This window comes from Streptomyces bobili (assembly GCF_002154575.1).
In the GTDB taxonomy this organism is placed as follows: domain Bacteria; phylum Actinomycetota; class Actinomycetes; order Streptomycetales; family Streptomycetaceae; genus Streptomyces; species Streptomyces bobili.
Map to the genome: position 1 here is coordinate 1 of NZ_MUBA01000062.1, position 51758 is coordinate 51758.

General features: G+C 67.9%; 52 protein-coding genes, 12 pseudogenes and 1 riboswitch. Of the genes and pseudogenes, 29 read left to right on the forward strand and 35 right to left on the reverse strand.

Features of this window, described 5'->3' with window-relative positions; translation table 11 throughout:
* The 3 genes and pseudogenes from BZL64_RS05655 to BZL64_RS05665 form a co-directional block, all read right to left on the reverse strand.
* The coding region (locus BZL64_RS05655) for a serine hydrolase domain-containing protein (protein ID WP_244205221.1) at positions 1–1087 on the reverse strand (1087 nt) is incomplete at its 3' end.
* 122 nt (positions 1088–1209) lie between these two features.
* Positions 1210–1341 (reverse strand): annotated as a pseudogene (gene nhaA / locus BZL64_RS38945) (Na+/H+ antiporter NhaA); the annotation flags it as partial.
* Between the two features lie 228 nt (positions 1342–1569).
* Positions 1570–1989 carry a hypothetical protein gene (locus BZL64_RS05665; protein WP_086766801.1) on the reverse strand — a complete coding sequence of 140 codons (420 nt, stop codon included), beginning with the start codon at positions 1987–1989 and terminating at the stop codon, positions 1570–1572.
* 322 nt (positions 1990–2311) lie between these two features.
* On the opposite strand from BZL64_RS05665, the gene BZL64_RS39755 reads away from it, so the two are divergent.
* From BZL64_RS39755 to BZL64_RS05675, 3 genes are all read left to right on the forward strand, one after another.
* Positions 2312–2458, forward strand: coding sequence for a hypothetical protein (locus BZL64_RS39755; protein ID WP_158101508.1), 147 nt, complete (start codon positions 2312–2314; stop codon positions 2456–2458).
* A 249-nt stretch (positions 2459–2707) separates the two neighbouring features.
* Positions 2708–3658, forward strand: a complete 951-nt coding sequence (locus BZL64_RS05670) for an ArsR/SmtB family transcription factor (RefSeq protein WP_244205203.1) — start codon at positions 2708–2710, stop codon at positions 3656–3658.
* A gap of 129 nt (positions 3659–3787) precedes the next feature.
* Entirely contained in the window at positions 3788–4162 is a 375-nt protein-coding gene (locus BZL64_RS05675; RefSeq protein ID WP_086766805.1) for a hypothetical protein, read from the forward strand.
* Positions 4163–4347: 185 nt separating this feature from the next.
* Here the strand turns inward: BZL64_RS05675 and BZL64_RS05680 are convergent, their stop codons facing one another.
* Positions 4348–4971 carry a dihydrofolate reductase family protein gene (locus BZL64_RS05680; RefSeq protein WP_086766848.1) on the reverse strand — a complete coding sequence of 208 codons (624 nt, stop codon included), beginning with the start codon at positions 4969–4971 and terminating at the stop codon, positions 4348–4350.
* A gap of 278 nt (positions 4972–5249) precedes the next feature.
* Here BZL64_RS05680 and BZL64_RS40880 point away from each other — a divergent pair.
* Positions 5250–5568 (forward strand): annotated as a pseudogene (locus tag BZL64_RS40880) (hypothetical protein); the annotation flags it as partial.
* On the opposite strand, the pseudogene BZL64_RS05690 reads toward BZL64_RS40880, so the two are convergent.
* From BZL64_RS05690 to BZL64_RS05715, 5 genes and pseudogenes are all read right to left on the reverse strand, one after another.
* A pseudogene (locus tag BZL64_RS05690) lies at positions 5567–5995 on the reverse strand (serine hydrolase domain-containing protein); the annotation flags it as partial. The pseudogenes BZL64_RS40880 and BZL64_RS05690 sit on opposite strands and share 2 nt — an antisense overlap.
* Before the next feature lie 173 nt (positions 5996–6168).
* Complete coding sequence (locus BZL64_RS05695; protein WP_086766807.1) at positions 6169–7119, reverse strand: hypothetical protein; 951 nt, start codon at positions 7117–7119, stop codon at positions 6169–6171.
* Positions 7120–7667: 548 nt separating this feature from the next.
* Positions 7668–8336: an IS6 family transposase gene (locus tag BZL64_RS05700; protein ID WP_086766851.1), complete on the reverse strand. Its 669-nt coding sequence runs from the start codon at positions 8334–8336 to the stop codon at positions 7668–7670.
* 381 nt (positions 8337–8717) lie between these two features.
* Complete coding sequence (locus BZL64_RS05710) at positions 8718–9830, reverse strand: alkene reductase (protein ID WP_086766811.1); 1113 nt, start codon at positions 9828–9830, stop codon at positions 8718–8720.
* 112 nt (positions 9831–9942) lie between these two features.
* Positions 9943–11289 carry an aldehyde dehydrogenase family protein gene (locus BZL64_RS05715; RefSeq protein WP_086766813.1) on the reverse strand — a complete coding sequence of 449 codons (1347 nt, stop codon included), beginning with the start codon at positions 11287–11289 and terminating at the stop codon, positions 9943–9945.
* A 174-nt stretch (positions 11290–11463) separates the two neighbouring features.
* Between BZL64_RS05715 and BZL64_RS05720 the strand changes: the two genes are divergently transcribed.
* Complete coding sequence (locus BZL64_RS05720) at positions 11464–12384, forward strand: helix-turn-helix transcriptional regulator (RefSeq protein ID WP_086766815.1); 921 nt, start codon at positions 11464–11466, stop codon at positions 12382–12384.
* Here BZL64_RS05720 and BZL64_RS42130 read toward each other — a convergent pair.
* Positions 12310–13026 (reverse strand): TetR family transcriptional regulator C-terminal domain-containing protein, encoded by a 717-nt coding sequence (locus tag BZL64_RS42130; RefSeq protein WP_425276015.1) that lies wholly within the window; start codon positions 13024–13026, stop codon positions 12310–12312. The genes BZL64_RS05720 and BZL64_RS42130 overlap by 75 nt on opposite strands.
* A 120-nt stretch (positions 13027–13146) precedes the next feature.
* Here BZL64_RS42130 and BZL64_RS05730 point away from each other — a divergent pair, with 120 nt between their 5' ends.
* The 3 genes and pseudogenes from BZL64_RS05730 to BZL64_RS05740 all read left to right on the forward strand — a co-directional run bounded on the left by BZL64_RS05730 (position 13147) and on the right by BZL64_RS05740 (position 16301).
* On the forward strand, positions 13147–14085 hold the full coding sequence (locus BZL64_RS05730; RefSeq protein WP_086766853.1) for a helix-turn-helix domain-containing protein: 939 nt from the start codon (positions 13147–13149) through the stop codon (positions 14083–14085).
* Positions 14086–14387: 302 nt separating this feature from the next.
* Positions 14388–15588: pseudogene (locus BZL64_RS05735) on the forward strand (IS701 family transposase).
* A gap of 341 nt (positions 15589–15929) precedes the next feature.
* The gene (locus tag BZL64_RS05740; protein ID WP_086766855.1) at positions 15930–16301 is read left to right on the forward strand and encodes a hypothetical protein; all 372 of its coding nucleotides are present in this window, start codon (positions 15930–15932) and stop codon (positions 16299–16301) included.
* Between the two features lie 37 nt (positions 16302–16338).
* Here BZL64_RS05740 and BZL64_RS05745 read toward each other — a convergent pair.
* Positions 16339–17341 (reverse strand): annotated as a pseudogene (locus BZL64_RS05745) (IS5 family transposase).
* 181 nt (positions 17342–17522) lie between these two features.
* On the opposite strand from BZL64_RS05745, the gene BZL64_RS05750 reads away from it, so the two are divergent.
* Together BZL64_RS05750 and BZL64_RS05760 are read left to right on the forward strand one after the other, a co-directional pair.
* Positions 17523–19154 carry a M48 family metallopeptidase gene (locus BZL64_RS05750; RefSeq protein ID WP_086766817.1) on the forward strand — a complete coding sequence of 544 codons (1632 nt, stop codon included), beginning with the start codon at positions 17523–17525 and terminating at the stop codon, positions 19152–19154.
* Between the two features lie 341 nt (positions 19155–19495).
* Complete coding sequence (locus BZL64_RS05760) at positions 19496–20323, forward strand: class I SAM-dependent methyltransferase (protein WP_244205205.1); 828 nt, start codon at positions 19496–19498, stop codon at positions 20321–20323.
* Between the two features lie 471 nt (positions 20324–20794).
* On the opposite strand, the gene BZL64_RS05770 is transcribed toward BZL64_RS05760, so the two are convergent.
* A complete protein-coding gene (locus BZL64_RS05770) occupies positions 20795–21139 on the reverse strand; it encodes a hypothetical protein (protein WP_086766821.1) in 345 nt (114 codons plus the stop codon).
* Between the two features lie 103 nt (positions 21140–21242).
* Between BZL64_RS05770 and BZL64_RS05775 the strand changes: the two genes are divergently transcribed.
* Positions 21243–21683: a hypothetical protein gene (locus tag BZL64_RS05775; RefSeq protein ID WP_244205206.1), complete on the forward strand. Its 441-nt coding sequence runs from the start codon at positions 21243–21245 to the stop codon at positions 21681–21683.
* Between the two features lie 104 nt (positions 21684–21787).
* On the opposite strand, the gene BZL64_RS40155 is transcribed toward BZL64_RS05775, so the two are convergent.
* Positions 21788–22009 (reverse strand): hypothetical protein, encoded by a 222-nt coding sequence (locus BZL64_RS40155; protein ID WP_167396093.1) that lies wholly within the window; start codon positions 22007–22009, stop codon positions 21788–21790.
* A gap of 183 nt (positions 22010–22192) precedes the next feature.
* On the opposite strand from BZL64_RS40155, the gene BZL64_RS05780 reads away from it, so the two are divergent.
* Complete coding sequence (locus BZL64_RS05780) at positions 22193–23089, forward strand: phosphotransferase (protein WP_086766824.1); 897 nt, start codon at positions 22193–22195, stop codon at positions 23087–23089.
* 10 nt (positions 23090–23099) lie between these two features.
* Here the strand turns inward: BZL64_RS05780 and BZL64_RS05785 are convergent, their stop codons facing one another.
* Entirely contained in the window at positions 23100–24809 is a 1710-nt protein-coding gene (locus tag BZL64_RS05785; protein WP_244205207.1) for a site-specific integrase, read from the reverse strand.
* 124 nt (positions 24810–24933) lie between these two features.
* On the opposite strand from BZL64_RS05785, the gene BZL64_RS39470 reads away from it, so the two are divergent.
* Positions 24934–25248, forward strand: coding sequence for a hypothetical protein (locus BZL64_RS39470; RefSeq protein ID WP_143663000.1), 315 nt, complete (start codon positions 24934–24936; stop codon positions 25246–25248).
* Positions 25249–25610: 362 nt separating this feature from the next.
* Here the strand turns inward: BZL64_RS39470 and BZL64_RS05790 are convergent, their stop codons facing one another.
* The 7 genes from BZL64_RS05790 to BZL64_RS05825 all read right to left on the reverse strand — a co-directional run bounded on the left by BZL64_RS05790 (position 25611) and on the right by BZL64_RS05825 (position 33334).
* Positions 25611–26852: a tyrosine-type recombinase/integrase gene (locus BZL64_RS05790; protein WP_086766826.1), complete on the reverse strand. Its 1242-nt coding sequence runs from the start codon at positions 26850–26852 to the stop codon at positions 25611–25613.
* A gap of 86 nt (positions 26853–26938) precedes the next feature.
* A complete protein-coding gene (locus BZL64_RS05795; protein WP_244205208.1) occupies positions 26939–27106 on the reverse strand; it encodes a hypothetical protein in 168 nt (55 codons plus the stop codon).
* Between the two features lie 74 nt (positions 27107–27180).
* Complete coding sequence (locus BZL64_RS05800) at positions 27181–27660, reverse strand: hypothetical protein (RefSeq protein ID WP_086766828.1); 480 nt, start codon at positions 27658–27660, stop codon at positions 27181–27183.
* A gap of 598 nt (positions 27661–28258) precedes the next feature.
* Positions 28259–28984, reverse strand: a complete 726-nt coding sequence (locus tag BZL64_RS05810; RefSeq protein ID WP_086766830.1) for an SMI1/KNR4 family protein — start codon at positions 28982–28984, stop codon at positions 28259–28261.
* A gap of 779 nt (positions 28985–29763) precedes the next feature.
* Complete coding sequence (locus BZL64_RS40885; RefSeq protein ID WP_244205209.1) at positions 29764–29901, reverse strand: hypothetical protein; 138 nt, start codon at positions 29899–29901, stop codon at positions 29764–29766.
* Positions 29902–29933: 32 nt separating this feature from the next.
* The gene (locus tag BZL64_RS05820; protein ID WP_244205210.1) at positions 29934–32267 is read right to left on the reverse strand and encodes a tyrosine-type recombinase/integrase; all 2334 of its coding nucleotides are present in this window, start codon (positions 32265–32267) and stop codon (positions 29934–29936) included.
* On the reverse strand, positions 32264–33334 hold the full coding sequence (locus BZL64_RS05825) for a tyrosine-type recombinase/integrase (RefSeq protein WP_244205211.1): 1071 nt from the start codon (positions 33332–33334) through the stop codon (positions 32264–32266). Before BZL64_RS05825 ends, BZL64_RS05820 begins: the two co-directional genes overlap by 4 nt.
* Before the next feature lie 184 nt (positions 33335–33518).
* On the opposite strand from BZL64_RS05825, the gene BZL64_RS05830 reads away from it, so the two are divergent.
* Positions 33519–34106, forward strand: coding sequence for an SMI1/KNR4 family protein (locus tag BZL64_RS05830; RefSeq protein ID WP_086766865.1), 588 nt, complete (start codon positions 33519–33521; stop codon positions 34104–34106).
* Here BZL64_RS05830 and BZL64_RS40890 read toward each other — a convergent pair.
* From BZL64_RS40890 to BZL64_RS40905, 4 genes are all read right to left on the reverse strand, one after another.
* Entirely contained in the window at positions 34053–34361 is a 309-nt protein-coding gene (locus BZL64_RS40890; RefSeq protein ID WP_244205212.1) for a hypothetical protein, read from the reverse strand. The two genes, BZL64_RS05830 and BZL64_RS40890, sit on opposite strands and share 54 nt — an antisense overlap.
* 219 nt (positions 34362–34580) lie before the next feature.
* The gene (locus BZL64_RS40895; protein WP_244205213.1) at positions 34581–34796 is read right to left on the reverse strand and encodes a hypothetical protein; all 216 of its coding nucleotides are present in this window, start codon (positions 34794–34796) and stop codon (positions 34581–34583) included.
* Positions 34797–34858: 62 nt separating this feature from the next.
* The gene (locus tag BZL64_RS40900; protein ID WP_244205214.1) at positions 34859–35287 is read right to left on the reverse strand and encodes a hypothetical protein; all 429 of its coding nucleotides are present in this window, start codon (positions 35285–35287) and stop codon (positions 34859–34861) included.
* Between the two features lie 90 nt (positions 35288–35377).
* On the reverse strand, positions 35378–35632 hold the full coding sequence (locus BZL64_RS40905) for a hypothetical protein (RefSeq protein ID WP_244205215.1): 255 nt from the start codon (positions 35630–35632) through the stop codon (positions 35378–35380).
* Between the two features lie 263 nt (positions 35633–35895).
* On the opposite strand from BZL64_RS40905, the gene BZL64_RS42135 reads away from it, so the two are divergent.
* The 4 genes and pseudogenes from BZL64_RS42135 to BZL64_RS05860 all read left to right on the forward strand — a co-directional run.
* Positions 35896–36093 carry a LexA family protein gene (locus BZL64_RS42135; RefSeq protein ID WP_425276016.1) on the forward strand — a complete coding sequence of 66 codons (198 nt, stop codon included), beginning with the start codon at positions 35896–35898 and terminating at the stop codon, positions 36091–36093.
* A gap of 470 nt (positions 36094–36563) precedes the next feature.
* Positions 36564–36770: a hypothetical protein gene (locus BZL64_RS40915; RefSeq protein ID WP_244205216.1), complete on the forward strand. Its 207-nt coding sequence runs from the start codon at positions 36564–36566 to the stop codon at positions 36768–36770.
* 139 nt (positions 36771–36909) lie between these two features.
* The gene (locus BZL64_RS05855) at positions 36910–37311 is read left to right on the forward strand and encodes a hypothetical protein (protein ID WP_086766833.1); all 402 of its coding nucleotides are present in this window, start codon (positions 36910–36912) and stop codon (positions 37309–37311) included.
* 121 nt (positions 37312–37432) lie between these two features.
* Positions 37433–37872: pseudogene (locus tag BZL64_RS05860) on the forward strand (transposase); the annotation flags it as partial.
* A gap of 232 nt (positions 37873–38104) precedes the next feature.
* Here BZL64_RS05860 and BZL64_RS42320 read toward each other — a convergent pair.
* Positions 38105–38417 (reverse strand): annotated as a pseudogene (locus BZL64_RS42320) (ATP-binding protein); the annotation flags it as partial.
* Positions 38418–38642: 225 nt separating this feature from the next.
* On the opposite strand from BZL64_RS42320, the gene BZL64_RS42325 reads away from it, so the two are divergent.
* Entirely contained in the window at positions 38643–39050 is a 408-nt protein-coding gene (locus BZL64_RS42325; protein WP_483025092.1) for an NUDIX domain-containing protein, read from the forward strand.
* Here the strand turns inward: BZL64_RS42325 and BZL64_RS05875 are convergent.
* Entirely contained in the window at positions 39044–39397 is a 354-nt protein-coding gene (locus BZL64_RS05875; RefSeq protein WP_208639371.1) for a DUF6262 family protein, read from the reverse strand. The two genes, BZL64_RS42325 and BZL64_RS05875, sit on opposite strands and share 7 nt — an antisense overlap.
* A 381-nt stretch (positions 39398–39778) precedes the next feature.
* On the opposite strand from BZL64_RS05875, the gene BZL64_RS42330 reads away from it, so the two are divergent.
* The 7 genes and pseudogenes from BZL64_RS42330 to BZL64_RS05900 all read left to right on the forward strand — a co-directional run.
* Positions 39779–40084 (forward strand): hypothetical protein, encoded by a 306-nt coding sequence (locus BZL64_RS42330; protein ID WP_483025093.1) that lies wholly within the window; start codon positions 39779–39781, stop codon positions 40082–40084.
* On the forward strand, positions 40051–40899 hold the full coding sequence (locus BZL64_RS42335; protein WP_483025094.1) for a tyrosine-type recombinase/integrase: 849 nt from the start codon (positions 40051–40053) through the stop codon (positions 40897–40899). The genes BZL64_RS42330 and BZL64_RS42335 overlap by 34 nt, the downstream gene beginning before the upstream one ends.
* Positions 40899–41276, forward strand: a complete 378-nt coding sequence (locus BZL64_RS40920; RefSeq protein WP_244205222.1) for a tyrosine-type recombinase/integrase — start codon at positions 40899–40901, stop codon at positions 41274–41276. The genes BZL64_RS42335 and BZL64_RS40920 overlap by 1 nt, the downstream gene beginning before the upstream one ends.
* Positions 41276–42493 carry a hypothetical protein gene (locus BZL64_RS05890; protein WP_208639372.1) on the forward strand — a complete coding sequence of 406 codons (1218 nt, stop codon included), beginning with the start codon at positions 41276–41278 and terminating at the stop codon, positions 42491–42493. Before BZL64_RS40920 ends, BZL64_RS05890 begins: the two co-directional genes overlap by 1 nt.
* The gene (locus tag BZL64_RS40510; RefSeq protein ID WP_208639373.1) at positions 42382–43143 is read left to right on the forward strand and encodes a tyrosine-type recombinase/integrase; all 762 of its coding nucleotides are present in this window, start codon (positions 42382–42384) and stop codon (positions 43141–43143) included. Before BZL64_RS05890 ends, BZL64_RS40510 begins: the two co-directional genes overlap by 112 nt.
* Positions 43144–43262: 119 nt before the next feature.
* Entirely contained in the window at positions 43263–43853 is a 591-nt protein-coding gene (locus BZL64_RS05895; protein WP_425276017.1) for a Mu transposase domain-containing protein, read from the forward strand.
* A 221-nt stretch (positions 43854–44074) separates the two neighbouring features.
* Positions 44075–44473, forward strand: a pseudogene (locus BZL64_RS05900) (ATP-binding protein); the annotation flags it as partial.
* Here BZL64_RS05900 and BZL64_RS40925 read toward each other — a convergent pair.
* The 3 genes and pseudogenes from BZL64_RS40925 to BZL64_RS40935 all read right to left on the reverse strand — a co-directional run.
* Positions 44472–44774, reverse strand: a pseudogene (locus tag BZL64_RS40925) (SAM-dependent methyltransferase); the annotation flags it as partial. The pseudogenes BZL64_RS05900 and BZL64_RS40925 overlap by 2 nt on opposite strands.
* Before the next feature lie 181 nt (positions 44775–44955).
* Positions 44956–45585 (reverse strand): annotated as a pseudogene (locus BZL64_RS42140) (Mu transposase domain-containing protein); the annotation flags it as partial.
* A gap of 9 nt (positions 45586–45594) precedes the next feature.
* A complete protein-coding gene (locus BZL64_RS40935) occupies positions 45595–46116 on the reverse strand; it encodes a hypothetical protein (RefSeq protein WP_244205224.1) in 522 nt (173 codons plus the stop codon).
* A gap of 172 nt (positions 46117–46288) precedes the next feature.
* Between BZL64_RS40935 and BZL64_RS38950 the strand changes: the two are divergent.
* Positions 46289–46456: pseudogene (locus BZL64_RS38950) on the forward strand (ATP-binding protein); the annotation flags it as partial.
* A gap of 43 nt (positions 46457–46499) precedes the next feature.
* On the opposite strand, the gene BZL64_RS05920 reads toward BZL64_RS38950, so the two are convergent.
* The 4 genes from BZL64_RS05920 to BZL64_RS05935 form a co-directional block, all read right to left on the reverse strand.
* Positions 46500–46889 (reverse strand): hypothetical protein, encoded by a 390-nt coding sequence (locus tag BZL64_RS05920; protein WP_158101509.1) that lies wholly within the window; start codon positions 46887–46889, stop codon positions 46500–46502.
* A 1-nt stretch (position 46890) separates the two neighbouring features.
* Positions 46891–48138 carry a site-specific integrase gene (locus tag BZL64_RS40940; protein ID WP_244205218.1) on the reverse strand — a complete coding sequence of 416 codons (1248 nt, stop codon included), beginning with the start codon at positions 48136–48138 and terminating at the stop codon, positions 46891–46893.
* 412 nt (positions 48139–48550) lie between these two features.
* On the reverse strand, positions 48551–48865 hold the full coding sequence (locus BZL64_RS05930) for a helix-turn-helix domain-containing protein (RefSeq protein WP_086766842.1): 315 nt from the start codon (positions 48863–48865) through the stop codon (positions 48551–48553).
* Complete coding sequence (locus BZL64_RS05935; RefSeq protein ID WP_244205219.1) at positions 48862–49998, reverse strand: tyrosine-type recombinase/integrase; 1137 nt, start codon at positions 49996–49998, stop codon at positions 48862–48864. The genes BZL64_RS05930 and BZL64_RS05935 overlap by 4 nt, the downstream gene beginning before the upstream one ends.
* Positions 49999–50072: 74 nt before the next feature.
* Between BZL64_RS05935 and BZL64_RS05940 the strand changes: the two are divergent.
* Positions 50073–50222: pseudogene (locus BZL64_RS05940) on the forward strand (ATP-binding protein); the annotation flags it as partial.
* 147 nt (positions 50223–50369) lie between these two features.
* Here the strand turns inward: BZL64_RS05940 and BZL64_RS05945 are convergent.
* Positions 50370–51236 carry a bifunctional 5,10-methylenetetrahydrofolate dehydrogenase/5,10-methenyltetrahydrofolate cyclohydrolase gene (locus BZL64_RS05945; protein WP_086766846.1) on the reverse strand — a complete coding sequence of 289 codons (867 nt, stop codon included), beginning with the start codon at positions 51234–51236 and terminating at the stop codon, positions 50370–50372.
* Positions 51237–51258: 22 nt separating this feature from the next.
* Positions 51259–51344, reverse strand: a riboswitch (ZMP/ZTP riboswitch).
* Between the two features lie 148 nt (positions 51345–51492).
* Between BZL64_RS05945 and BZL64_RS40945 the strand changes: the two genes are divergently transcribed.
* A partial coding sequence (locus BZL64_RS40945) for a DUF6308 family protein (RefSeq protein WP_244205223.1) occupies positions 51493–51758 on the forward strand: 266 nt, incomplete at its 3' end.

A 51758-nucleotide genomic window follows, 5' to 3' on the forward strand; every position in this document is an offset into this window, starting at 1 on the left:
CCCGTGGCGCGCTCCCCACCCCCCGCCGCCGAGGATGCACCGTGTTGCCCAGCAGCACGAGAAACGTGTCGGTCGACGGGTCGATCACCAGCGACGTGCCCGTGAACCCCGTGTGCCCGGCCGCGCCCCGCCCCGCCAGTTCCCCCATGAACCAGGCCTGGTCGATCGAGAAGCCCAGCCCCGGCGGGGTCAGCAGCAGTTCCACGAAGTCGGGTCCGAGGATCCGCGCGGGGCCGTAGGAGCCGCCCGCCAGCAGGGCCCGGCAGAACACCGCGAGGTCACGCCCGGTCGAGAACAGCCCCGCGTGACCGGCCACCCCACCCAGCGCCCAGGCGTTCTCGTCGTGCACCTCGCCCCGCAGCGGCCCCCGGTCCGCCTTCGCCCACGGCCGCCGCTGGTCCTCCGTGGCGGCCGCGCCGGGGCAGGGGCCGAAGCCGGTGGAGGTCATCCCCAGCGGGCGGGTGATCCCGTCGTGGATCAGGACGTCGAGCGTGCGGCCGGTGAGCCGTTCCAGGAGGTGCTGGAGGAGCAGCATGTTCAGGTCCGAGTAGACGTACGTCCCTGGCTCGCTCACCGGCGCCTCGGCCCGCAACAGCTCCAGCCGCCCGGCGTCGTCGGCGCAGTCGTACAGCGCAAGCTCGGGACGCAGCCCCGAGGTGTGGGTGAGCAGGCCGCGCACGGTGATGTCATGGGCGGACGCGGCCCGGAAGTCGGGCAGATAGGCGCCCACGCGCGCGTCGATGCCCAGCGTGCCGCGCTCGATCTGCTGCACCGCGGCCACCGCCGTGAACAGTTTGGTGAGGGACGCCAGGTCGAAGGGCGTGTCGACGGTCATCGGGACGCGGGACGCGGCCGGCAGCTCCACGCCGGCGCCGGCCTGCGGGTCGTAGCCCGCGTACCGCACCGCCCAGCCCGCCGCCTCCTGCACGGCGATGACGGGCCCGCGCCCCGCGACCACGACGACGCCGGCCGCCCAGGGGTGTGCCCCGGTGGTCAGTTCGTGGACCTCGCGCGCGAGGTGACGCAGCTCCTCGGGGTCGAGCCCGGCCCGTTCCGGGGTGTCGACCCGCAGCCTCGGTGCGCTCAGCTGTCCTCTCCCACTTCCGGCGTCGCACGAGCGGAAAGCTCGGAAAGCCCCTTCGCGGGAGCCTCGTCCTTCGCCGCCGCCCCCGTGTCCTTCCAGGGACGGCACATTCCCACGAAGAAGCCCAGCGCCACCACCGCGGCCACCAGCAGCATCAGCCCGCCGACGGTCTCGGTGCGCAGCGCACGGGCGACGGCCTGGCGCTCGGGAAGCGGCAGCAGGCCCAGGAAATAGGAACGCGAGCGAACATCGGACACGGCGGGGAGTCCTCCGGGGCGTCAGCGAAAAAAGGGCACACGGCCCCACGGACGCCGACCAGACTTCCCGGCACACCCCGCGCCGGCTCTTGACGCGTTCTTTACACCGTATCGAGCAAAAGTCCCGCTGTCTCCCCCCAGGGCGGTCAAGATCACATGATGCGGTGCTGCAACAACCCACCCGGGCCGACTCGCCCCCGACGGCCCGACTCATCGGCCATACGACTGTTACGGCAGGTCGTTGCGGCCCAGCCACGCCGGCCGTACAGGCACCCCATCCGCATACCGCTCCACGGGCGGTGGGGAGGACGGAGGCGGCGCGGCAGTCACCGGAGCCGGTTCTCCCTTCGGGAGCCGCGCGGGCTTGGCCGGTGCGGCACTGTCTTCCAGCAGCTCCGCGACCGTGAACCGAGTGCTGAACGACTGCCAGACGCCGTCGATGACCAGAAGGAACCCGTCACCGTCCCGGAAGAGCCGACGCCGTTGGGGACTCCTTGGATGCTCCGGTGAATGGCGCCGGGCACGCTGCTCCAGCTCCACGAGCGCTTCTTCGCGCGTCCCCTGCAGCTGCGTCAGCACGTACGCCTCAGCGTGTTTACGCTCCCCGATGCCGACCGTCGTCTCGATGACCAGACCCCACGTCGCCACGTACCCCCCTCATGTCTGCGGATCAACGAACAGCCTACGAGGCTCGCCAAGGACCTCGATCGTGCGGTGCCGACCTATCCGAAAGGTGGATCTTTGCGGAGACTGCGGCCTGGAGGGCGTACATGGGCTGACCTGCGACGGCTCGGGGCGGGTGGACCGGGCGTCCTGACGTGGGCCGGCCCACTATGAGGTCTTGCTCTGCACCCGCCGGCGCCGGCCTGGTGGCGGTCCAGGCCGGCGGCCGGGCGCCCGGAGCAGCAGGCATCGCCGTCCAGGACAGGACTCTTGCCCAGCTGGTTGAGGGTGAGGGTGAGGGTCAGCGGTGCACCATCTCGCGCCAGCGTCCGCGATACTGCGACTGGCGCAGCCAGCCTCGCCGGTAGGCATGGTCCTCGGCTACTGGACCGTCGGACTGCCCGCGGCCTGGCTCCTGTCCCATCCCCTGGGCCTGGAGACGGTCGGCATCTAGGCTCGGCCTCCTCACAGGCCTCGCCACGACGGCGGTGCAGCTGCGCCGGTATGGTTCCTCGCTCGCGGCGAGGGCCGCGTAACTCCGCCGACCCGCTGAAGCACTCCCCGTGCGATGGTCGGAATACACCGCGTGGGGAGCGCCTGGCCGGGGCAGCCTGGGGATGCGCAGACATGCTCCACCGCTGTGAAAGGGGGCCGACCGGTGCTACGTATCCACTTCACGACGGAAGATCTCACGCGGACACACGTGGCCGCGACCGTCGGAGTCGCGGCGGAAACGTACTACAGCCTCGAACTGCTGCGAGAGAACAGGGATCTTCCCCACTTCCGTCAGTGGCGGTCGGCGCTCGTGGGCCGGATGGGGGCGGACACGCGACCGCTGACGTCCTTGATCCCGATGCGCGGGCCGGGGCTCGACCTGCTGGCCCTGATGGGTGACGCGCCCTCCCTGGAACACGCCGTGGACAACTTGCTCCGCGCACCCGTCTCCCGGATCCAGCGGGAGTTCGAAGGTCTCGACTTCCATCCCCGACACCTGGCATGGGCGAGGCAGGTCGCCGAAGGGGGCCGCGACGCGCGGCGGGAGTTCGCCGATGCCGTGCGCGCCTGCCACCGGCTCACCGTGGAGCCCTACTGGGACAAGGCGCGGTCCGAACTCGTCGCGCTGGCCTCCCGCTACGCGAACCTGATGCTGGAAGGCGGCATCGATCTGCTGCTGCGGTCGCTCGGTCCACCACTGGTCCGCTGGTGTCCGCCCGTGCTCGAAGTGCCCTATCCGCGCCGGACCGAGGTGCGGCTGCAGGGCAGAGGGCTGATCATCACGCCCACAGTCTTCTCGCCGCTCCCGATGAGCCTTCTGCACGATCCGCTCGACTCCTCGCAGCCGCCCCGGCTGACCGTGCCGTGCCTGCGCGCGCCGCTGACCGGCACCGGACCCGCCGGGCCCGACGGCTCCCCCGGCCCGAACCTGGAGTCCCTGCTCGGCCGCACGCGGGCCGCCGCGCTGCACGTGACGGCGGAAGGCTGCACGACGACCGAGATGGCCCGGCGCCTCAACGTCTCGGCCGCGGCCGCCAGTCAGCACGCGACGGTACTCCGTAAGACGGGCCTCATCACCACCAGCCGCCGAGGCGGATCCGTGCTGCACCTGGTGACCCCCCTTGGGCTCGCCCTGCTCACCGCGCCTTTTAAGCCGTGACTTAAGAGCTGTGCCCCGGGCATCCCGGTCCTGGAGCATGTGAAGCCGCAACCGGCTCACATCCTGGAGTTCACATTGCGTACGCAACTCTCCGCCGCCCTCGGTGCCGTGGCACTGACAGGGGGCGCTATGCTCGGCGCTCCCGCCGCCAACGCCCAGGCAGTCGACTACCCCGATTCCTCGTTCCGCGTCGAGGTCGGGAACACGTGGACCACCGGCAAGCTGACCTGGTACAACCGTTCGGTCCTCGTGGAGGGGACACACAAGTCGGTGAGTTCGGCCGGCCGCGCGTACTGCCGCCTCACCTGGGGGCGCACCTACGACGCCGACCGGGCGCTGGTGGGCTCGAAGGGCTCCGATCCCAGTGACATGGCCTGCGGTACGACCCGCACCTTCAGCTTCGTCGTTCCGGCGGACATCGTCGGTGGAGCCCGGCTCGTGCGTATCTGTCTGGACGACGGTAATTACGAAGACCTGCTGTGCGCGCCCTACTGGCGGCCCTGACCGCTGCCGCTGGATTCCCTCGGCTCGATGCGTGCCGACGACCGGTCGTGCACACCGCGGGCGGCGTCAGCGGTTCGCGGATGAGATGGTCCACGCGCGCGGCCATCGCCGGGCGGGGCAGTGCGCGCCGCGTTCAGTGCATGGCGCGAGTCCCGATCGAGAAATCGTTCTCGGTGGGTACGGGGTCAGCCGTCCAGGCCCTGGTCCGGCGCTGCGCCGGCCGACGTGTTCTGGTCATGAGCGACGTGGAAACGCAGATGTGTGACGTGCGGCGAGGCGAGCATCCTGGTCCGTTCCAGCTCGATGCGTTCCGTCCCCAGATGCTCGAACAGTCGGCGTCCGTCGCCCATGAGCACCGGTGCGATCTGGAGGTTGATCTCATCGAGGAGTCCCGCGCTGAGCGCCTGCTGAGCGATGTCCGCACCCATCAGCAAGACATCCTTACCGTCCGCCATTGCCTTCGCTTGCCGCAGCGCCCCTTTCACGCCGCTGGCAACGAAGGTGAAGGTCCCGCTCTTCATGACGCGCCGGCTTCGAGCGTTGTGCGTGAGCACGAAGCACGGCACAGGGAAGGGCGTGTCCTGCCAGACGTCGACGCCCACATCGAATGTTCTTCTGCCCAGCACGACGGCACCTGTCGAGGCCGAAACCTCTTGCGTCACTGTGGCGTCGACATCGCTGGTCGGTGTCTTCAGAATCCATTCATGCAGGCGCAGACCACCCCGGCCCATGGGGTGTTCGACGCTGATGTCCGGGCCGGCCATGAAGCCGTCGAGTGACATGGTGGCGTTCAAGACCACTTTGCTCATGGGACGTACCTTTCCGCGCGGTCGTGGGGGGGCATCCAGGGAGGCAGACCGTGGGGCGAGGCCAAACTCATCGGTCCCGGCCAAAGCGGTGAGCGGCGTCACCAGCTGACTCCTGCTTCGAGCGGGCTCGCGGACACGACTGCGCGGAAAGGACTGTGGACGAGGCTTGACCTGGATCATCAAGCCACGTTCACAGCTCCAGGAACACGTACCTGACCCCTGGCCCATATCAACTCCCTTGGGCGTACCCGCCGAAGGACGGATCTCACGGCCGCACGATGAAGTGGACGAAGAAGGAAACTCTGGTCGAGCAGCCAGACTGTGAGCTGGAACTCTCCGCGGACCGACAAGCGATGCGGAAACGGCTCCTTGTGGCGCCCGTAGTGCCAGCGCCGGAGCCCTGGCAGCGCATCGCCTACGTCCCTGTCGGCGGACTGCTCGGGATCGGTTTCGCGTCGCATCCGGACACGACTTGGTGATGGTCGTCTCGCACGACGGTCACGGCCTCTCTTCGACGCCGTGACCGGGGAGAAGATCGCACGGGACCGCGACCCCGACCCGGAGGACTGCACTCCTGACGCAGACGCCGATCTGTCGTGATGGCGTCGCCGCGCTCCCGGTCGGCGCCGCTCCCCTCGAACAGGTCGGGGACGTAGTCCGCGACCGGGGCGTCGAGACCGATCCGGCCCCGCTCCACCTGCTGCATGAGCGCCACCGAAGTGAACGTCTTGCTGAGGCTGCCGACGCGGTGCCGCATGCGGGGGTGACCTCGCGGCCCGTGTCCACGTCGGCCAGACCCGACGCGCCGGTCCAGCGCGCCCGGCCGTCACGCACCGACGAGTAGGTGCCGTACATCCCGGCCGTGTGGATCGCGTCGAGCGTGGCGCGCAGCTCGGCCTGGTCCAGCCCTGGTGGGCACCGGTGCCGTTCCCGCCGCTCCGGGGGCGGCTGCCACAGCCGGCGTCGCCGTGACGAGCAGGAGTGTGGTGCCCAGTGCGGTCCCGACGAGACGTTTGATACGCACGGCTGTTCCCTCGTTTCTGACGTTCCCGATGGGCCTGGACGGTCAACTCCCGGCCCCTGTCAGGCGGTTGTCGCGAGGTGCCGGTGCTCCTTACATCCGTCGCAGGGACGATGACCTTCACAGCGGGGCCATGACATCTGTCATGGCCCCGCGAAGGTCGGTGGAGGGAGGTGTCAGAGACCGTACCGGGACTTCATGTGGCGCCAAAAGTCCCGGAACATCCACTTGTCGAACTCGGATATCTGGGTGGCGCTGCCGGCCTTCATCAGGAAGCAGCACTGGCCGGTCGGGGACCAGTCGTAGAAGTCGTCGAGGCCGAAGGTGTGGCCGACCTCGTGCAGGTAGATGTGGATGTTCTCCTGGTTGAGCGCGCCGGTGAAGTAGGAGCGGCCCATGCGCTGCCCCCAGTCGCCGCCGGCGCCGCCGCCGAAGCCCTCGGTGAGCCAGAGGGACTGGTCGTAGTGGCGGGCGGCGCCGCCGGGACAGCGGGAGTAGTTGCCGTCCTGGTGGAAGAAGCGGCCGCAGTCGGGGGCGCACTGCGGGGCTCCGCCGCCGTCCAGCATGTTGGTGTAGATGTCGACGGAGTTGTCGCTCCACTGGAGGGTGGAGCGGTTCTTCACCGCCCAGCCGACGATGTTGACGGGGACGTTGGTGTACGGCCAGGCGTTGTGGCCGGTGCCGTTGTCGACCATCGCCGCCGTCCACTTGCCGAACTGCTTCTTCAGCGCGGCGTGGATCTGGTCGCGCAGGGCGGCGCTGACCGGCTGGTCCGACTCCCAGCGGACGCAGTAGTTGACGCTGCCGCGGTTGGCCATGATCTGGTCCCAGCCGTAGTTGCGGAAGCCGTACAGGTTGCCGTAGGTGGACTCGACGTGGTTCCAGACCTCGTTGAGGGGCTGGACCAGATTCGCGGGTGGGTTCCAGACGTCTGCCGAGGCGACCGCGGCCTCGGCTTGGCCCCGAGCCTTCGCCAGAACCTGGGCTGCAACCTGGTCCTGGGTCCGTTCCCGGGCCGATCGGTCGTTCGCCGCCTGTGCCACGGACGGGGTCGTCAGGCCGGGCGCGAGCAGCACGGCCAGGACGGCGGCGAACACGGTGAGCAGTCTTGCGATGCGGGTGCGCATGGTGATCTCCCTTTTGGGGGCGGGATTTCACGTGCCTTCACTTCCCCCTCTGGTTGCCGCCGACCGCTCGGAGGTTGCCGCGCGCCGGGACGCCTCCCTGCGCACGCTGCCACCTCAGCGTTTGTCCTGGACCGGCAGTGCTGGGTGTGTATTGGCGGGCGTGCAGGTCGAGGTTGACGGTGGTGGTCTCGTAGCGGGCGCCTGTGTAGGACGCGGTGTCGGCGGGGGCGCTGCTGGATTCGTGTTCAGCGTGCGTGTGCCGTACGGGTCGTAGGCCCAGCGCTGGTGCTGCCGGCGACGTCGGCGGGGAGCCGTGATCCGGATCCGACTGGGCATCGGCCCCCGGCCGGGGAAGCCCAGGGAGGCGTCGCAGGACAGCCTGCGCGGCCGGTAGTCTCCGCTGGCGGCGAAGACCGATTCGACCGCGCGAGGCCGCACGCCTTAGCGCGGCTGCCGCGCAACAGATCAAAGGGCGCTGTCACGTTTTTGGGTGGGAAGGTGTCTGATGGTGCGTCGCGGCATGGTGGAGTTGGGTTCGGGCTGTGTGCTCACGGCGCGGTGTTCAGGTCGGCAACGCCGGTGATCTGCTCCCAGATTGCGAAGCGGACGGTCATCTCGGCTCGGTAGTCGTGTGCAGGCATCAGATGGCGGCGGGGCCGGAAGTGGGGTGAGATACCGCTGAACGCGGACAGGAACCGCTGGGCTGCGCCGGTGCTGCGGAAGCCTTTCATCGCGCGTTCGCGTTGCCTGGTCGGCTGGTGGCTGTTCTCGGCCCGGTTGTTCAGGTATTTCGACTGTCGGTGCTCGACGCGGGACATGACCTCGCGGTGGGCCGCGGTGTAGGAGCGGAGCTCGTCGGTGACGATCACCCTCGGCACCGCACCCGTCTTCTTGACGAGGCGACGGAAGAAGCGCCTGGCCGCCGCCTTGTCCCGCTGGCTCTGCACCAGGATGTCCAGCACCATGCCGTCCTGGTCGACGGTCCGCCACAGGTACTGCAACCGACCGTTGATCTTGATGAAGACCTCGTCCGGATGCCACTTGTCACCGGGCCGTGGCTGCCTGCGGCGCAGCGCGTTGGCGTAGGCCTGGCCGAACTTGCCGCACCAGCGGCGCACCGTCTCGTAGGAGACGACGATTCCGCGCTCGAGCATCAGCTCCTCGACCTCGCGGAACGACAGCGGGAAGCGGTGATACATCCACACGCGGTGGGAGATGACCTCGACCGGGTACCGGTGCCTCTGTACGACAGCGACACGGCTCCCACGAACAGCCCCCTCCAACACGCTCAATCAGAAGATCGTCCCACCTGGCCAACCAACGTGACAGCGCTGTCCCGCCGACAGCCTCTTTCGTCACCCCGTTCCCAGCGTTCGGGCTGCGGTGGCCGCGCACAAGAGCGATGTGCTCGACGAGGTCACCGAACGCAGGCTGACCAGGAACCTGCGGACCGTCAACGCCCTGACGGACCCGACGGTCCTCGAGCCGGTGATCGCCCGTGTGAGCGCGGACTCAAAGGGGGGCGGGCACAGTGTGGCCGGTCGGGCGCCTGTCCATGGGTGAGTGGGGCTGCCGCATGGACAGGCGTGACTGTGGGCTCAGGCCGCTTCGAGGAAGGGGTAGTCGGTGTAGCCCTCGGCGCCCGGCCCGTAGAACAGTTCCGGCCGCGGCTCGTTCTCCGGGTGGCCACCCTGCCAGCGCTCGACCAGGTCGGGGTTGGCGATGAGGGCCCGGCCCACGACCACGGCGTCGGCGTGGCCGGCCTCGATCTGCTGGAGCGCCTGCTCGCGGGTGGTCTGCCCCCCGAAGGGGCCGCTGTTGACGATCAGCTTGCCGTCGAAGCGCCGCCGCAGCTCCTGCACCAGGTCGCCGCCCGGCTCGGCGTGCAGTACGGAGAGGTAGGCCAGGCCCAGCGGGCGCAGTTGCTCCAGCAGGGTGCCGTAGGTGGCCAGGACGTCGTCCCGGTCGGTCTCGAAGACGTCCCCGAGGTCGACCTCCGGCGAGATCCGCAGCCCGACCCGCTCGGCACCGACGGCCTGGGCGACCGCCGTGACGACCTCGACCACGAAGCGGGCGCGGTTCTGCGGCGAGCCGCCGTATCCATCGGTGCGCTGGTTGGCCGCCGGGGAGAGGAACTCGTGGAGCAGGTAGCCGTTGGCGCCGTGGATTTCCACACCGTCCGCTCCCGCCTCGATGGCCCGGCGGGCCGCGGTGACGAAGTCCTCCAGGGCCGCACGGATCTCTGCGGTGGTCATCGCTTCCGGTACGGGGTAGGACTGCTCGCCCTTCTCGGTGAACGTCTTGTTGTCGATGGCGATCGCGCTGGGGGCGAGGATACGGCGGCCGCCGTTGATGTCGGGGTGGGTGCCGCGGCCGGCGTGCATGATCTGCAGGACGATGCGGCCGCCCTCGGCGTGCACCGCCTCGAACACCCGCTGCCAGCCGGCCGCCTGCTCGTCGGTGGCGATGCCCGGCTCACCGACATACCCCTGCGACGCGTGGTCGGGGTAGGTGCCCTCGGTGATGATCAGCCCGACGCTCGCCCGCTGCCGGTAGTACTCGACCATCAGATCCCCGGGGATGCCGGAGGAACCGGCCCGGACCCGGGTCAGCGGTGCCATGACGACGCGGTTGGCGAGCTCGATCTTCCCTAGAGAGACGGGGGAGAAAAGCGACGGGGCGGGCGAAACTTCTGAAGTGTTGACAGGCATGGGTTGCTTTCTTTCTGCACTACGGAGGAAAACGGGAGAAAGGTCTGCGACGCAGGGGGTCCACGCTGTTCCGGCGGATCGGGGTGTGGGGGCGTCGGCAGAACGCGCGAGGCTAGCTGAGCGGTACGTCCGCGACACCCTTGAGGTGGCTGAACGTCTCGAGGGAATACCGGCCGTGGTACCGGCCCATGCCGCTTTCGCCGACGCCACCGAAAGGCAGGCCGGGCATGAGCAGTTGCATCACCGGCTGGCCCCAGGCGACGCCGCCGGAGGACGTCTCGTTCACCAGGCGCGACTTGGTGGCCTCGGACTCGGTGAAGGCGTAGAGCGCGAGGGGCTTGTCGCGTTCGTTGATGAAGGCGATGGCGGCATCGAGGTCTTCGACTTCGACGACGGCGATGATCGGACCGAAGATCTCCTCCTGCATGACCGGCGATGCGGGGTCGACATCGGTGAGCACCGTCGGTGCGATGAACAGGTCGTCACGGTCGTGCAGGCCTCCCACCGCCACCCGGCCGGAGTCCAGCAGACGCGTGAGCCGGTCGAAGTGCCGCTCGTTGATGATCCGGCCGAAGCCGGCCGCGGTCTGCGGGCTGGTGCCGAACTGAGCTTCGATGGCCGCACGCAGGGCGGGAACCAGTGCGGCGGCGGTGGCCGGGTCGGCCAGGACGTAGTCGGGGGCTATGCACTGCTGCCCCGTGTTGCCGAACTTGGCGCCGACCAGCCGCTTCGCGGTCTCGTCCGCGTCGGCGTCGGGCGCCACGAAGACCGGCGACTTGCCCCCGAGCTCAAGCGTGACCGGGGTGAGGTGCTGGGCGGCCGCGGCCATGACGATCCGGCCGACCGCGCCATTGCCGGTGTAGAAGATGTGGTCGAAACGTTCTGCCAGCAGGGCCGTGGTCTCCTCGGCGCCCCCCTCGACCACCGAGAGCACGTCAGGGTCGAAGTACTCACGCAGCAGGCGTGAGGCGACCGCCGAGGTGTGCACCGAGATCTCGCTGGGCTTGGCCACCACCGTGTTCCCGGCGGCCAGGGCGCCGATGATGGGGTCGATGAGAAGGTGCAGCGGGAAATTCCACGGAGCGATCACCAGGACCACCCCGAGCGGGTCGTACGTGGTGTAGGCCGTGGTCGTGGGACCGAAGTGGGCGGGAACCTCCACCGGGCGAGGCTGAAGCCAGCTCTCCAGATTCGCCAGCGTCTCGTCGATGTCGGCGACGGTGAAGTCGATCTCCTGCGTCTTCGCCTCGGCGGGGTTCTTCCTCAGATCCGCCCAGAGCGCCTCGGTCAGCTCCTGCTCGTTCTCGACCAGCAGGGCCCGCAGCCGCTGCAGCTGGTTGACGCGCCAGTCCAGTGGGCGGGTGACGCCGGTGTTGAAGGTCGCACGAAGGCGGCCGACCACCTCCGCGGCCGTTTCGCTCTGACGCGTCCTCGACTCGGTCCCCTGTGTTGCGGTCATGGGGTGTGCTCCGTTCTTGATGCAAGCCACGCCCCGGCTGCCTTTCAGCCGGGCACAGTGGCCAGCGTGCTGGACGATCCGGTATTCACCCAGGTCACGGCTTTGTGTACATCCGCTGTGCCTACCACTGGCTGGGGCAGGCTCGTGTGCGTCCGACCGTGGATACTCGAAGGCATGGACGAATACCCCGAACCGGTGCACGAGCCGGCCGACGGCGCTCTGGACCCGCGTGCCGAGCTGAGTGAGTTCCTGCGCACCCGGCGGGCCCGGCTGAAGCCGGAGGACGTGGGCCTGCCGGACTTCGGGCAGCACCGGCGGGTGCCGGGGCTGCGCCGCGAGGAGCTGGCGCAGCTGGCCGGGGTGTCGATGGGGTACTACACGCGGCTGGAGCAGGGCAACGGGCGGCACGTGTCGGCGGAGGTCCTCGACGCCATCGCCCGCGCGCTCAGGCTGAGCGACGCCGAGCACGCCCACCTCACACACCTGGCGAAGCCGAAACAGAAAAAGAAGCCGGCGGGCCGCACCCAGCGGGTGCGGGGCTCCCTGCGGACGCTGCTGGACACCATGGAAGGCGGCCCGGCGATCCTCGTGGGGCGGCGGGGGGACATCCTCGCCTGGAACCGGATGGCCGCGGCGGTCTTCGGCGACTGGGCCGAGCTGCCCGCGCAGGAGCGGAACTGGGCGCGGCTGGTGTTCCTCAGGCCCGAGTACCGCGACTTGTTCGTGGACTGGGAGCATAAAGCGAACGACGTCGTCTCTCAGCTGCGCATGGACGCCGGCTCCCATCCCAACGACCCCCGGCTGTCCGCGCTGGTGGGCGAACTCTCCGTGAAGAGCGAGGAGTTCCGGCGGCTGTGGGCCGCCCACGACGTCAAGGACAAGTGCCACGGCATCCAGCGCCTGCACCATCCGCTCGTCGGCGAACTCGATCTGCGCCTCGAGTCGTTCCACCTGGCCGACGACCACGAACAGACGCTGGCGACCTACCACGCCGAACCCGGTTCCACGTCGGCGGAGGCACTACGACTGCTGGCCAGCTGGGGCACCGACGCGACAAGGGCGGGAGCCGGGATGCCGCCGGCACGCACGGCTTGATGAACAGTTGATCATCGGTAGTTGGCTGCGCGCCACGCCCAGCGTTCCGTCGCCCTTGCCGCCCCCGGAGCCCTCGGCCCTGGCACGCGCCGTCTCGCCGGCCCCCGTCGAAGCGTCGGCATCCCGCGCACCCTCGGAACCGCCTACTACCGCCGCACCCGCAGTTCCTCCGCCGGTCGCGCCAGTCACACCTGCCTCGCGCGAACCACGGAAAACCGAAGTACGTGCGCAGATCCCGGGCTGATTGGCTGACCACTGCTTTGGCCAGCTGCCCAACGCGAGGTTCGCGACTTGCAGCAGCTCAGGGCGGGAACTACCACTCGCGGCCTGGACGGCAATCCCATTGGCGACTGTTCTCAGGTAGAGCGCGAGAAGATGAGGCTCTGTGGAAGGCGGAAGGTCACCGGCGTCCACCGCCTGTTGAAACCGGCGCGTCAAGTGGGCTATCCCGTCCTCACGCCATGCGATGAGTGCGTCTCGGACTGGGCGGCTGTCATCCCCGGTAGCCAACGCACCCTGCACGCCAAGACAGCCCGTGGGCAATCCCGGCATGGTTGCCGCCTCGACCGTCCCGTGGAGCACGGCAGTAGCCACTGCTGCACTTGTGGGCTCTGCCAGGGCTCGGGAGGCGTGCCTGTTCATCCTGGCGGTCAGCGTAGATCACGCGACTCATGCTTCAGTAACTCGGAGGGCATCTCGGTCGGGGCCCCGCTGGGGAATGGCCTTGAGTCTCCAGTGACTGGAGACAGCAGAGTGGGGGACATGGACGTTACGACCCTCTACTCGATCGGGGAGCTTTCCCGGCGGACCGGCTTGTCTGTGAGGACCATCCGGTTCTACTCCGATTCGGGGGTGGTAGCGCCGACCACCCGTAGTCCCGCCGGCTATCGGCTCTACGACCTTGACGCACTGCTTCGTCTGGAACTCCTCCGCACACTGCGCGAGCTGGGCATGGACCTGGCCACGATTCAACGGGTACTGGACCGTGAGCTCTCGGTGGCGGAAGTCGCCGCGGCGCACGCCGACGCCATGGACATCCAGATCCGAATGCTGCAACTGCGTCGGAGCGTTCTGCGAGTCGTGGCCAGCCGCGGGTCCAGTCCCGAGGAGACCAAGCTCATGCACAGGCTCACGCAGTTGTCCGGCGAGGAACGCCGACGTTTGATCGACGATTTCATGGATGGCACCTTCGGCACAGTGGATGCCGACCCGGGCGCAGCGGCCATGGTTCGCGCTGCAACTCCCGACCTTCCCGATGATCCGACCGGTGAGCAGGTCGCCGCGTGGGTGGAACTCGCCGAGCTGGTCGGAGACGAGGATTTCCGTGCCCGGATGCGCCGGACGGCCGTACGCCAGGCCGCCGGGCGCCAGCTCGACATCGAGCGCGATGCCGGCGAGGAACTGCTGGAGTTCACCCGTCAGAAGGTGGCTGAGGCCAGGAAGTCGGGCATCGACCCGCTCGGCAACAGAGCCGCACCCGTCATCGACGACCTCGTGCACCGCTTCGCCGAGGTGTTCGCGCGCACCCCTGACACAGAATTCCGGGACTGGATGGCGCAGCAGTTCGAGGAGGCGCACGATCCCAGGGTGGACCGGTACTGGCGGCTGGTGTGGATCGTCAACGGCTGGCAGGTAGTACCGAATCTGATCCCGGTGTACCCCTGGCTCATCCAGGCCCTGCGAAATGACCGCGCCGCATAGTCACCGCAGTGGGCGCCGCCCCGGATCCCTGAATGAGTCCAAGGGATCGCCTGCGGACATGAGACGAGGGCGTCCAACGTCGATGTGTGACTACTAGTACTCCAGCAGTACTTCGTGGCTTGACCTGGGAATCGTCGAGCGGTGGGCGTGTAGCGGGCAGGATGCCGTCACGGACGGCTTCTGCCCGCACACCCCTCGAAGGAGTGCCCACGACGGCAAAGTCACCCCGGGCCCTGGGAAGCCTCGGGTCGTGATCACCGAACAGGCAGCCGAGACCTGGGACCGGGACCTGGGACCGCGACCTGGACCACCTCTTCACCACCCTCGGGCACCACTTCGGCCGCGTCGAACAACGCCGCCGCATGCGGGACTACGTGCGCGCACTGCTTGCCCCGGTGGCCGGCAAGAACAGCTGGCAACTTGCCGAACACGCCGGCCACGCCACCCCCGACGGACTGCAGCACTTGCTCTCCCGAGCCCGTTGGAACCCCGACGACATCCGCGACGACCTGCAGACCTACGTCGCCGAACACCTCGGCCGCCCCGACGGGGTACTGATCATCGACGACACCGGGTTCCTGAAGAAGGGCACTACCTCCGCCGGTGTCCAAAGGCAGTACTCCGGCACCGCCGGCCGCACCGAGAACTGCCAGATCGGCGTCTTCGCCGCCTACGCCAGCACGGCCGGCCGCGCCCTGGTGGACCGAGAGCTCTACCTGCCCAAGTCCTGGACCGACGACCTCGACCGCTGCCGCGCGGCCAAGGTCCCCGATCAGCGGGAGTTCGCCACCAAGACACCCGCGCGGCGACGATCGTCCGCAGGGCGCTGGCCTCGCCGCTGCCGATCGCCTGGGTCACGGCGGACGCCGCTTATGGACAGGACAACCGCTTCCGCCGGATGCTGGAATCATCCGGCATCGGCTATGTCCCCTGGCCGTCCCCAAGTCCCAGTTCTCCCTGGCCGGCCCACGCATCGACAGGGCCTTCGAGCAGGCCCCTGACCAGGCATGGGAACGCCGTTCCTGCGGCGCGGGCGCGAAGGGGCAGCGCGAGTACGACTGGACGGCCGTCCAGTTTCGCCCAGTGGCCGAGTGCGCCCACCAGGACGGCGAGTTGATCCGCCGTCGGTGGGCGCTGGCACGGCGCAGCTTGACCCGGCCGGACGAGATCGCCTACTACCTCGGCTACGCACCGCTGGATGTCGGAGTGGACGAACTGGTGCGCGTCGCTGGCGCCCGGTGGGCGATCGAGGAGTGTTTCCAGGCGGCGAAGAACGAGCGCGGCCTGGACGAGTACCAGGTCCGCCGCTACGTCGGCTGGTACCGGCACATCACCCTGGCCATGCTCGCCCACGCCTTCCTCGCGGCGATGAGCGCGCGAGCAGCCGAAAAAGGGGGTGCGTCGGTGAGGATGCCGTGGTCGTCGAGCTCACCGTGGCGGAAGTGCGGCGACTCCTGGCAGCTCACACACCCCGAGGCCTTCACACCCTCACCCACGCGTTGAGCTGGTCGCACTGGCGCCGACGACGCCAAGCGGTGGCCCGCCGCTGCCACTATCGCCGTCGTGGGCACTCCTTCGAGGGGTGTGCGGGCAGAAGCCGTCCGTGACGGCATCCTGCCCGCCACACTCCCACCGCTCGACGTTTCCCCAGGTCAAGCCACGAAGTACTGCTGGAGTACTAGGGCGCGCATTTGCTTGTGATCAATAGATGGTCCGGGTGAGGTGTTCGAGCCAGATAAAGTGCCCCCCGAAGTCAGGCATGGGGGATCACGTTGGAGCGACGGAAGCTGATCGGGATCGGGGCGGGGCTGGCGGTCCTACCCGCCTGGTGGACCCTGCGTCAGGTGGCGAACGGCGCAAAGCGGGACTGGCACACCGACACCGCGCCGCTGGAGCGGGCATTCCCGCTGCTGGGCCCGCTCACCGACGCCAAGTGGGTGAGCAGCCGGGACAACGATCGGGGCGTACCGTCGCCGGAGCTGGTGATCTCGGGCTTCGCCCGGCTGACACCGGGGAAACTTGCCGAGCTGACGGCGGCCCACGCCTTCGTCTCCGAGGGGTCGGCCGATGACTTCTCCTCGTGGTTCGAGAAGCCGCTCAAGGGCGAGGGGCCGGAGAACCCCCAGTGGATCCGGTCGCACGAGCTTGACCGCGACGGCAGCGGCTACTCCACCAAACTGTGGTTTGACCGTCGCAGCGACACCGTCCGCTTCTAGGCACTCAACCCGTACGGCTAGGGCGCGTCGATTGTGATCATTGGGTGGTCCGCGTGAGGTCTTTGATCCAGATCATCGATGCGCGCAGGTGGAGGCCGGCGAGGTAGCTTTCCGGGGTCTTGTCGTACCGGGTGGCGATGCCTCGCCAGCCCTTCAGCTTGTTCATCAGGCGCTCGGCGGTGTTCCGCTCCTTGTAGAGATCGGCGTCGTGGCCGACAGGTCTACCGCCCTTGCTGCCCTTCTTCTTCCGGTTGGCGGCCTGGTCCTTCTTCTCCGGAATGACTGCCTTGATGCGGTGTTTCCGCAGGTGGGCGCGGTTGCTGCGGGACGAGTAGGCCTTGTCCCCGGCGACCGCGTCCGGCCGGGTGCGGGGGCGGCCGGCGGGCCCGCGCACCCGTATCTTCCTCAGTACGTGGACGAACAGCGGGCTGTCCGCAGCCTGCCCTGCGGTCAGTACGAATGCCAGCGGGCGACATCTGCGGTCGGCAGCCAGATGGACCTTGCTGGTCTGCCCGCCCCTGGAACGCCCGAGGAGAGCGGCCTTCAACCGAAGTTTTCGCCGCCGCCGGATGCGTCGTCGTTCCTCCCGCTCGGGGGCGTCCCCGCTGTCCTGCCCGCTTTGTTCTTCGCAGCTGCCCTTTTCGACCTGGCCTTCTCCTCCTCGGTGGCAGCCTTCTTCAGGGCGGCGATGACGTCCTCGCCCAGGTGCATCCCAGCGGCGTCGTGGTGAGCGCGCGCGGTGGTGGAGTCGATGCTGACCAGGACAGGTCCACCTCGCCCCGCTTCGCAGCTTCGGCGATCAGGCCCTTCAGCAGGGCCTCAAAGACCCCGGCATCACGCCACTGGCGGGAGCGGTTGGAGACGGTCGACCAGGCGCCGAACTCCGTCGGCATCTCCCGCCACTGCCCGCCCGTGTTGAACCGCCAGATCACTCCCTCGAACTGCTGCCGCAGCCGCTCGGGATACGGGCCGTACTCACCGATCGGCAGGTACAGCTCGATGAACTCCCACTGCGGGGCGGTCAGTTGCACTCGCGTCACACAAGAAGGTCTACCGGTCCAGGCCACGCCGCGATGGCGGAACCCGCCGATTGATCACTAGCCGATACGCGCCCTAACTCACTGGTCTGGGGGGCGGCAGACCTGCTCGGAAGGCGGGAGGTAGGATCCGCGAGCGTTGTTGGCCCATTCGGGCTGGCCGAGCCCTGTGGGGGATCTTCCGATGACGTTCCGACTGCGCGCTGTCCGCGGGCTCGTGCTGCTGGCCGGCTTCTATCTGATGGGCGTGGTCCTGCTGTCGGCCATGGCGGTGCTCGACTGGCTGCTGGTGACACGGCTGTTCACCGCGCGGGCGGCCTGGTTCGAAGGCATGGTTCTGACGGTCACCATTCTGCTGGCGTGGGCGATTCTGCGAGGCATGTTCGCGTCTCTGCGGGCCGGGCGTCTGGGCCCGGTCCTACACGCGGTGGCGGTCTCGCCACAGGACCAGCCCGCACTGTGGGAACAGGTGTGCGCCGCCGCCGAAGTGACGGGGGAGCGGTTGCCGGACGAGCTCTACCTGGTCGCCGAGGTCAACGCGGGGGTGGCCGAACAGAACCGCCTGCTGGGGCTGCTGCCCGGACGACGCCGTATGCTCCTGGGCCTGCCGCTGCTCGCGGGGCTGACCGTCCCGCAGCTGCGCGCCGTCCTCGCCCACGAGTTCGGGCATTACAGCAACCTGGACACTCGGCTCGGCGGTGTCACGATGCGCGGCCGGGAAGCGGTACTGCACACGGTGGAGGTTTTCCGCGAGGGCAGCACCCCGCTGCACTACGCGATCGGCACCCTGTACGTCGGCTACGCCCGGATGTTCCTGCGGACTTCGAAGTCCCTGGCCCGCCACCAGGAGTTCGCTGCCGACCAGTTGGCCGCCCGGCACGCGGGTCGTGAGGCGACGGTCGCTGCGCTGCGCATCCTTCCGGTGCTGGCTGCCGCGCACACCCACTACCTGGAGACGTACGCCGCGATGGGCGGGCCGCTGGGAGCGCTGCCGCCCGTCGGCGAGGTGCACGGCGGTTTCCAACGGCTGCTCGCCGCACGGACGGGGGACCGGCTCGCTGCGCTCTCCGCCGGCCAGCCTCCGCCGCGGCCGCACGAGTACGATTCACACCCGTCGGCTGCCGAACGGATCGCCCTGATCGAGAAGCTGCCCGCCGATGACCGAGCCGATGGGGCGGCCGATGAGTCGGCCGCGCTCACCTTGCTGCACGACCCGGACCGGATGTTCGCTGCGCTGGAGGCGCGCACGCTGCCGCAGGAGGCGGCGCGGCTGCGGCGCATGAGTTGGGACGACCTCGTCCTGGCCCGCGCGGTCGCCGACGCCGAGGTCTGGTCCCGGCCGTTGCGGGTCGCCGTGGCCAGGACGTTGCGCTCATCGGCGCAAGGCACAGACGGTTCGGTGACCGCACGCCGAGATGCCACGGCCGAGGGGGTGGCGAACGACCAGTTGCCCGGCTTGGAGGAGATACTCGACGCGTTTGACCGCGGCCTGCTATGGATGGCGGTCGCCGACCGCATGCCCAAGCCGCATCAGGCTGCGCGACTGATCGGGCCGTCCGCCCGCAACTTCATCCGGCCCAAGGTCTTCGACGGGCTCGCGGGCATGGTCCACCTGCGCCTCGCCGAGGCCGGATACACGACCCCGGACATCGCGTGGTCGGGGCAGCCCGGGCTCGTCCTTCCCGAGGCGTGGGAGAAGGACATGGACGACGCCCTCGATGCGGCCGTCGCCGACACGCCCGACACTGCCCCCCTGCGCGCCCTACTTGTCGGCCCCCACCCCGTGTCCACGCATAACCGCCGCTCGAACTTGTGATCCCCCACACCTCCCAAATGGTGAGGGTCAGGTCTTGCGAACCTGGCCAGTGGAGCTGGTGGCAGGGCCGCTTTGTCACCGGCTGGCTGCCAGAGCACAGGACACCGTTACGCCGTCCGGGGTCGCGGCCCCGACCGGCGCTGCCACGTCGACGGTGCGGCCGTCGTCCAGGACAACCGGGGTGCGCAGCAGTTGGACAAGCTGTGTACGGTGCTGCTCCAACCGCGCGGCGGGCATCTGAAGGACGACGGCGAACTCTTCTCTGAACTTCCGGCGCCAGCGCAGCAGCTGCCGGTAAATCAATGGCGTCTCCGTGGATGGGCCTCATAGCTTGTGCGTTCGTGACTGATGATCCGAAGGCGCACCCGAATCGACACGGCCTAGGCCGGGTGTTCAACGAGGTGCCGGAGCTCTACGACCGGGTCCGGCCGGGATACCCCGACGAGTTGTTCTCGTGCCTTTGCGCCATCACGGGCATGGACGAACAGTCGTCGGTGCTGGAGGTGGGCTGCGGCACCGGGCAGGCGACGCGCTCGCTTGCAGCGCTCGGATGCTCAGTGACCGCCGTCGAGCCGGGCGCAGATATGGCCGCACTCGCTCGCCAGCGGATGGCGTCTTTCCGGAACGTCGAAGTCGAGACGTCGAGGTTTGAGGAGTGGGACAACCGCGGTCGACGCTTTGATGTCCTCGTGGCTGCGTCGTCGTGGCACTGGGTCGACCCGTCGATTGGCTGGCAGCGAGCGCACGACATGCTTCATCCCGGAGGCTGGATGGCGCTGCTCGGTCATGTCGTTGTCCGCCGGCCGGGAGAACCGGAGGTGTATGCCGAGACCGCCGATCTCCACGAGCGGTTCTGCCCGGGGAACCCTGATTGGGGTCATCCGCCACTCGAAGAGGACGTGCGCGGCACCGACGAGGGTTGGGGCCTGGTCGACGACCCCGGAGAATTGTTTGGCCCAACGATTGTGCGCTGGTATCCAACCGTTCAGTGGTTCACCGGGGACGGCTTTGCCGATCACCTTCGCTCGTTGTCGCTGTACCGGAGACTCGATTGCGAAGTCCGTGAGCCTTTGCTCGACGCCGTCGCCGAGCGGATCCGCACGCGGATGGGCGACCGGGCATCACGCCGTTACCTGAGTGTCCTCCGCGTTGGACGGCGTGCCCAGTGAGGCCAGGGACCTGCCCCTGAACCAACTCGAAGGTCTCGTAGCTGTGTTGGTCCGTGCCGCGATCTGGCTGAAGGTAGGCATACCGAGGTCGATCGCTTTGCACTGCCGTTCTCGTTCCGATTCGAGCTGGGGGAGCTTCTCCTCTTCGCTGGCGAGGCTGACTTGGAGTCCTTCGATCTCACCGAGCCATCCCTCCTGTTCTGCTTCGGTGATTCGGGCGATCAGGTCGTCGCGGATCTCGATGGGGCGGTGTCTCTGAGCCGGGTCCGGTCGGAGCATGGAGCATCGGATACGCGCCTGTCCGAACTACCCAGCTCACGGACCGACTGGGCCGATCGCGGACGGAGTTGCTAAAAGTAGCGGGCAACAATCTCGGCGTCCGGGAGTATCCGGGCGTGTCGCGCCGCCAACTCCTGCCTGATCCTGGTCTCGATCAGCCTCCGGCTCGCACCATGAACAACGCGTCCCAACTCAGCCGGCGTCCAGGGCGTCTGCGCGCCTCGTCAGGTCCGCCGCGACGCGATCCCAGTCCGGTCCGTGCAGCCACAAGTTCTCGGCAGCCTCGCGCGTCAGCGCTGGCTCATCAGGCCGCTCCAGGAGCACCAACCGGTAGGACAGGTTGCGAACCCAGACCGGCAAACGGCCATCGACCACGTGCGGGCAGAGCTCACGGAGCATGGCGAGGATCGAATCCGCGTCAGCGAAGGTGAGTTCCACGACGAAGTAGTGCTCCCGATGGTCGAGGCCGCACTCGGGCGTCGGTCCGAACGCGTCTCCATGGAGATACCGGGCGTGCTCCGTCAAAGTGCTGTGCATGTCCTGGAGCCTATGACCCCTTGATCTGCGGGAACGAAGCGATCATCTGGAGGGTGCCCCAGTGGTATTTTGACCCGAAATCGAGGGAGGGGTGAGTAGGCGGGTGGACAGAGACCGGCGGCATGCAGCTGTATTGGTACTCCGCGAGCTCGGGCGAAGCCACGATTACCGTGACCGGGCGGATGCCGGTCACGGCCTGGCAGGCTTCGCCGAGATGCAGGAAGCCCTCGGGCCACTGCTGGAGCTCGTGCTCGACGCAGGTGACACCTTCGTCACCCGGGTGACTGCGGAAGCCGTGCTGCGGCGAAAGGACAGGATCGGGTTGGCGGTAGTCGCCTCCGCACTGGCAGTCGCCGACTCGAATCACAGCGATTGGATCCACACCGCACTTCACGATGTGTTCAGTATCTTCTCCGAAGACCGGGACAACGCGATGCAGTTGTGCGAGGAGATGTTGCGGGACACTGACGACCGCGTTGCCCTGGGGGCTCGTCAGATGCACGAAGCCCTGGCCGAGCTCGACCCCGTTCTTCGCCCCATTTAGCCCGGGGTGGACACTGCCGTGAGAGCGCAGGTGCTCGAATCTCCATCCGGGCATCCTGCAGGGCCCAGCTCCATGAGCGATTCCGCCGGCGGTCGCGTCGGCGCTCAGCGTTCTGGCTCGGCGCTGGTTCGTCCGGCGTCGCGACGGAAGTCGGGCATGCCGAGGTGGACGGTGAACGGCTGGGCCGCACGGTCGCGCATGGCCTCCAGCTTCAGGGCGGCGGCCAGGGTGGTCTCGATGGCGGCGACTTCGCCGAGCCAGCCCTGGTCCCTGGCCTCTTGGAGGCGGTCGATGAGGTTGGCGTGGATCTCCTGGAGGCGTGGCATCTGGGCGGGGTCCACAAGCAGTAGGGGGCATCTGACACAGGCTTCTCTGAACTTTGGGGCCGTGCCGTCCCAATGCCTCTGATCTGCAGCTCTTTGAAACCGAATGGGATGCCAGAGGAATCACAGTGAGTGTTCCGGAGAGCGAGAGCCGTTCCGCCTGCCGCCTCAGTACTGTGACTTCGCATGACCGACACCGAGATCGAGATCACCGCAGACTTGGTCCGTAACCTGCTGCAGGAGCAACATCCAGACCTTGCAGGGCTGGCCATCCGCGAGGTAGCGGGCGGCTGGGGCAACCAAATGTGGCGCCTCGGGGACGACTTGGCCGTGCGCATGCAGCGCATGGACCCCACCCCGGAGCTCCAGCTGAAGGAGCGGCGGTGGCTACCGGTGCTGGCCCCGCGCTTGCCGCTCCCGGTGCCGCTCCCGGTTCGGTTCGGCGAACCGTCCGAGCGCTTCCCCAAGCACTGGACCGTGATGACGTGGGTTCCCGGCGAGCCGCTGGACCACGGCTCGATCAGCCGCGGCGACCACGCGGCCGACACGCTGGCGGGCTTCCTCCGGGCACTCCATGAGGAGGCGCCCGCCGAGGCGCCGATCTCTGCGGACTTCGGTGCCCATCCCAGGAACTGCACGGACGGCTTCGAGAACTTCTTCCAGGCTGTGGTCCCCGACGACATCGCTGCCGACGTCCGGGTCGTCTGGGACGACGCCGTTGCTGCCCACGCATGGGAGGGTCCGCGGGTCTGGGTGCACGGCGACCTCCATCCCGCGAACGTCGTCGTCTCGGACGGAACACTCTCGGGCATCGTCGACTTCGGTGCCATGTTCGCCGGCGATCCGGCGTGGGACCTCGCCGCCGCATGGGTGCTGCTGCCCGCGGGCACGGCCTCACGGTTCTTCGACATGTACGCGCATGCAGACGAGGCGGCGATCCGGCGTGCCCGCGGGCTGGCCGCTATGAAGAGCCTCTTCCTGATGCTCATGGGGCAGAACGGAGATCGGGGCCTTCCCGGCGGCAAGCCGCACTGGGGACCTGCAGGCCGGGCAGCACTTGATCGTGTCCTGAAGGGCGTTTGACCCACGCTTCTTAAACCTGTTCTCCATCTTGATTGAGGGCCATGCGGCAGCCCACCTTCGTGGGTTCATCGATCACCACGCATGGTGGGGATGCCAAGGTCCACGGCCGTATGCTGCCCGTGGCCCCGATCGAGCTGGCTGAGCTTCTCCTCGGCGCCAGCCAGGCTGACCTGGAGACCCTCGACCTCGCCGAGCCACCCTTCGCGTTTGGCCTCGGCGATGCGCGCGACGAGGTTGTCGCGAATATCGACCAACCGCCCGCGTTGGGCCGGGTCCGGCCGGAGGAGCGAGCATCTGACACAAGCGTGCTCATGGATGCAGGGGGATCCGAAGGCGCGTGCGCAGGTGCCGATGGACACTTTCCGCTTCTCGAAGTGGGCGAGGAAGGCGTCCCATTCCTCCTCTGTCGGGATCCGGTACTCCTCGCCGGGGCGGGAGGCCCGTCGGCGGGCGATGAACGCCCGGTGGGCCTCGATCGTCTCGGCAGGGTAGACCGCCTTGTATCGATCGTGGTGTCGATGCTCTTGTGACCGCAGATGACCTGGGCAATGTGTGGGGGCAGTCCGTTCATGATGGCGTCGGTGACGAAGATCCTTCGGAAGTCGTGAGGAGAGAAGGACAGTGCTTCGCCGTCGGCGTTGGTCAGACCGGTGGCGGCCAGCGCATTGATCAGCAGTTTGCGGATCGCGGTCGGCGTGAAAGCGCGGTGCTCGGAGCCGATGCCGCGCTGGAACAGCAGCGGCATCGGCGGGTTCCAGACCTTCTCGCGGACGTCATAGGCCGCCACCAGCGGAACCGCCCCGCGGGGGCCGCGCAACCGGCTGGTGATGGCGCTGAGTACATCGGCGAGTTCCGGGCTGACCAGCAGGAGTCGCTCGGTGTCGGTTTTGGACGGAGCGATCTGCAGTAGCGGCACAACCTCATCGGTGGACGGGAGCCGGTACTGGGTGACGCTTTGGTGCGTGAGTTCCAGGAGCTCCTCGTTGCGAACGCCGGTCAGACGCAGGACCTCAATCGCGGCGAACGCCCAGAACGCTTCCTCTTCTTCATAGCTCAGGTTCCGACGGCGCCCGCTGGAGGTCTCCTCGGCCCAGATGAGATGGCCGGCGGCCTTCGGAGCGATGGCTCTGCGCATGGCCCCGCCGGTGCCGGGGATCAGCGCTCCGGGCTCGGTGTCTCCCGCCGCCTGGAGCAGTTCGGCGGCTTCGCGGCGCCGCCGGTCGCTGGTGCTGACCAGGATGGGGAGGACGGGCAGCCGCTCGCGGGTGCGCTGATCCATCCGGGCTTTGCGCCGCTTGCGTTCCTTGGCCTTGTGGATCTCGTCGTCGCTGATCGGACAGGGCACGGCCCATGGCCCCCAGCGGGCCGGTTCCTCGGCGGCCCATTGCGCGATGTCGAGGTAGAACGCACGGACGCGCATGAGTTCGTCCTTGGCGTTGAGCCGCGGGCTGGAGACCTCGACGCTCTTGCCGTCGGGGCCGACGACGGTGCGCTTTTTGACCTTCAGGTCGTCCTTCCAGGCGCGAGCCACCGCCGGGGGCAGCCGCAGCGTGTCGATTCCCGGCGCCAGGGCTTCGATCCGGGCCCAGAACAGGCCCGCGAGCGTGCGCGAGATCGCGTCCAGGCTGGCGAAGTCCAGCGATGGTTGACGCTCGCGCAGGTAGTCCACGATCAGGTCGCGTACCGGTTGGCATCGGATCCGGTAGCGGTCCACCAGCATCTTCGATGCTCAACTGGCCCAGCGCGAGCCCGAAGGCACGGATCGTAGCCGGGGCATCCTCGGGGAAGATGCCCATGGCGCGCAGCCGCAGGTAGAAGTCGACCTTCTTCTGTCCGCCGCGGGCGTGCACCCGGCGCTGGGTATCGACGAGCTCCACGCAGTCGCCGACGGTGATGTCGCCGATCCGTCCGCCCTTGCAGGCCAGCAGGGTGGCGATTCGCGTCGCGGCGATCTGCGCATCCTTGCGCGAGCTCGCCGGCCCGGCGGCGGCGAGCTGGTGCAGGCGCGCGAATCCGTCCGGGTCTCGGACCTCGGCCATCACAGAGGCGAGATACCGGTGCGTGCAGGTGAGCATCCACGGCAGACCGGGACGGATGACGTCTCCGCAGATCAGCATGAGCAGCCCAGAGGTCAGGTCTTCCCGGTCATGCGACGGTGAGGGCCCGTGCTCGCTCAACCACCGCTGTGGGAGCTCCACCCAGGCGGCTCCGCACAAGTCCTCGGCCCCCGTAGCTATCCAGCGCTGCTGCCACGTATCCCCGGGCTGGCTCGACAGCCAGTGCAGCAGCTTGGTCACCCCGCGGCGGCGTCCGGCTCGGGTGCCGTTCGCCGCCGGGCGGAACGGCGGCGCTGTCAGGCGGCGCAGCGTCTCCTCAGACGACTGGGCGGTCTGGGACCACCACCGTTCCGCGGCCCGGGCCGGGAACTGCTCCCGCAGCCGACTGTTCCGCGCCTGTGCCTGCTCCGCGGTCGCGTTCGTGACCTCCAACGTCTTGCGCGTCGCGTGCTTGACGACGGCCGTCACGACGAACGCCCGAACAAGACGTCCAGTGACGCCGGGTCGTAGCCCGGTGCCGGCGGCGGAGGCGCCGGCTGGATGCTCTCGCGGGCCTGGCGTGCGTGGTGTGCCAGCACTCCGGCCACGACCTCGTCCTTGTGCGGCGTCAGATATACCTCCGTGGCAGACAGGTGAGCGTGTCCGAGCACCCACTGCACGTCGGACAGCGTCAACTTCGGGTCGCGCACCATGCGGGCGGCCGCGCTGTGCCGCAGGTCATGAAGGGTCCAGTCGGCGCCGAGCGAGGCGTTGACGCGCTCGAACATCCGGTGGGCACCGTGGTAGGTCAGGGGTCGGATCGGGTCTCGCCGTGTCCACCACACCGGCTGGGTGCGGCCTCGCGCAACCTGGCCTTGTACCTCCTGCTGGTAGAGGCGCAGCCATACGAATGCGTCCGCCGACGCCGGCACCTGCTGGACCGCCCGCGAGCCCTTGCGCACCACGCTGATCAACTGCTGGTCGGGGTCGACATCGCGCTGACGCATGCCGATCAGTTCCGAAGCCCGCACCCCGGTGGAGATCCAGAAGGCGACCAAGGCCCGGTCGCGGTTGGAGGGCAGCGCCGCGAACAGCTTGTTGAACCATGCCTCCGGAATCGATCGTGGGATGCGCCGCGGCAGGCTGGGCCGGTAGCGACCCACCCGCTCGGGCCGCCAGCCGTCCATCGGATTGTGGTGCGCGTGAGCCCGCCCTGAGCGGCGGGACAGGTCCAGGGGGAACGGGTTGAGCAGCGGGCCGGTCCCCGCATCGCGGTGCACATCGTAGAACCGGCGCAGGACCGTCTCGCTGTGCACGACGGTGGCCGGAGCGTATCCGGATCCGGTCGGCGGCTTCCCGGTCACCGGGTTCGCAGCACCGGCTCCCCGTACCGCTCGCAGGCCCTGGGCCTTGATCTTCCTGGGTTTGACGGTCTCTTGGATCCAGCAGCTGAAGTCCCGGGCCTCCCGACGGGTCGCCCGGTCCCAGGAAACGTCCACAGCCTGCAGGAACCGCCACCACCGCAAAAGATCCATCCCGTAGGAACGAACCGTTGACGGCGCTTTCCCCGCGGCCAGCAACTCCTGGAAATAGACGGCGACTGCCTCGACGGCCGCTCCATCGGGATCGATCAGCCGGTAGGGCTCGTACCGGTCGCCGGTCTCCACCAGCCGACCCCACCGGGGAACCACCAGGGCCGCCAAATCTCGTCGGGGAGCATCGTTCATCACGACCGGTGACCATAGTGCTCGATGACTCCATCCGCCCACTGAACTGGGCAATCTCTAGCGTTCGTTCAGTCAACGGGGCGTTTTCATGCTGGCACGGGGTCGCAGCCGCGGCCGTAGGTCCCCAGGGCGACCTTGCGGAGTTCGAAGTGGGCCAGGAACTCGTCCCACTCGGTCGCGGTGAGCTCGCGGTACTCCTTGCTGGGCCGCTCGGTTCTGCGGCGGGCGATGAAGGCCCGGTGATGGGAGATCACGTCCTCCGGGCAGATCGCTAATGGTGGAGCCGGGTATTGGAACTCGCCGAATGCCTAACCCTCACGGGCTGAGATCACGTGTAGAAGAAGAAGCGGTCGAACCAGCTCCTGGCGTGATAGCGGAGCTCCAACGCGCCGTCGTAGTCGGCCCAAGTCAAGTGTTCGGGGACGGTGACGTATCCGAGGTTGCTGAGTATCCCGGTGAGGCGGCTGAGGTCGGTGGAATTGAGCAGGTAGCTGCTCTCCTCCTCGTCGTAGCTCATGGGATTGCCGAGAGTGACGATAGCCAGATCACCGAAGTTGCTGACGATTACCGTGATGAAGTCGGCACTCGCTGTGGCCGCGACGGGGATAGTGATCCTTCCGTGGTAGCTGGCCTCCTGGACGTCCCGTTCGACAGTGCAGGTGCAGGCGAACTCTCTGTCGATGTCGGCAGCGAGCTTGTTGAATCGCGTTCGGGTAGCAGATCGGTCGAAGTTGCGCGGGAACTCTGCGTCTCCGGAGGTGTCGAGCTTCCTCAGGAGGGTCCAAAGGTGCTGCTGGTCGGTGGTCATCGTCCGCTCCTGATCGGGTCGGGTCGGCTGTTCCGGCGGCTGACCTCGGCTGCGTAGGCGCCCCAGTCTCCGGCGGCGGCCCGTTGCCATTTGACGGCGACGGTGATGTCGATGCCGAGGGTGCGGGAGAGGACCGCGGCGGGTAGCTCGGTGGCGAGGTGGAACAGAGCAGTTGAGCGGGTCTCGGCGAGCCGGATGTCGTGTTTGCGGAGTCGTTCGCCCGTGGCCCAGACACTGATCGGGCGGCCGGGCTGACCGCCGGGGAAGAGTCAGGGAGAATCCGTCCGGGCGAGAGCGGCATGGCTGCGACGAACCGCGATCTGGTAGAGGGTCAGTTCAGCGACGGGTATCCACTCGGGACTTGGTCCCCGGCTCCCCTGCCGCGGTACGACGCGCCCGCACCACGTCCGAATGCGTGACCGTCCTGCCGCCCACCTCGCCGCTGCGCCAGCCTTCACTACAGCGGCCCGGCACCCGTCCTCCCACCCGCTGAACATCGCTGCGCCCGATGCCCACCTGCCCTGCAAGCGGCACACGGTGAAGTGCGTCTTCGAGCGGTTGCTGGATGAGCACGGCGCGGAGGAGATCTCGTCCGCGTTCAGCGGTAGTCGTTGAGCCAGTCGCCTGGAATCAGGTCACGAATGCGGTCGAGGTCTTCCGGTGTCCGGGCACGAGCCAGGACTGCCGTGCCGTCGTCGTCGCGCAGAAGGACGTCCTGGCCCAGGAACCAGCGAGTTGGGTGCTCCTCGCAGGTGGGATAGGCCGGGAACGGAAGTTGCACGCAGTGTCGCTCCAGCAGCTCGATGCTGTGGTGATCCGGGTCAAGGAAGTCGCAGGACTCTCCGTCGGCCTGCACGGACTCGGACAGAACGATCTCGACGAAGCAGAGGGAGAGATGCTCCAGCCAGCTCTCCCACTGCTCGGCGGACTTGTCTGCCAGGTCGGCCCGGATGAACACCGCCGGGTCGTCGTCCTGGAGGCTGTCGAGAAGGATGCCCCAGGATGCGGCGCCCTGGTTCTCGTGCCGGAAGACCAGGGCCTCCTTCGCGTCATCCACATACAGCTCTGCCGGGCCGAGCAGCACATCGTGGTTGCTGGTGAGGTCGCGGCGGCGCCCGAAAAGCAGGTACGCCTCGCGCAGCGCGGCCGGCAGTGGGACACCCAGCCTCTCCTCCGCCGCGGCCAGGTCGGCCTCGGTCCACCCGTCGCCGGTCTTCAGGCCGCTGGCCCAAAGGGCAGAGAAGTCCTGGATGAAGCTCCACGCGCCGCTGCGGCCTTCGACGCCTCTGGCGAGAGACGCGGCAAGATCGAACCTTTGTGTCATGCCAGGACGATATCCGTCCGGTTCAACGGGTCCGCGGACTGCCCCGACACGCCCAGGTGCTCTCGGAAGGAAGCAACATTCCTGGCCTGCTTGATCACCATCTGCTGCCCAACCCGGCATCAAACGCTCTCGCCTTACGGTTCTGGCACACCTTCCGTGAGAGCGGTGGTCGACTCTCTCTTCTGGTGGGCAGACTGGAGCGATGCGGATGGAAAACATCGTCAGGGTCCAGGCCTTCCGGCTCGCCGTGGCCTACCGGACATCGATTCGCCGACCGCACCCGCGCCAAGCACGCGACCGTCCACGAACTGCTGGCCACCGGACTCAGCCGGAGGGCGATCGGCCGCCAACTCCGCATGACCTCGCGCACCGTCAAGCTCTTCGCCGACGCAGCCACCCCAGAGGACCTCTTCCGCGGGCAATGGCAAGGTCGACCGTCCAAGCTCGACGCGTTCAAGCCCTACCTGGATGGCCGCTGGAACCAGGGCTGCACGAACGCCCTGGACGGTTTGGGAGGAGATTGTGCCGCTCGGCTATCAGGGCAGCTACCAGCGGTTCGCGCCTACTTCCGGGAGAAACGGCTCTCTCCCGGCTCCGTCACAGCTCGGCCGCCGTCACCCCGCGTCGTCGCCGGATGGATCCTCCGGCGCCCCGAGACCCTCCCGGAGATCGACCACCTTCGGCTCAAGGCCGTCCTGGTCCACTGCCCTGAACTCGACGCCCTCACCGGTCACGTCCGGTCCTTCGCCCAGATGCTCACCGAGCGCCGGGGCGAACGGCTACCGCAGTTGCTCGACGCCGTCCGGCAAGACGACCTCCCCAGCCTCCATACCCTCGCCGCAGGCATCGAACGTGACCGCGATGCCGTCATCGCCGGCCTCACCCTGCCCTGGAGTTCCGGTGTCATCGAAGGACATGTCAACCGGATCATTCTGTGGAATCAGAATTGTCAAGCTTGCTGTGCTTTGCCCTGGCGGACGTCGAGGATCGGCAGGAGGTTGGCGCCGGCCGGGACGTCGAGCTGTCGGGGTGTTGGCCCGGCTGGGGTGGGGGTGTCGGTGAGTCTGTCGAGGAGGCGGTCGAGCGCGCTCTGGCCGTCGGTGACGGCTGCTTGCTCATCCTCGGTGAGTGGGATCGAGATGGCCATCTTCTGCAAGTTGCCCTTGGCTTCCAGGAGTTGGGCTCTGGTGGAGTCCTTGGGGGTGTAGAAGTCGCAGCGTGCGCAGGCCATGCGGTGCTGGCACTGCTCGAAGAAGGTGTAGGTGCAGTAGCCGTGTCCGAGGTCGTAGTGCTGCCAGGGCTCGCCGCTTGCGGCGGCGCCGGAGGCGACCGCGTCCCGGTCGACCAGGACCTCGATGGTGCGGACGTTCCGTTCGAAGTAGCCCGCTTCGGAGTACGCCTTGGACAGAGTGTTCGGGGTGATCTTCGCGTAGTACTGGGTGGATTGTGGCGAGCGGTGTCCGAGCCAGGCTTGCAGCTCGAACAGCGTCATCGGTTCCTTGGAGTTGTAGAGCTGGCTGGCGATGGTGGACCGGGCTCGGTGGCTGGTGATGTTCCCGCGGACGTCGGCGTCCGGGACTCCGGCCTTGCGGCAGAGCATCGGGATGATCGTGTTGTTGATGTAGCTGGTGGAGACGCGGCGGGCGCGGACGGCGAACAGCAGCTCGACGTGCTCGCGGGTGCGGCGGTCGGTGAACTTCGGCTGGTCCGGGCGGACGGCCTGCCAGGCATCGATGGCCTGGCCGAGGATCGGGTCGACCGGCTTGGTGAAGGCGGTGCCGGTCTTGTGGGCCGGGACGTCGAGGAGGCAGACCGCGTCGCGGGCCAGAACCTGCTGCGAGTCGCCCGCGATCGAGCCCCCGTCGTGCTGCCAACGGATGCAGCCTAGTCTCAACCGGGCGATCTCGTTGCTGCGTTGGCCGGAGAACAGCCAGGTCAGCGTGACCGCGCGGACCAGTTCGAAGGGGTAGAAGTGCCCGGACCGGGTCTGCGGAAGATCTGCGGGATCGAGGTTGAGGCCGGCCCACAACAGCTTCGCCCAGACCTCGTCGGCGATCACCCGCGGGTCGGGGCCAAGCAACGCGGTGATGCTGCGGGGGATCGACAGAGCGCGTAGGGGGTCGAAGCGGCGGGGCAGCCACTCCCATTCCTGACAGTCCCGAAAGAAGGTCCGCAGCGCGGTGATCTGCCCGGCCTTGGTGGGAGCCTCCAGCGGCTTGCCGAGCCGGTCCTTGAGGCCGACCGTGCGCTGGACGTAGTCGCCGACTTTCATCCGGTCCAGTGCGGCGATCCAGGTCGCGCAGGTCCGTCGGGTCCAGTCGGTCGGATCGGCGGCGTCGGGCTGTTCGGCGGCGATCCATCGCCCGATTCGCAGGAGGGTGGATCGGATGCTGCCGCGGACGCGCGGGGTGAGGGTGGAGGTGTTGTGCCAGCGGTCGGCCCACTCTTCCCAGATCTTGGCACCGCCGGTGGCTCGCGTCGAGTGACGGCCGGTGCTCTGTAGTGGTGGATCGCAGAAGCCGAGCGCAGCGACCGCTCGTTGCAGAGCGTGCAGGGTGTTCAGCCGAGCACCCTCCAGCAGCCGTTCGCGGCGGACCCGGTCGAAGAGCGCGGTGTCCATGTCTTCCAGGTGCGGGCTGTGGTTGAGCAGAAACAGCTGGCACGCGACCGACGGCAGCAATGTGTCGTCGTCCTGGCCCAGTTGATAGCCCCAGGCCCGGAGGACCGTGCGGACCTGGGCGATCTCGCTGGTGACGCGGTCGCGTCCGAAGATCCGCCACGAGAGCGTGAGGCGTTGGAAGCTGCCGAGCTGGTGGAACTCGTTGAAGGAACCGAGCAGATAGGCGTGCGCCGCGAGGTAGGGGCGGACTTCATCCCCAGCCCAGGCGGGTGCGTGCCGCCGGAACTCGGCCTGGGTGCGGCCGAGCAGACGGGTCCAATCCTGCGTTGTCCAGCCCCAGTAGGTCCGGCCGGTCTGCGTGCTGTGCGTCAGCAGAAGGGCGATCACGTCGAGCATGGCCCGTCGGCGGTGCGCAGTGGGCGGCGAGTCGAGTGCGGAGTTGACCGCCTCCAGCGGACCCAGCAGCCGTGTGATCACGTGCCAGCCCGGTGCGGCCGGGTCGTGGTACTGAAGCCGGCGCAGATTGCGGACACCGAGTTCGAGGACGGCCCGTGTTTCAGCAGGTCGGATCGCGACGGCCGTGTCGTAGCGGTCGGGGACGATGGGCCAGGACCAGCGGCCCTCGGTGGCCTCGGTGGCGATGACCAGCGACGGTGCCCTCACCGCGACACCTCCGCCGCCGCGCCGGCCGGGGCGGTGAGCATCTGTATTCGCCAGGCATGAATGTGGTCCATGCCGCGGGCCAGCTTGTCGGCCAGGTCCCGGCCGGAGAGGTGGATGTACTGAAGGGTGGAGTCGGTGTGACGGTGCCCGGCAAAGGACGCGATCGCGTGCAACTCCCAGCCCATGCGGGCCAGATCGGTCAGACACAGGTGCCTGGTGGTATGCGTGGAGAACCGCTCGACACCGGAGGCCAGTGCGAGCCTGCGGACCACCTTTGACCAGGTCCAAAGGCTCAGCGGCTGGGCGTGATTGCGCCGCGATTCTGACAGGAACAGCGGCCCGCGGGCCCGGCTGATCGTGGCCCGGTGGGCGAGGTAGTCGGACAGCAGCACCCCCGTCGGTGCCGAGTAGGGCACCACCCGCTCCAGCCGGTTCTTCGTCGTTTCCGCCCGAATCCGCAGCGTGCGGTGGGCCGGATCGACGTCTTCGGTCCGCAGCGAGCACAGTTCCTCACGGCGCAGGGCGGCGTCGTAGGCCAGGGCGAGCATCACGCGGTTGCGTACCGGCTCGCGCTTGGCGACCTCCAGGACGCTCAGCCACTGCTGTTCTCCGGGAATCCACGGCAGCTTCGTCAGCCGCGGCACCAGGCCACGCTGCTGACCGCCAGTTCGCCGGCCGGGGGTGTACCGACCGCGGCCGACCGGGTTGGACTCCCGCAGCCCCTCTTCCATGAGGAAGTCGTAGAACAGGCGGACCGGCACCAGCCGCTGCTGGATCGTCGCGTTCGCCAGTCCCGCCCCCGAGTCGATCGAGATCACGTTCGCACCCCGACGGTGCGGCCGCGAGCTCAACTCCCGTACATAGACGGCGATATGGGCGCGGTTCGCAGTGACCGGATCGACGCTCTCCCGCTCGCTCATCAGCAGGTACTCGGCCAGTCCCCGACCGTAGGCGTCGATCGTGCGCGGTGCCCGTCCCAGATCCGTCCACACCATCAGCCAGGCCGCAGCCTGCTCGTGTCGGCCGAGCACCGGCCACTTCTCTGTGAGAACCGTCGTGCCGCTCAAGCCATCTCCCAAGTCCGTGGTTACGCCGGGGAGACATGATCACCCCAGCAGATTCCACGTAACTTTTAAGATGCTCAAGCGCCAGATGTTCGGCCGGGCCGGCTTCGCTCTGCTGCGGAAGAGGGTTCTTCTGGCCAGCTGACCACAGTCACCCATAGGGTGACGGGGACGAGAGAAGAGCACGATGGATCCCCGCATACCCCGCCTGCGTCGCAAGCTGGCCGCGATCCCTTTCCAACCACTCCGCAGCCACTCCTTCGGGGAAGAGCAGCACAAGTTCTGCCTCGGTCCGAAGCTGGCGGAAGCACGCGTCGCTGCGTTCGAGGCCGAGCACGACATCGTCCTGCCCGACGCCTATCGACAATTCCTCACGCACATCGGAGGCTCAGGCGCGGCACCGTTCTACGGCCTCATGACGATGGAGCAGTGTTCCCTGCTGGTCATGAATCCGCGCGGAGAACCGGGTACACCCCGCGGCTTCGACGGCACGGACCCCAGGTCCGACGGACGCGATCTCTTCCTCCACATCATCGAGATGGGTTGCACGGACGTATGCGTCATCGCGGTGACCGGACCCCTCACCGGCCGCGTCCTCATTGGTAACAGCGACGGCTTTTGGGGCCCCAACGTCTCCTCCGCCACCGACTTCCTCGACTGGTACGAACGCTGGCTCAACCACATGAGTGCCGGACGCGACAACCGGGCCCTGGAACTCACCTCACCGCGGCTTCGCGCCCATCCCGACCGGCATCGCATGGCTCCGAAGATCTGACGCCGCGACAGCTCCACGGGATGTGAGCCAGAACCCAGACTCATGAAGGCCGGGATCAGGTCGAGGGACGTCCTGGTCGTCGGCCCGGTGCATGCGCAGCCGGCTGACATCGTCCAGGATCACCGCCTTGACGCCGTGGTCGTGGAGGGAGTCGGCGACTTGCCGTACCAGTTCCGGCAGAGTGGCCGACTTGCGCATCTCGGCGCGGAAGAAGCCCAGGATCGAGGCGCAAGGGCTCTTCGGTGTCGCCGTCACCGGAGTCGAGACGTAGACGACCGGCGCGTGGATGTCACGGGTGCCCGGCAGAGTCCCTGGGTTTGAGGTAGCTGTGCATCTGCAGTCAGTGGTCCTCGAAGACGGCCGCGGTCGAACAGACCGATGCCGTCTTGCCGTAGTTGTCCCAGCCGCTGACCATGACGCCGGCGCGTGTGGGGTCGTCGTGCTTCATCGTGTTCCCGCGCAGTCGGCGGCGGATCAGCCTGCGACCTTGTCGTGCATGGGGGTGTCCTGCAGCGGGAGGTTCGCGTTCGTCAGGTGGCGGAAGAGGTCGTAGTCCGCGCTGCGGCTTTCCGGGATTGTCCTCCACTGCTGAAGTGAGATCGCCGGGGCGGGAAGGAGCAGGCCGCGGCGTGATCGGTAGCTCTGCCAACCGACGTAGGCGTCGCGCGGCGGGTGCCCGCCCAGGATCAACTCAGCGATCTTGGACCGTAAAGGTAGGCCCTCCAGCTGATCACCGTGTGAGGGGGCTCGGCTCACGCGTCGTCCTCCCGGATAGTCGTCTCGGCGTCTGCGTCGTCGCACGGCGGCAGGAACATGGGCCGTCGGTTCAGGGCTTCGTGCAGCGTCGGCGGAGCCACCGGCCGGGTTCCAGCGAGTGCTTGTTCCCGTCGTCGGCGGCGGTCGGTGTCGACCGCCCGCTCGATCATGCGGGCGTGCTCCGCCCAAGCTGCAGGCATCAAGGCCGCAGACGGCTCGTCCGCGGGGGTCGGTTCGGCGGGACGGTCGGCCGCCGCGGTCTGCCCGCGGGTGATCTCACGGGCGTGGGCGACGCGTCGCTTCTTCCCGGCCTTCTTCTCGGCCTGGCTGGGCCACTGGTCGACGGGAGTGACCGAGCCGAGGATTCCGAGCAGAAGCTCCAACAGCTTGTCCTCGGAGTGGACCTTGATGTTGTTCGCCTTCACGTGTCTCAGGAGAGCGTCGGCGGTCTTGTCGGAGAAGGCGGGAATCTCGCCCTCGGGCGGCAGCCCTCGCCAGCGCAGGACGTGCCAGGTCTAGTGGTCGGCCGGGTCTTGGAAGAACACCTGCCGGCGGTCCCTGCGGTCACTGCGGACCACCCACTGGTCCACGTGCCTGCCGCCTCGGGAAGTGGGCTGCCCAAAGCGCGGCTCGTCGAGGACCGGGTGGTGATACCAGAGCCCGAGGATCTTCACTCCGCGCCGCGGATGGACCTTCACGTGGTGCTTGCGCAGGACCTTGTAGTAGAAGCCCGGTTCGGGGAAGTCCAGGTCGAAGCCGCCCTGTTCCATCGCCGCGGCGAACAGGGTGTTGAGGTTGTGGTCCTCACCCGGTGCCCAGCGCGGGGCGTATTCGCCCAGTTTGCGGTTCTGTCACTGGCAGAACCGCGAGCACGACGGACTGCGGGATCCAACGGCCCCCGGCCGGCCGGTCGTTCACGCCGAACGAGAAGTACGCCGAGCTCATCGAAGCCTGCGGATACATTCCTGTCGCCCTCACCGGCGACGACTATGCTGGAGCGGCAGTGGTGAACCGGCGGCCGGAGCATCTGACCGTGAGGGAGGAGGAGATCCTCCGCGTGATCCGCCGCTCCATCCGGGACCGGGGAGAGGCCCTGTCGGTGCAGCAGCTGGCGCGGGAGATCGGGATGCGCAGCACGGCGTCGGTGGCCTATCACCTGGCCAACCTGGAAAAGCGCGGGGCGCTGGTCCGTGACGGCCGCAGCTGGCAGACCTGCCGCCTGACCCGCTAGCAGACGCAGCACGGCGGTGGCCGCGCCGGGCTCTGCGGGAGCACTGCCAGGCTCTGGGCGGCTGATACTGCCGACTGCCTCTCACCGCGGGCTCGCCGCCCCCTACGATGCCGTCGTGCGGAACACCAAGGCGTTCAAGGAAGCCGTTGCCCAGACGCTCGCTGAGCTGGCCCATCGGGGGGTGACCCTCGCGCCGGCGACCGTGGCGGACACCATCGAGAAGCAGATCAGCACCGTTTCCGAGCGTCTCGGCATCCAAGTGCGCTCAGCCTGGCGTTACTTCGGCGCGGCCGTGATCGCCGACCGCCTCGCCCAGAGCCTGCGTTCCTACGAGGGAAGCAGCAGCGGGAAGGACGTCGGGGAGGCACCCACGCCGCCACTGGACAACCCTGAACTCACGCTGGTCCTCGCCGGGGTGCCGGAATTTCCTGGTCCAGACTGGCGGCGACCTGTAGGCCGTCATCATCAACGTGGCGGTCAACGCCTGGATGGCCGGCCACATCCACGGCGAGGACGGCTGCACCGGATGCGACGCCAGCTGCGGCGACGCTGGGCACGACTGGCAGGCCCGGATGCGCGCCATCACCGAGATGCAGCCCGACATCACCAAGTGGTTCGACCGCGACGTATGGACCGCCGCGGTCAACGACACCGGGTACACCGTCACTCGCCGCTGACGTGGCCCAGCAAAGGTGGTGGAAGAAGACCTGATCACTCCTGGCGTCCACGCTTTCGCCACGCTGGTGCAGTGGTTCACCCTGGTGCGGAAGTCTCCAGGGGATGGCCAGTAGCGGGAAGCGCGTCGGAAGCGCAGGGATGAGCGTGATGTGGGCGGCAACGACACTGGAATCAGGACGGTTCTCCGCAGTCGAGAGATGTTCGGACATCGGGGAGCTGGCGGATCACTTCAGCGTGCTGCGCTGTCGTGGCCAGGGGTACCTTGAAGTCCGGTTGCCAGGAAGTGCGTTTCCCCTGCTGACTCTGGGCTTTCGAGACGGTCAAGCAGTCGTCCATCGGTTTGATGAGGCTGAGAGATTGTCCCTGCTCGCCGCAGACGGCATCGCCGCAGCGGACGCCGTGGTCGACGTCCCGGTCATGGATGACATCGCCGTCTTCAGTGGCAAATTCGTCCTGGCCGTCGACCGCGCGTGGGCCCTCGTGCACGACTTCGTCCAGACGAGGGCGCCTGGCGAACTGGGCGAGTGGTGTGAGTTGTAACCACGGAGCTCTTTCAGAGTGGCCCCTGATCGGGTGACGACGTCGCCGTCCGCAACGGACAAGGCTCCTGTGCCGTTGAGGGAGGTGTTCGACGTCTCAACCCATCGGCGCAGAAGCCCTGTTGGTCCCACATCCTGCCGCACTCGACCTGCCCCATGCGCTCATCGAGTGGGTCACCATGCTCATCGTCACCCGCGAGGGTGACCGCCGCTGCAAGCTCCCGCCGCACCAACGTGCCCTCGTCGGCCTGGTGTAGCTGCGGCGGCACGACACCCTCGCCCAACTCGCGGCCGGCTCGGCATCTCCGTCGGCACCGCCCACGCCTACACGACAGCCCTCATCGCCCTCGCGGAGTGCGACCGGGTCGGCGACAGCCGGGCCGACTTCTCCCAAAAACACCGACGCCATGGAGTGAACGTGCAGGTGGTGACCGATCCAGCCGGACGACTGCTGTGGATCTCACCCGCACTGCCCGGCCGCGCACACGACCTGACCGCAGCCCGCACCCACCGGATCATCCGGATCTGCGAACGCCAAGGCGTCCCGATCCTCGTCGACCGCGACCGCCTTCGAGCCGCGGTGGCACCCGATCATCCACGAGGCGTTGCGGGTGCGCGAGGGCACTGGTGCGCCGTCGTCCTATGACGCGGCCCCGGTACACCGGGGCCGCGAGACGGCCGAGTTCACGGCCATGGTCGTCGAGGCCGGTCTGGCGCCGGGGGCCTCTCGGGGCTGAGGATCGACTCCGCGGTCGGTGATCGCGTCGGTTTCCCCAGCCCTCGGGCAGAGTCGGCTACTTGATCGGGGGTTCGGTCGGGTCGGTGGGGTTCTTCGGTCGTTTGTTGGGTCGGTAGCTGGGGCCGTGCATGATGATCTGGTGGTTGGCGTTGATCAGCCGGTCCAGGAGTGACTCGGCGACGACCGGGTTGGGGAAGAGCGGATACCAGTCGCTGGGTGCCCGGTTGCTGGTGATGATCAGGACCGCCCCTGACGCTCGGAGACGAGTTCGTAGAGGTCATCGGCCTGGGAGGCGGACAGCTGATGGCGCCCTGCCGGACGGCCTGGTGACCGAGAGCCTGGGCGACGTGTGTCTTCCCGACGCCGACGGCTATCGAGGGTTCGGTTCGAGATTCCGCATGCTGTTGCTGGGTGCGATCTTCCTGAGATCGATGCGATGTGGCTGCGATGTCAGTGCGGCCTCGTATGTTGGCCCGATGACTCAGAAGGTGGTCGACGAGCGGGCCGTCGAGGCGGCTGTGAACGATGCCGAACAGGCGATAGCCGAGTTCGACGGGGCCTGCCGGTGGCTGGCTGCTGCCCGGCAGGGACTGATGGAGCCTCTTGCGGTCGAGGTCTGGGTATTCGACAAGGATCTTGCCCGGGTGGTGTTGGTGAAGCACCGTTGGCGGGATTGGGTTCCACCGGGCGGGAAGGTCGAGGCCGGGGAGACGTCGCGCGAGGGTGCGACCCGAGAGCTTCTTGAGGAGACGGGCCTTCGGGTGGAACTGCTGCCCGAGCCGGCAGCAGTTGCGGTTCGCTCCTTTCATCCGGACTGGCCGGTCACTCTCGGGTTGTCGTATGCGGCCGTCGTTGATGCAGCGGCCTCGTTTGTCCCGGAGGCCGGGCAGCCGGTGGCCTGGAAGAGGCTGGACGAGGGCTGGGAGAGCTATTTTCCCGACGATCTATCCCGAATCCGTCAGCATGCCGCGTGGTTGGCTGATCGGTTGGGCCGTCACTGAGAGACTGATGCTGTTCCTCCGCGGCGGGTGAGTTCGCGTCGGAGGTCGAGGTTCTCGCCGTGGGCTTGCTCGAGTGCGTCTCTCAACGCCTGTACTTCTTCGCGGTGCTGCTTCTTCAGGCGGGTGATCTGGCCGGTCAGGGCGAGGACGAGGGTGCTCTGCTCGTCGGCTGGAGGCGTCGGTGCGGGAACCGGCCGGGCTTGAGTCCGGAGCCGTTCGATGCGTCCGCGCAGGTCGGGGTGGTTATAGAGGAACGCGTGAGAGACGTCGGCCTCGCGCTGGACGGCCTGGAAGGTGATCGGCTCGCCGCGCTTGACCAGGGTGCGGATCGCCTTCTCCGCCGCCAACGGCGAAAGCATCCTCGTTGGCTACAGCGAGAAGAGCATGCACTCCGAAAGGTCCATCGGCTACCCGTGTCGGCGTACACGTGAACGTCCCCACCCGCGTACGGATGAAAAGGGACAGTTGCTGATGCGTTGAGACCTGCTGCTCGGCACTCTGCTGCTTGGTCGGTGAGAGGCGGCAGGAGGCGGTCGACGGTGGTCCTGGATCCGCATCGTTGGTCGGAATTGCGGCGCTTCCGGAGTCTGTTGGAGTCCGGGGCGATCAGCCTGTCAGAGGTGGTCCGGGAGACGGGGCTGGACCGGAAGACGGTCCGCAAGTATCTGTCGGCACCGGGGCCGGCAACCCCGCCACGGCGGTCGCCGAGCGGGCGGTCGAAGGCGAGGGTGATCGACGAGTTCGCTCCGCTGGTCGACTCGATGTTGCGGGCGGAGATTCTGATGAAGGCCGCGGTGATCCACGGGCGGCTGGTGGCGGAGTACGGGTTCACCGGCAACTATCAGCGGACCAAGCTCTACGTTCACGAAGCCCGGCCTCGGATCGCCCAGGAGCTCGGCATCACGCCGAAGGAACTCGCCGGGATGCACCGCCGGTTCGAGGTGATTCCCGGCGCTCAGGCCCAGGTCGACTGGGCGACGAGGGCAAGATCCTCGCCCACATGGGCATCCCTAAGGTCTACTCCTTCCACATGACGCTGTCGTACTCGCGCGACCCGTTCTGCTGCTTCACCACCAGCCAGGACCTACAGACCTTCTTCGACTGCCACCGCCGGGCCTTCGCCCATTTCGGCGGTTATGTGGGTGACAACTCTTCCGCGATCTCGTGTTCCCGGTCAGGATGGTCGCTCCCGTCGAGGAGCTCGGATGGCCTGGCAGCCGCAGTTGGTACGGCGCGTCGACGCTGCGGGAACCCCGCGGCCTCGCTGGGGCACGCCCTGGTCGACGACTACCTGCAGTTCGTGGCGGCCCGCTGTCGTCCGAACACCCTGCTGGCCACCGCCTACGACCTGAACGTCTTCTTCTCGCTGGTGCCCAAGGAACCGGTCGACGTCGTCACCGCAGACATCTTCGCGTTCATCACCGCGCAGAAGAAGCCGCGGCGGGGGCCGAAGGTCGTCCGGCTCGAAGACGGTGAAGCCGGGCTCTCGGCCCGCACCATCAAGCGCCGGCTCGCCAGCATCTCAGGGCTGTTCGGCTACCTGATGACCCGCGACGACCTCGCCATCGACCGCAACCCGGTGCCCACAGGGTTGGCCAACCGCCGTCGCAGCGGCAACCGCGGGGCACCGCTGCTGCGCACGCCCCGCACCCTTCCGCGGGTCCTCGGACCGGGCGAGGTCGAGGCAGTACTCGGTGCGGTGAACACCGCGCGGGACCGAGCCATGATCCTTGCGATGCTACTGGGCGGACTGCGCCGCTGCGAGGTCCTCGGCCTGAAGCTGGGCGACCTATCACCGGGTGAGCGTCGGGTCTCATCAGCGAGGGCAAGGGCGGGCACCAGCGCCTGATACCGGTCTCCGCGCAGTTCTTCACCGCGGTCGGCGACTATCTAGACCGGGAGCGTCCACCGGTCGACCACGACCAGCTGTTCGTCGTCCTGCGCGGGCCGACCCGTGGCCGGCCCTTCTCGGCCGACGGCCTGGACGAGATCCTCGATGGCGTCCGCAAGCGCGCTGGCCTGGCGAAATTGACCTGCCATCAGCTCCGGCACACCTGCCTGACCCGGCTGCGCGAGGCGGGCATGGCCCTGGAAGCCGTACAGGCCCAGGCTGGACACCGCTCCATCGAATCAACCCGCATCTACATCCACCTGGCGAACAGCTGGCTCGTCGAGCAGTACCTGCAGGCGAGTGCCGCCATCGACGCCGACCGGGCGGGCAGCTGATGCGCCGGGCCCGCGCTGCGGTCCTGCCGATCGTGCGCCCGGACCTCGTCGAGTCCTACCTCGCCCACCGGGCCGCGCAGGGCATGAACACCGGCCACAAGGTCCGCTGGGGAGCACGGGCCCTGCTTGCCGCAGTGCCCGACCTGACCGACTTCTGCCGCCTGCCGCTGGAGCGGCAGCTCGCGTTCAACCACGAGACCCACCGGTTCATCAGCTGGCTGTCGGTGACCGGACGGATGCAGCCGGGCGGCGATTACCTGGTGGCCCGCCGTCCGCGGCTGGGCATCGTGCTCGCGCGAACGGAGCCGGAGCTTCATCTGCGGTTCATGGAGACCGCCCGCACGCTCGGCTTTCGCGACGCCGTGGCGATGACCCAGTTCAACCTGCTGGGCCACTTTGTCGCGCTGTTCGGCACACGGCCGGACCAGCTGCAGCAGAGCGACTGGGACGAGGGACGCCGCCTGCTGCTGGAGGCGGCCCGCCGCATCCCCAACCGCGGTGTCAAGGCCCTGTCGACCGCCCTGTTCAACCTGGAAGCCACGCTGTTCCACTGCGAGTTGACGGACCAGCTTCCCCGCCGCCGTTCCCCGGACCGGGCCGACATCCGGGCCCGGGAGTGGGCCCGGGTCCCGGCCGGGATGGCGGACACGATGCAGCACTACCTGCGGCAGATCGCCGGCACCATGCGGCCGGGGACCGTGAAGAACGCCGAGCTGACGCTGCGGGAGTTCGCCCTGCTGGAGTCAGCCGAAGACACCGCCGTGACCTGCGTCGCCGAGCTCAAGCGGCGGCACGTCGAACGCTATCGGCAGTGGCTGCTGGAGCGTCCGGCCGCCCGCGGCGGACCGCTGCACCGGCACACTGTCCGTGACCGGCTGAGCAAACTCCGCGGCTTCCTCCACCGCCTGGACGAGTGGGATTCTGCCGACCGGCCGCCCCGCCAGCTGGTGTTCGACAGCGACTTCCCGATCGCCGACGAACCGCTGCCCCGCTTCCTCGACGATGCCGCAGCCGCCAAGCTGCTGGCCGCCGCCCGCCAGGACACTGATCCGTTCGCCCGGCTGGCCATCGAGATCCTCGCCCGCACCGGGATGCGCGCAGCGAGATGCTCGGCCTCACCATCGACGCGGTCCTCCAGATCGGCTCCGCCTACTGGCTCCGCGTCCCGGTCGGCAAGATGCACACCGACCGCTACGTTCCCCTTCACCCGCAGATGAAGACGCTGCTGGACGACTGGCTGCTGCACCGGCCAGACGGCCTGCGCTCGAACCTGCTGTTCACCGACCACGGCCGCCCGGTCAACGCTTCCCACATCGAGGCCGCGGTCCGCAAGGCCGCCGAACGGGCTGGCCTGGGCCGGGTCACGCCGCACCAGCTCCGGCATACTCTGGCCACCCAGGCGATCAACCGGGGCATGTCCCTGGAGGCCGTCGCGGCACTACTTGGCCACCGGTCGTTGTCCATGACACGTGTTTTCGCGCGGATCGCCGACCGGACCGTCGCGGACGAGTACTTCGCGGTCTCGGAGAAGGTGGAGGCCCTCTACAACGCCCCGCGCCAGCTGCCGGCGGACGCCGAGGGCGCGGAGATGGCCAAGCTCCGCCGAGAGATGCACCGCCGGATGCTCGGCAACGGCTACTGCGCTCGCCCCGTCGAGATGGACTGCCACTTCGAGTCGATCTGCGAGTCCTGCACGTTCTTCGTCACCACGATCGAGTTCCGGCCCACGCTCGAACGCCAGCGGGACGACGCTGCAGCCAAGGGACAGGTAGCCCGCGAGCAGATCTTCGACGGACTCCTCAGCCGACTCGACGGAGAAGCGCGGCCACTGACAACGCTTCGTCGGGCTACGAAGCAACGTCCCTGATGCCTCGCCGCGGGCCAGTTCAACATTGATCGCATCGGAGCCGCGTGAGGCGGGGCCCTGCCCCGGGCTCAGCACGACCGGTGGCTTGACATCGAGACCCGCATATTAGAGGGGTGCCGATGACGATCGTCTACGACCGCACGAAGACCGTCGTCCGCCGCCACGTCGCCCCGGGCGAGGCGGTCCCGCTGCACCCGGAAGCGGTCGGGTTCGCCGGCCACTACGACTTCGACATCGACGTCCTGGCCGCCTACCGGCCCACTGGCAAGGGCCGCGTCGAACGGCAAGTCCTCATCGTCCGCGACTACGTCCTGTCCGGCCGGTCCTTCTCCTCCGTCGAGGAGATGGACGCCGCCTTCGCCACATGGGTGCCGCAGCGACGGGCCCAGGCCCACCGGACCCACCAGCAGATCATCGGAGAGCGGGCGGCCCGCGACCACGTGGCTCTCAAGCCGCTGCCTTCGACTCCGTATCTGGTGGCCGAACGGCACCTGCGGCCGGTCGGCAAGGACTGCCTGGTCGCTTTCGGCGGCAACCTCTACTCGGTGCCTGCCCGCAGGGTCCAACCGCGTCAGCTGGTGGAGATCAGGGCCACGAAATCGCAGGTCATGCTGCACTCCACCCTCGCTGACTCAAGTGGCGAGACGCTGCTGGCCACCCACCCGCGGGCGGTCGGCCGCGGGGCCCGCGTCGTCGACGAGGCCCACTGAGACGGTCTGCCCACCGGCAAGGGACGCCGCACCACCACCGGCGATGTCCTACCCCGGCCCCGCCAGGAGCGTCCACGGGGCGAGGAGGCCGGACCCCTGCAGGCCCTGCTGAACCGGGCCGCGGCCACCCGCATCGAGGTCGGCCGCAGGCCGCTGTCGGTCTATGACGAGCTGACCGGCACCCCTCCCTTCACCACCCGTCCGAGCACGAGGGAAACGTCTTGAGCGAGCTGGTCTCCACCCGCATCCGCAACACGGCCGGCAAGCTCGGCCTGCCCCACCTGGCCGAAACGATCAACGAGTACACCCGGCGGGCCGACGAGGGGAAGATGGGCTACCTCGACTTCCTCGACCTGGTCCTGTCCGAGGAACTGGCCGTCCGCGACGACCGCCGCTTCCGCCAGGGCCTGCGGCTCTCGAAGCTGCCACACCACAAGACGCTCGACGAGTACGACTTCTCCTTCCAGCCCGACCTCGACCCGCGCAAGGTCAAGGACCTCGCCACCCTCTCGTTCGTCGACGGCAAAGCGAACGCCGCCCTGCTCGGGCCGCCCGGGGTCGGTAAGACACACATCGCTGTCGCTCTCGCGGTCGCGGCCTGCCGGGCCGGCAGGCGGATCAGCGCGCCGGCTCAGACGTGCCTCGCGCCTGGTCGCGGCTGGCGACCACGAGGTATCCATCGCTCTCGGGGTCGAAGGTGGTGGACTGCACCGTGAGCCCAACGCTCCGCAACTGCGCCACGAGGTCCTCGTACCGGTAGGGCCAGATGGACAACCGCTCCGAGCAGGCTCGCATTGCCCCATCCGGCTCGATCTGGGCGACCACGATCTCGAGGAAGTGTTCCTGCTCCCAGCGCTGCTCGATCTGCCAGTAGTAGCTGACGACCGCATCGCTGTCGTTGCGGCGGATGAGTCGCCCCCTGGGCAGCGCGGAGCCTATAGAGGATGTTGACCTCCAGCAGCTGGTCGACGACTTCGCGGCAGGCGTCGCCGACCTCGGACGCCTGGCTGCGGCACCAGACCGGCGTCCGCATCTGAAAGGCGATCTTCTCTGGCGGATAGTCGCTCTTGTCGATGCGTTTGCCCTGGTCAAGGGCTGCATGGGTCTTGACGAGCTGGCCGTCGTAGAAGACCTGGACCATCGTGGCGGTCGAGCGGACGTCGACGCGGCGGCCGATCAGCTTCCACGGAACCGAGTAGAGGGTGCGGCCGACCTTGATGTGGATGTCCGGACCGACCGTGGCCGTCGACCAGCGGGCCAACACGAACGGAGTCGGCGGCAGAGGCAGCAGTTCGGCCGCCTCCAACGCGTCGAACACGGTCATCGGGGCGGCCCCGCCCAGCGGCCGGCACTTCCGCCGCCCGGCGACCTGCTGGCTCCAGGTCACGGCCTCGGCCTGCATGTGCTCGATGGAGGTGAACTCCCGGCCTCGCCAGAACGAGTCGCGGACATAGGGCATCGGCCGCTCGACCCGCGGCTTGTCCTTCGGCTTCGCCGCCCGGGCCGGATCGACCAACGCTCCGTAGTGCGTTGCGAGTTCGGCAAACGCATTGTTGATCTTCGGGTCGTAGAGGTCGAGCTTGTCGACGCCGGTCTTGAGGTTATCCGGGACGAGCCGGCGCGGGACGCCGCCGAAGTAGCGGAAGGCCGCGACGTGCGCCTCCGTCCACGCGTGCTGGTCCAGGTGCAGCACCGGCCGGACAAACATGTGCCGCGAGCACGGCAGCACCATCACGAACGCCTAGACCCGGTGGCGTTTCCCGGTCCGCGGATCGATCCACGGCCCGAGGAAGCCGTAGTCGATCTGAGCCTCCGAACCGGGCTCGATGTCGTCGCGCAACACTGTGACCTGCGACTTCGCCACCTCGTCCGGAAGCGTCGCGTGCACCCATCGACGGAACGAGGAGATCGGCACCTGCAGTTTGTGTTCGTCACGCAGGCGCTGGTGGATCGTCGAGACGGTCACTGTCCCGAGCAGGCTCTTGATGTAGTCGCGGTGCTGGTCGATGTCCGGCCAGGTCACCTGCCTCAGCCTTTTGTCGACGAGCCCCGGGAACCACTCCTTGATCAGCTTCGACCAGTCGGACTCGCTCATCGGCGGGCCGCCCGGGCTGATCCCGGACGCTTCCGCCGGCGCCAGGTACTTCCTGACCGTCTTGCGGTCCACCCCCAGCGACGCAGCCAGCTCGCTCTTCGAGCGGCCCGCGTACCAGTGGACGTAGATCTCGGCGATGTTGACCACGACGAACGTTCTCCTCGCCATCCGGGCTGCCCATCGGCCATCCGAACCACGGGGCGAGGAACTTGACCAGCTCCGCGACGACCAGGTCCCTCGATCCCGACCTCCGCGCTACCCATGTCCAATTAGGAGAATTCGGGATGGGGAATTACATGACGCTCAAACCGCCCAACCTGGGGAAAAACTTGATTGTCGACGGCTGACGAACAAGCTCGGCACCTACCTGCGGCCCAGCGTTCTCGTCGTTGACGAATTCGGCTACCAGCCCCTCGAACGAGCCGAGGCAAACCTGGTCTTCCAGGTCATCTCTAAGCGCTACGAGAAGGGCTCCATCATCCTGACCTCGAACAAGACCTTCAGCAAAGCGCACATGTTCCGGCGAACGTGTGCAAGGCAGCGCCGAAACCTCACGGGTTCGGGGGTTCGTCCTGCGCCGCCATCTTGTAGTCGTGGTATTCGGAGCAGACAACGCCCTCGTTGACCCAGCGGCCGGGCAGAGCGCCGAGCTCGCTCTCGGCGAGGTCGAGTGCCTCCTCGGGGGTCGCCTTCGTGGCGATGGCCTTCCCCCAGGTCTCGTCGTCGGGATCGATGGGAGGGAAGTCGTCGATGGCCGAGTAGGTCGCTGTGCCAGCGTCCTCGACTTCGCTCAGGTAGATGGTGATGCCCTCTCGGCCGGGGCCGAGGGCAAGCCAGCGAAGCGCTTGGCGGCCATCGTGGTCGAAGCCACCCAGGAATTGTTCGATCTGCTTCCCGCGGCGCAACGCTCCTACTGCAAAGGATCGGGTGAGGTGCCGCACCTTATTGTCTCCGTTCTTGCTGGTCGGGCAGGCGTCCTGCATCGACGTGGTCCGAGAGGTAGATCATGACGCCTTCGGCGTCCATGCCGAGGGCCGCGGCGACGAGCTTGGGGTCGAGAGCGTTGACCAGGTCGGCCAGGCGAGTGCTCCGGAGAGTCCGTGGTCCGATGCCGCATGGATCCAGGATGTGGCTGACATAGGCGGTGGATGCCGGTGCTCGGCCGGTCTTTGTGATGCGGGTGACGATCACGTGGGGGTTGTCGGTGTTCTGGTACTCACGGTGAGCCAGGCAGCGTTGAAGCACTGCCCAGCTGGCCGGGTCCAGAGGCACCGGATGCGGCCGTTTGCCCAGGTGGACGGTGCGGCTGGTGGAGTCGAGATCGTCAACTCGTAGGAGCCGGACTTCGCTGCTGGAGGCCGCATGGAGGAGGGCCAGGATTCCCAGCAGGGCCTCGTGCGGATGCGCGTCGGCGCTGGTGGTCCAGCGGCGGAACAGCTGGCGCTGCTGGTCGACGGCAATGGTGGTGCCACTGAATCCGGAGGGACCTTTGGCCTTGACTCCTCGGGTGGGGTCGACGAGTACAACCTTGCGGGATCGAGCGAAGCGGAAGTACTGCCGCAGCACAGTCAGCCGGCGCTGGCGGGCTTTGGGCATGGTCGCCAGGAAGGCCTCGATGTCGTGAACATCGGTCAGAGACCAGTCCCGCTTGTCGCGTGTGCTGGTCAGGAAGTGGGCGAGGTCGCGGACGATGGCCAGGGCCGCGTCGATGGTGCTGTCGGTGCGAGGCAGCGTGCCGGCCCTCCGGGCCCGCTCGCGTGCTCGCAGCAGGGACTCGGCAAACGCATGTACTTGGGGTCGAAGCGGGAGCGGGGTGGCCTCGATGCGGCGTTGGCGGCGACCGGCGGCGAGTCGTTCGGCGTGGTCGGTGGCAAGGGCGAGGCCTCGCTGGGTGAAGAAGTCCTCAAGCGCGCGGGCGAGGGAGCCCATTGAGCGGCCGGGGCGGCGGGCGCGGTCCAGCAGGACTTGAGGGTGGTTGGGGTGTTCGTCCTGCAGCAGTCGTCCCAGGGTGCTGATCATGGTGCAGGCTCGGCTTGGGCAGTGCCGGACCGCGAGGTGACCGGCGAAGTCTTCGAACCAGGAAACGGGCTCGGGGAGCCGGGCGGCGAGGTTATCGGCGGCGATGAAGGGGCGGTCGGGGTGTTTCTGCCAGCATGCCGAGCAGAGTCCGAGTCCGGCATGGCGCCGCACTTGACCGCAGCTGGCGCAGGGCCGTGGTGGCTGTTTGGCCTGCCGCTGGCGTGAGCAGTGGCCGCACCATCCGGTGTCACTCCGCAGGAATCCGGGTCGCTGGCAGCGCGGGCAGAGCTGCTTCGAGGCCTGCCGCTCGGCTTGTCGCCGGCAGTTTCCGCAGTGGCTGGCTCTGGGCGAACGGACCGCGCGATCGCAGTCTTCGCAGGTCCGCGAACAGGTGATGCACCGTCCGGTGTCCTCTTGCAAGACGCGAGATCTTCGGCAGGCAGGGCAGGTCGCGCGGGTGGCTTCGTCCTTGATTCGAGCTGTGCATCGGCAGCAGTATTGACGGCCGATGATGCCGACCGATGCCCCGCATCCGACGCAGTCCCGCTGTCTCTTTCCCATGCTTCTCCCACACCTCCTGCGGTCAGATCGGCGGCATCGACCGGCCCCGGGCCGAAGCGGCCCGGGGAAGTTCGGCTGCCGGTCGAGGCGGTGCCGCAGGGCGTTCGACGGGGGTGGTGTCGACCTCGATCAGGTCGTTGGGGGTGCACTCCAGCGCGGTGCACAACGCTGCGAGCGTGGACATCTTCACCTGGGAGGGTTCCTTGGTGAACAGGGCGGATACCGAGGCGGAGGACAGTTCCAGGCCGGCCTTCTCGGCCAGGAGACGTCGCAGCTGGGCGCCGGTCCAGACCTCGCGCTGAGCGGCGGCCAACCGTAGCTTCCACTTGATGTTCACGGCGTGTGGTCCTCTCCGGTGAGCTCGCTGAGCGTGGTGGTCACGGCGCGTCGATAGGCATCCTCGATGAACGTGGCCGAGGGCCGGACGTATCTCATGGTCGAACTGACTGTCCAGTGACCGAGCAGCTGTTGGATGGCCACCAGGTCCACTCCGCGCTCGTAGTTGTGGGTCGCGCAGGCCCGCCGCAGGGCATGAGGACTGAACCGGTCGACTGCCGGGCGCCCCTCGAGCTCCATCAGATAGCGCAGGCGGTTGCGGATCGTGCCCTGATGGAGGTGGCCGCCGGATTCGTCGGCGAACAGTGCGGGCGAGTCGGGGAACTTGCCGCGGACGTCGTCGAGGAACCAGCGCAGGACCAGGTCCAGCTGGTCGAGCATGGGAACCCAGCGCGGGCGGGGACCGGAGGTATGGGCGCCTTTCCCGAAGCGGACGTGGAGTTTGCCGAACGGGCCGCGGGAGAAGTGAACGTCGGAGCGGTCCAGGAGTGAGGCCTCTTCCGAGCGAAGGCCTGCGTGATACAGCGTCCGGAACAAGGCGTAGTCACGCGCGGCGGGTGCGTACTTGCGGGCGGTGGCGATCCGTGCCTTGAGGAACTCGAAGAACTCCTCGACCCGCTCGGGGGTCGGCGGCGGCAGCAGGGCCGGCGAGTCGTCGCCGACATGCCGAGAGGCGTTGAACTCATCCACTGGGCAGACCAGGCGGACGCCGAACGCGGCCTCGATCTCGACCGCTTTGCGGGCCTGCAGGAAACGGTGGAAGCCCTTGAAGATCTGGACGTACCCGCGGCGGGTGGAAGGCGCCCGCCCTTCCACGGCCAGGCCGCCGACCACACGGTCGATGTCCTCGGGCGTGACATCCCAAGCCGGCCGCCCCAGGGCCTTCAACGTCCGCTCCAGCAGGCCGATGTCGTTGTCCACCGTCACCGGGCTGAACCCCCGGGCCCGCCAGGAGGCCACGTAAGCCTCCACGCACAACTCCTGGAACTGCCACGGATCCCAGGCAACAGGGACCTCGGGCAACGTCCGGCCCTCGATCACCCGCAGACGCGACTCCACCATCTGGCACACCTTCCTCGCACCTGACGAATGAAGGTAGCGCCTACAAAACCGCTCTGTCAGCAAGACAATCAAAGAGGCACCCAGACCCCCAAAACGGCCAGGTCGCAGGGCACTCTCACGATGAGGAACAAGTGCCAGCCCCAGTTGGCTGGACGAAGACGTTCACCGACCCGCGTCTTTGCGCGGCCATCGTCGACCGGCTCACCTTCAACGGCGCCATCATCGAGACCGGAACCGACTCCTACCGCCTCGCCACCACCCGAGCCCGGGCCGCAGAACCCGCCAAGGCCGGCTGACACATTCTCGGGCCGCCTCCTCGGCGGCTCACCGCCCTCACGGGCGGCGAGCCGCCATCGCAAGCACCGCCCGCCAGCTCGACACACGGTTTCCCGTTTTGAGCCGAAACCTTGCTGCCATGCCACCCATGAGCTGCTGGCGAGGCGTCAGTGGCGCTGCATTCCGAGCTGGTCCGCGGCGGCTTCCACGGTCTGCGCGAGCAGGACGGCAATGGTCATCGGCCCGACACCGCCGGGAACCGGAGTGATCAGACGAGCCCGGGTGAGGGCGGTGTCGTAGTCCACGTCGCCGACGTTGCCCGGGTTGTAGCCGGCGTCGATCACGACCGCGCCAGGCTTGATGTCCTCACCGCGGATCAGCCTGGGCCGTCCCACGGCTGCTACCACGACGTCCGCTTCCCGGACGATCGCCGACAGGTCCGTCGTGCGGGAGTGGCAGTACGTCACGGTTGCGTCCTTGGCGAGCAGGAGCATCCCGGCCGGCTTGCCGAGAATCGCGCTGCGACCCACCACGACGGCGTGCTTGCCGGCGAGTTCGACGTCGTACGCTTCCAGCAGCTGCATGATCCCGCCCGGAGTGCAGGACACGAAGCCCGGCAGCGCGAAGCTCATCGCGGCGAAGGAATGCATCGTGACCCCGTCGACATCCTTCTCCGGAGCGATGGCCTCGAACGCCGCTCGCTCGTCGATGTGTGGGCCACAAGGATGTTGGAGCAGGATGCCGTGCACTTCCGGATCGCCGGAAAGGTCAGCCAGGGTGTCGATCAGCTCGGCGGTCGTGGTGGTGGCGGGCAGACCGATATGCCGGGACTGGATGCCTGCCTTCGCGCACCGCGCTCGCTTCATGCGAACGTACGTGGCCGACGCGGGGTCCTCTCCCACCAGCACCGTCGCCAGACAGGGACTGGTCCCCGTGCGTCGTGAGATCTCCGCCGCCTTGGCAGCAGCCTCTTCGACGATGCGTTTGGCGAGGCTGGTGCCATCCATGAGCTGGGCCGTCTGAGTCGCGGACATCGTTGACCTCCAGGCGTTGCTGACCACTCGCCCAGGCGCACGGCAACGACGTCTCGTCAGACCGCTCCCCGGTGGTGCTCCACCTCAGCGCCAGTCACGGCCCACTCTGAACTGTAGTAGACGCAGCATGCTCACACCGATCAGCGTCCTCGGTCAGGAGCGACTTGCGAAGGACGACCTCCTCTGCGGTGACGTCAATTCACGTGAACATTCCTGACGCGTCTACGCGTCAGATGCCTCCCCAACTCGCAGACAAATGCTGCTGCCGGAAGTGAACGAAGCCATGCGACGTTACTTCGGGGTTGGTCTGCTGCCGGGCGGGGTGGCGTTCACCGGCAGTCGGTTCGAGTATCTGGCGGGTGGGGGAGATCGGCCGGTGGTTGCCGATCGGGTCATGGCGGAGGGCCTGGTCGCGGTGCGGACCTTGTCGGTGACTGTTCCGGCGTCCGTCGCGCTGGAGATGCTGGAGGGGCGCCTCGGTGCACGGCTGTCCGGCCTGCTGCAGGCCATTCCCAGGGACAT

What these genes read in the sequence shown, in the direction of transcription:
- BZL64_RS05675 (WP_086766805.1), top strand. Translation starts at nt 3,788, where the DNA reads ATGCTCGGCGCTCCCGCCGCCAACGCCCAGGCAGTCGACTACCCCGAT.
- BZL64_RS05680 (WP_086766848.1), bottom strand. Translation starts at nt 4,971, where the DNA reads ATGAGCAAAGTGGTCTTGAACGCCACCATGTCACTCGACGGCTTCATG.
- BZL64_RS05695 (WP_086766807.1), bottom strand. Translation starts at nt 7,119, where the DNA reads ATGCGCACCCGCATCGCAAGACTGCTCACCGTGTTCGCCGCCGTCCTG.
- BZL64_RS05710 (WP_086766811.1), bottom strand. Translation starts at nt 9,830, where the DNA reads ATGCCTGTCAACACTTCAGAAGTTTCGCCCGCCCCGTCGCTTTTCTCC.
- BZL64_RS05715 (WP_086766813.1), bottom strand. Translation starts at nt 11,289, where the DNA reads ATGACCGCAACACAGGGGACCGAGTCGAGGACGCGTCAGAGCGAAACG.
- BZL64_RS05720 (WP_086766815.1), top strand. Translation starts at nt 11,464, where the DNA reads ATGGACGAATACCCCGAACCGGTGCACGAGCCGGCCGACGGCGCTCTG.
- BZL64_RS42130 (WP_425276015.1), bottom strand. Translation starts at nt 13,026, where the DNA reads ATGAACAGGCACGCCTCCCGAGCCCTGGCAGAGCCCACAAGTGCAGCA.
- BZL64_RS05730 (WP_086766853.1), top strand. Translation starts at nt 13,147, where the DNA reads ATGGACGTTACGACCCTCTACTCGATCGGGGAGCTTTCCCGGCGGACC.
- BZL64_RS05750 (WP_086766817.1), top strand. Translation starts at nt 17,523, where the DNA reads ATGACGTTCCGACTGCGCGCTGTCCGCGGGCTCGTGCTGCTGGCCGGC.
- BZL64_RS05770 (WP_086766821.1), bottom strand. Translation starts at nt 21,139, where the DNA reads ATGCACAGCACTTTGACGGAGCACGCCCGGTATCTCCATGGAGACGCG.
- BZL64_RS40155 (WP_167396093.1), bottom strand. Translation starts at nt 22,009, where the DNA reads ATGCCACGCCTCCAGGAGATCCACGCCAACCTCATCGACCGCCTCCAA.
- BZL64_RS05780 (WP_086766824.1), top strand. Translation starts at nt 22,193, where the DNA reads ATGACCGACACCGAGATCGAGATCACCGCAGACTTGGTCCGTAACCTG.
- BZL64_RS05785 (WP_244205207.1), bottom strand. Translation starts at nt 24,809, where the DNA reads ATGCTGGTGGACCGCTACCGGATCCGATGCCAACCGGTACGCGACCTG.
- BZL64_RS05790 (WP_086766826.1), bottom strand. Translation starts at nt 26,852, where the DNA reads ATGAACGATGCTCCCCGACGAGATTTGGCGGCCCTGGTGGTTCCCCGG.
- BZL64_RS05800 (WP_086766828.1), bottom strand. Translation starts at nt 27,660, where the DNA reads ATGACCACCGACCAGCAGCACCTTTGGACCCTCCTGAGGAAGCTCGAC.
- BZL64_RS05810 (WP_086766830.1), bottom strand. Translation starts at nt 28,984, where the DNA reads ATGACACAAAGGTTCGATCTTGCCGCGTCTCTCGCCAGAGGCGTCGAA.
- BZL64_RS40885 (WP_244205209.1), bottom strand. Translation starts at nt 29,901, where the DNA reads ATGTCCTTCGATGACACCGGAACTCCAGGGCAGGGTGAGGCCGGCGAT.
- BZL64_RS05830 (WP_086766865.1), top strand. Translation starts at nt 33,519, where the DNA reads ATGGATCCCCGCATACCCCGCCTGCGTCGCAAGCTGGCCGCGATCCCT.
- BZL64_RS40905 (WP_244205215.1), bottom strand. Translation starts at nt 35,632, where the DNA reads ATGGAACAGGGCGGCTTCGACCTGGACTTCCCCGAACCGGGCTTCTAC.
- BZL64_RS05855 (WP_086766833.1), top strand. Translation starts at nt 36,910, where the DNA reads ATGAGCGTGATGTGGGCGGCAACGACACTGGAATCAGGACGGTTCTCC.
- BZL64_RS42325 (WP_483025092.1), top strand. Translation starts at nt 38,643, where the DNA reads ATGGAGCCTCTTGCGGTCGAGGTCTGGGTATTCGACAAGGATCTTGCC.
- BZL64_RS42335 (WP_483025094.1), top strand. Translation starts at nt 40,051, where the DNA reads ATGGGCATCCCTAAGGTCTACTCCTTCCACATGACGCTGTCGTACTCG.
- BZL64_RS05890 (WP_208639372.1), top strand. Translation starts at nt 41,276, where the DNA reads ATGCGCCGGGCCCGCGCTGCGGTCCTGCCGATCGTGCGCCCGGACCTC.
- BZL64_RS40510 (WP_208639373.1), top strand. Translation starts at nt 42,382, where the DNA reads ATGCTCGGCCTCACCATCGACGCGGTCCTCCAGATCGGCTCCGCCTAC.
- BZL64_RS05895 (WP_425276017.1), top strand. Translation starts at nt 43,263, where the DNA reads ATGACGATCGTCTACGACCGCACGAAGACCGTCGTCCGCCGCCACGTC.
- BZL64_RS40935 (WP_244205224.1), bottom strand. Translation starts at nt 46,116, where the DNA reads ATGGCGAGGAGAACGTTCGTCGTGGTCAACATCGCCGAGATCTACGTC.
- BZL64_RS05945 (WP_086766846.1), bottom strand. Translation starts at nt 51,236, where the DNA reads ATGTCCGCGACTCAGACGGCCCAGCTCATGGATGGCACCAGCCTCGCC.